The organism is Sporosarcina pasadenensis (genome assembly GCF_047228845.1).
Lineage (GTDB): Bacteria > Bacillota > Bacilli > Bacillales_A > Planococcaceae > Sporosarcina.
This window is the reverse complement of record NZ_JBFEGM010000004.1, coordinates 115,343-173,013: the sequence shown is the minus strand read 5'-3', so window position 1 is coordinate 173,013 and position 57,671 is coordinate 115,343. Positions and strand designations below refer to the sequence as shown.

The 57,671-nt window shown below is 44.2% G+C and carries 55 protein-coding genes, 1 tRNA gene, 1 pseudogene, 1 riboswitch and 2 other annotated features (2 of these 60 running past the window's edge); of the genes and pseudogenes, 43 read left to right on the top strand and 14 right to left on the bottom strand.

Annotated elements, in window-relative coordinates; genetic code table 11:
- From AB1K89_RS07760 to AB1K89_RS07735, 6 genes are all read left to right on the top strand, one after another.
- On the top strand, positions 1-427 hold the 3' portion of the coding sequence (locus tag AB1K89_RS07760) for a FadR/GntR family transcriptional regulator (protein ID WP_413054194.1). Its footprint begins 224 nt before the window's first position; 427 of the gene's 651 nt are visible here — the last part of the coding sequence; the start codon falls outside the window, past its left edge; it ends in the stop codon at positions 425-427.
- Positions 424-1,278: an acetyl-CoA carboxylase, carboxyltransferase subunit beta gene (accD, locus tag AB1K89_RS07755; protein WP_413054193.1), complete on the top strand. Its 855-nt coding sequence runs from the start codon at positions 424-426 to the stop codon at positions 1,276-1,278. The genes AB1K89_RS07760 and accD overlap by 4 nt, the downstream gene beginning before the upstream one ends.
- Position 1,279: 1 nt before the next feature.
- Positions 1,280-2,233 carry an acetyl-CoA carboxylase carboxyltransferase subunit alpha gene (locus tag AB1K89_RS07750; RefSeq protein WP_413054192.1) on the top strand — a complete coding sequence of 318 codons (954 nt, stop codon included), beginning with the start codon at positions 1,280-1,282 and terminating at the stop codon, positions 2,231-2,233.
- A gap of 86 nt (positions 2,234-2,319) precedes the next feature.
- Positions 2,320-3,282 (top strand): 6-phosphofructokinase, encoded by a 963-nt coding sequence (pfkA, locus tag AB1K89_RS07745; protein WP_413054191.1) that lies wholly within the window; start codon positions 2,320-2,322, stop codon positions 3,280-3,282.
- A 46-nt stretch (positions 3,283-3,328) separates the two neighbouring features.
- Complete coding sequence (gene pyk, locus AB1K89_RS07740; RefSeq protein ID WP_413054190.1) at positions 3,329-5,089, top strand: pyruvate kinase; 1,761 nt, start codon at positions 3,329-3,331, stop codon at positions 5,087-5,089.
- A 75-nt stretch (positions 5,090-5,164) separates the two neighbouring features.
- On the top strand, positions 5,165-5,548 hold the full coding sequence (locus tag AB1K89_RS07735; protein ID WP_413054189.1) for an FxsA family protein: 384 nt from the start codon (positions 5,165-5,167) through the stop codon (positions 5,546-5,548).
- Here the strand turns inward: AB1K89_RS07735 and AB1K89_RS07730 are convergent.
- Entirely contained in the window at positions 5,538-6,509 is a 972-nt protein-coding gene (locus AB1K89_RS07730) for an AI-2E family transporter (protein ID WP_413054188.1), read from the bottom strand. The genes AB1K89_RS07735 and AB1K89_RS07730 overlap by 11 nt on opposite strands.
- 180 nt (positions 6,510-6,689) lie before the next feature.
- On the opposite strand from AB1K89_RS07730, the gene citZ reads away from it, so the two are divergent.
- The 19 genes from citZ (at position 6,690) to AB1K89_RS07635 (ending at position 27,799) form a co-directional block, all read left to right on the top strand.
- A complete protein-coding gene (gene citZ, locus AB1K89_RS07725) occupies positions 6,690-7,805 on the top strand; it encodes a citrate synthase (RefSeq protein ID WP_413054187.1) in 1,116 nt (371 codons plus the stop codon).
- 94 nt (positions 7,806-7,899) lie between these two features.
- Positions 7,900-9,159 carry an NADP-dependent isocitrate dehydrogenase gene (gene icd, locus AB1K89_RS07720; protein WP_413054186.1) on the top strand — a complete coding sequence of 420 codons (1,260 nt, stop codon included), beginning with the start codon at positions 7,900-7,902 and terminating at the stop codon, positions 9,157-9,159.
- An 855-nt stretch (positions 9,160-10,014) separates the two neighbouring features.
- Positions 10,015-10,491, top strand: a complete 477-nt coding sequence (locus tag AB1K89_RS07715) for a MaoC/PaaZ C-terminal domain-containing protein (protein WP_413054185.1) — start codon at positions 10,015-10,017, stop codon at positions 10,489-10,491.
- Positions 10,492-10,543: 52 nt separating this feature from the next.
- Positions 10,544-11,251, top strand: coding sequence for a response regulator transcription factor (locus AB1K89_RS07710; RefSeq protein WP_413054282.1), 708 nt, complete (start codon positions 10,544-10,546; stop codon positions 11,249-11,251).
- Entirely contained in the window at positions 11,248-12,648 is a 1,401-nt protein-coding gene (pnpS, locus tag AB1K89_RS07705; RefSeq protein WP_413054184.1) for a two-component system histidine kinase PnpS, read from the top strand. The genes AB1K89_RS07710 and pnpS overlap by 4 nt, the downstream gene beginning before the upstream one ends.
- Positions 12,649-12,722: 74 nt before the next feature.
- On the top strand, positions 12,723-13,691 hold the full coding sequence (hflK, locus tag AB1K89_RS07700) for an FtsH protease activity modulator HflK (RefSeq protein WP_413054183.1): 969 nt from the start codon (positions 12,723-12,725) through the stop codon (positions 13,689-13,691).
- Entirely contained in the window at positions 13,691-14,692 is a 1,002-nt protein-coding gene (hflC, locus tag AB1K89_RS07695; protein WP_413054182.1) for a protease modulator HflC, read from the top strand. Before hflK ends, hflC begins: the two co-directional genes overlap by 1 nt.
- A gap of 279 nt (positions 14,693-14,971) precedes the next feature.
- Positions 14,972-17,596 carry a DNA polymerase I gene (gene polA / locus AB1K89_RS07690; RefSeq protein ID WP_413054181.1) on the top strand — a complete coding sequence of 875 codons (2,625 nt, stop codon included), beginning with the start codon at positions 14,972-14,974 and terminating at the stop codon, positions 17,594-17,596.
- Between the two features lie 13 nt (positions 17,597-17,609).
- Positions 17,610-18,482, top strand: coding sequence for a bifunctional DNA-formamidopyrimidine glycosylase/DNA-(apurinic or apyrimidinic site) lyase (gene mutM, locus AB1K89_RS07685; RefSeq protein WP_413054180.1), 873 nt, complete (start codon positions 17,610-17,612; stop codon positions 18,480-18,482).
- Between the two features lie 16 nt (positions 18,483-18,498).
- Positions 18,499-19,095 (top strand): dephospho-CoA kinase, encoded by a 597-nt coding sequence (gene coaE / locus AB1K89_RS07680; RefSeq protein ID WP_413054179.1) that lies wholly within the window; start codon positions 18,499-18,501, stop codon positions 19,093-19,095.
- A 127-nt stretch (positions 19,096-19,222) separates the two neighbouring features.
- A complete protein-coding gene (locus AB1K89_RS07675; RefSeq protein WP_413054178.1) occupies positions 19,223-20,245 on the top strand; it encodes a glyceraldehyde-3-phosphate dehydrogenase in 1,023 nt (340 codons plus the stop codon).
- A 124-nt stretch (positions 20,246-20,369) separates the two neighbouring features.
- Positions 20,370-20,834 (top strand): transcriptional regulator NrdR, encoded by a 465-nt coding sequence (gene nrdR / locus AB1K89_RS07670; protein ID WP_413054177.1) that lies wholly within the window; start codon positions 20,370-20,372, stop codon positions 20,832-20,834.
- 25 nt (positions 20,835-20,859) lie between these two features.
- Positions 20,860-22,224: a replication initiation and membrane attachment family protein gene (locus tag AB1K89_RS07665; RefSeq protein ID WP_413054176.1), complete on the top strand. Its 1,365-nt coding sequence runs from the start codon at positions 20,860-20,862 to the stop codon at positions 22,222-22,224.
- Between the two features lies 1 nt (position 22,225).
- Positions 22,226-23,170 carry a primosomal protein DnaI gene (gene dnaI / locus AB1K89_RS07660; protein ID WP_413054175.1) on the top strand — a complete coding sequence of 315 codons (945 nt, stop codon included), beginning with the start codon at positions 22,226-22,228 and terminating at the stop codon, positions 23,168-23,170.
- Between the two features lie 60 nt (positions 23,171-23,230).
- Positions 23,231-23,468, top strand: a binding site (T-box leader).
- A 138-nt stretch (positions 23,469-23,606) separates the two neighbouring features.
- On the top strand, positions 23,607-25,544 hold the full coding sequence (gene thrS, locus AB1K89_RS07655) for a threonine--tRNA ligase (RefSeq protein WP_413054174.1): 1,938 nt from the start codon (positions 23,607-23,609) through the stop codon (positions 25,542-25,544).
- Positions 25,545-26,131: 587 nt separating this feature from the next.
- Positions 26,132-26,638 (top strand): translation initiation factor IF-3, encoded by a 507-nt coding sequence (gene infC, locus AB1K89_RS07650; RefSeq protein WP_413054173.1) that lies wholly within the window; start codon positions 26,132-26,134, stop codon positions 26,636-26,638.
- Positions 26,639-26,664: 26 nt separating this feature from the next.
- Positions 26,665-26,865 carry a 50S ribosomal protein L35 gene (rpmI, locus tag AB1K89_RS07645; protein ID WP_413054172.1) on the top strand — a complete coding sequence of 67 codons (201 nt, stop codon included), beginning with the start codon at positions 26,665-26,667 and terminating at the stop codon, positions 26,863-26,865.
- A gap of 130 nt (positions 26,866-26,995) precedes the next feature.
- Positions 26,996-27,355: a 50S ribosomal protein L20 gene (rplT, locus tag AB1K89_RS07640; protein WP_060209871.1), complete on the top strand. Its 360-nt coding sequence runs from the start codon at positions 26,996-26,998 to the stop codon at positions 27,353-27,355.
- A 153-nt stretch (positions 27,356-27,508) separates the two neighbouring features.
- A complete protein-coding gene (locus tag AB1K89_RS07635) occupies positions 27,509-27,799 on the top strand; it encodes a DUF1294 domain-containing protein (protein ID WP_413054171.1) in 291 nt (96 codons plus the stop codon).
- A 24-nt stretch (positions 27,800-27,823) separates the two neighbouring features.
- Here the strand turns inward: AB1K89_RS07635 and AB1K89_RS07630 are convergent, their stop codons facing one another.
- A complete protein-coding gene (locus AB1K89_RS07630; RefSeq protein ID WP_413054170.1) occupies positions 27,824-28,207 on the bottom strand; it encodes a sigma-w pathway protein ysdB in 384 nt (127 codons plus the stop codon).
- A gap of 95 nt (positions 28,208-28,302) precedes the next feature.
- Between AB1K89_RS07630 and AB1K89_RS07625 the strand changes: the two genes are divergently transcribed.
- From AB1K89_RS07625 to AB1K89_RS07605, 5 genes are all read left to right on the top strand, one after another.
- A complete protein-coding gene (locus AB1K89_RS07625) occupies positions 28,303-28,788 on the top strand; it encodes a dUTP diphosphatase (protein WP_413054169.1) in 486 nt (161 codons plus the stop codon).
- Between the two features lie 85 nt (positions 28,789-28,873).
- Positions 28,874-29,368, top strand: coding sequence for a helix-turn-helix domain-containing protein (locus tag AB1K89_RS07620; RefSeq protein ID WP_413054168.1), 495 nt, complete (start codon positions 28,874-28,876; stop codon positions 29,366-29,368).
- 113 nt (positions 29,369-29,481) lie between these two features.
- On the top strand, positions 29,482-30,237 hold the full coding sequence (locus tag AB1K89_RS07615; protein WP_413054281.1) for a metallophosphoesterase: 756 nt from the start codon (positions 29,482-29,484) through the stop codon (positions 30,235-30,237).
- 131 nt (positions 30,238-30,368) lie between these two features.
- A complete protein-coding gene (locus tag AB1K89_RS07610) occupies positions 30,369-31,352 on the top strand; it encodes a zinc-binding dehydrogenase (RefSeq protein ID WP_413054167.1) in 984 nt (327 codons plus the stop codon).
- Between the two features lie 84 nt (positions 31,353-31,436).
- Positions 31,437-33,116: a formate--tetrahydrofolate ligase gene (locus tag AB1K89_RS07605; RefSeq protein WP_413054166.1), complete on the top strand. Its 1,680-nt coding sequence runs from the start codon at positions 31,437-31,439 to the stop codon at positions 33,114-33,116.
- 72 nt (positions 33,117-33,188) lie between these two features.
- Here the strand turns inward: AB1K89_RS07605 and AB1K89_RS07600 are convergent, their stop codons facing one another.
- Positions 33,189-33,350, bottom strand: coding sequence for a hypothetical protein (locus AB1K89_RS07600; protein ID WP_413054165.1), 162 nt, complete (start codon positions 33,348-33,350; stop codon positions 33,189-33,191).
- A 38-nt stretch (positions 33,351-33,388) separates the two neighbouring features.
- Between AB1K89_RS07600 and AB1K89_RS07595 the strand changes: the two are divergent.
- Positions 33,389-33,567: pseudogene (locus AB1K89_RS07595) on the top strand (transposase); the annotation flags it as partial.
- 258 nt (positions 33,568-33,825) lie between these two features.
- Here AB1K89_RS07595 and AB1K89_RS07590 read toward each other — a convergent pair.
- A complete protein-coding gene (locus AB1K89_RS07590; protein WP_413054164.1) occupies positions 33,826-35,523 on the bottom strand; it encodes a M3 family oligoendopeptidase in 1,698 nt (565 codons plus the stop codon).
- 185 nt (positions 35,524-35,708) lie between these two features.
- Here AB1K89_RS07590 and AB1K89_RS07585 point away from each other — a divergent pair, with 185 nt between their 5' ends.
- Positions 35,709-35,996, top strand: a complete 288-nt coding sequence (locus AB1K89_RS07585) for a DUF6509 family protein (RefSeq protein WP_413054163.1) — start codon at positions 35,709-35,711, stop codon at positions 35,994-35,996.
- A gap of 190 nt (positions 35,997-36,186) precedes the next feature.
- Positions 36,187-37,170, top strand: coding sequence for an NAD(P)/FAD-dependent oxidoreductase (locus AB1K89_RS07580; RefSeq protein WP_413054162.1), 984 nt, complete (start codon positions 36,187-36,189; stop codon positions 37,168-37,170).
- Between the two features lie 27 nt (positions 37,171-37,197).
- Here AB1K89_RS07580 and AB1K89_RS07575 read toward each other — a convergent pair whose 3' ends face one another.
- The 3 genes from AB1K89_RS07575 to AB1K89_RS07565 form a co-directional block, all read right to left on the bottom strand.
- Positions 37,198-38,298, bottom strand: coding sequence for a DUF1648 domain-containing protein (locus tag AB1K89_RS07575; RefSeq protein ID WP_413054161.1), 1,101 nt, complete (start codon positions 38,296-38,298; stop codon positions 37,198-37,200).
- Positions 38,299-38,301: 3 nt separating this feature from the next.
- The gene (locus AB1K89_RS07570; protein ID WP_413054160.1) at positions 38,302-38,685 is read right to left on the bottom strand and encodes a GntR family transcriptional regulator; all 384 of its coding nucleotides are present in this window, start codon (positions 38,683-38,685) and stop codon (positions 38,302-38,304) included.
- Between the two features lie 105 nt (positions 38,686-38,790).
- Positions 38,791-40,293: a polysaccharide deacetylase family protein gene (locus tag AB1K89_RS07565; protein ID WP_413054159.1), complete on the bottom strand. Its 1,503-nt coding sequence runs from the start codon at positions 40,291-40,293 to the stop codon at positions 38,791-38,793.
- Between the two features lie 371 nt (positions 40,294-40,664).
- Here AB1K89_RS07565 and trhO point away from each other — a divergent pair, with 371 nt between their 5' ends.
- The 3 genes from trhO to AB1K89_RS07550 all read left to right on the top strand — a co-directional run bounded on the left by trhO (position 40,665) and on the right by AB1K89_RS07550 (position 44,260).
- The gene (trhO, locus tag AB1K89_RS07560; protein ID WP_413054158.1) at positions 40,665-41,642 is read left to right on the top strand and encodes an oxygen-dependent tRNA uridine(34) hydroxylase TrhO; all 978 of its coding nucleotides are present in this window, start codon (positions 40,665-40,667) and stop codon (positions 41,640-41,642) included.
- Positions 41,643-41,819: 177 nt separating this feature from the next.
- A complete protein-coding gene (locus AB1K89_RS07555; protein ID WP_413054157.1) occupies positions 41,820-43,265 on the top strand; it encodes a VWA domain-containing protein in 1,446 nt (481 codons plus the stop codon).
- 176 nt (positions 43,266-43,441) lie between these two features.
- Complete coding sequence (locus AB1K89_RS07550) at positions 43,442-44,260, top strand: DUF368 domain-containing protein (RefSeq protein WP_413054156.1); 819 nt, start codon at positions 43,442-43,444, stop codon at positions 44,258-44,260.
- On the opposite strand, the gene AB1K89_RS07545 is transcribed toward AB1K89_RS07550, so the two are convergent.
- The 3 genes from AB1K89_RS07545 to asd form a co-directional block, all read right to left on the bottom strand.
- Complete coding sequence (locus AB1K89_RS07545) at positions 44,253-44,591, bottom strand: DUF5658 family protein (RefSeq protein ID WP_413054155.1); 339 nt, start codon at positions 44,589-44,591, stop codon at positions 44,253-44,255. The genes AB1K89_RS07550 and AB1K89_RS07545 overlap by 8 nt on opposite strands.
- 166 nt (positions 44,592-44,757) lie before the next feature.
- A complete protein-coding gene (locus AB1K89_RS07540) occupies positions 44,758-46,254 on the bottom strand; it encodes a catalase (protein ID WP_413054154.1) in 1,497 nt (498 codons plus the stop codon).
- A gap of 192 nt (positions 46,255-46,446) precedes the next feature.
- Complete coding sequence (gene asd, locus AB1K89_RS07535) at positions 46,447-47,232, bottom strand: archaetidylserine decarboxylase (protein ID WP_413054153.1); 786 nt, start codon at positions 47,230-47,232, stop codon at positions 46,447-46,449.
- 67 nt (positions 47,233-47,299) lie between these two features.
- Here asd and pssA point away from each other — a divergent pair, with 67 nt between their 5' ends.
- From pssA to recQ, 3 genes are all read left to right on the top strand, one after another.
- On the top strand, positions 47,300-47,833 hold the full coding sequence (gene pssA, locus AB1K89_RS07530; RefSeq protein WP_413054152.1) for a CDP-diacylglycerol--serine O-phosphatidyltransferase: 534 nt from the start codon (positions 47,300-47,302) through the stop codon (positions 47,831-47,833).
- An 85-nt stretch (positions 47,834-47,918) separates the two neighbouring features.
- Positions 47,919-48,006: transfer RNA gene (locus AB1K89_RS07525), tRNA-Ser, on the top strand.
- Positions 48,007-48,551: 545 nt separating this feature from the next.
- The gene (gene recQ / locus AB1K89_RS07520) at positions 48,552-50,348 is read left to right on the top strand and encodes a DNA helicase RecQ (protein ID WP_413054151.1); all 1,797 of its coding nucleotides are present in this window, start codon (positions 48,552-48,554) and stop codon (positions 50,346-50,348) included.
- A 58-nt stretch (positions 50,349-50,406) separates the two neighbouring features.
- Here recQ and AB1K89_RS07515 read toward each other — a convergent pair whose 3' ends face one another.
- The 3 genes from AB1K89_RS07515 to AB1K89_RS07505 form a co-directional block, all read right to left on the bottom strand.
- Complete coding sequence (locus AB1K89_RS07515) at positions 50,407-51,048, bottom strand: queuosine precursor transporter (protein WP_252502674.1); 642 nt, start codon at positions 51,046-51,048, stop codon at positions 50,407-50,409.
- 16 nt (positions 51,049-51,064) lie between these two features.
- Positions 51,065-51,562 carry a preQ(1) synthase gene (gene queF, locus AB1K89_RS07510; RefSeq protein WP_413054150.1) on the bottom strand — a complete coding sequence of 166 codons (498 nt, stop codon included), beginning with the start codon at positions 51,560-51,562 and terminating at the stop codon, positions 51,065-51,067.
- Positions 51,563-51,659: 97 nt separating this feature from the next.
- Positions 51,660-51,703: riboswitch (PreQ1 riboswitch) on the bottom strand.
- A 35-nt stretch (positions 51,704-51,738) separates the two neighbouring features.
- Entirely contained in the window at positions 51,739-52,896 is a 1,158-nt protein-coding gene (locus AB1K89_RS07505; RefSeq protein ID WP_413054149.1) for an MFS transporter, read from the bottom strand.
- Between the two features lie 156 nt (positions 52,897-53,052).
- On the opposite strand from AB1K89_RS07505, the gene AB1K89_RS07500 reads away from it, so the two are divergent.
- The 3 genes from AB1K89_RS07500 (at position 53,053) to argF (ending at position 56,400) form a co-directional block, all read left to right on the top strand.
- The gene (locus tag AB1K89_RS07500) at positions 53,053-54,036 is read left to right on the top strand and encodes a diaminopimelate dehydrogenase (RefSeq protein WP_413054280.1); all 984 of its coding nucleotides are present in this window, start codon (positions 53,053-53,055) and stop codon (positions 54,034-54,036) included.
- Positions 54,037-54,112: 76 nt separating this feature from the next.
- The gene (locus tag AB1K89_RS07495; RefSeq protein WP_413054148.1) at positions 54,113-55,201 is read left to right on the top strand and encodes a M42 family metallopeptidase; all 1,089 of its coding nucleotides are present in this window, start codon (positions 54,113-54,115) and stop codon (positions 55,199-55,201) included.
- Between the two features lie 233 nt (positions 55,202-55,434).
- On the top strand, positions 55,435-56,400 hold the full coding sequence (argF, locus tag AB1K89_RS07490; protein ID WP_413054279.1) for an ornithine carbamoyltransferase: 966 nt from the start codon (positions 55,435-55,437) through the stop codon (positions 56,398-56,400).
- 49 nt (positions 56,401-56,449) lie between these two features.
- Here the strand turns inward: argF and sspI are convergent, their stop codons facing one another.
- Positions 56,450-56,662 (bottom strand): small acid-soluble spore protein SspI, encoded by a 213-nt coding sequence (gene sspI / locus AB1K89_RS07485; RefSeq protein ID WP_413054147.1) that lies wholly within the window; start codon positions 56,660-56,662, stop codon positions 56,450-56,452.
- Positions 56,663-56,753: 91 nt separating this feature from the next.
- On the opposite strand from sspI, the gene AB1K89_RS07480 reads away from it, so the two are divergent.
- Positions 56,754-57,518 (top strand): TrmH family RNA methyltransferase, encoded by a 765-nt coding sequence (locus AB1K89_RS07480; RefSeq protein WP_413054146.1) that lies wholly within the window; start codon positions 56,754-56,756, stop codon positions 57,516-57,518.
- A gap of 55 nt (positions 57,519-57,573) precedes the next feature.
- Positions 57,574-57,671: a binding site (T-box leader), on the top strand (it continues 131 nt past the right edge of the window).

The window sequence follows — 57,671 nt, the reverse complement described above, 5'->3', positions numbered from 1 at the left end:
TTTCAAAAAGCACCAACTCGTTGAAGTGCTTTCGACATTCGACATGCAGCAGCCTAAATCCGCATTGGATGTGACAGATACACGCATTATTCATGAAAAAGCGGCAATTCAAACGATCTGCGGTGACGAACTGAAGCGTAACCTGCCTGTTTGGGAAGGGCTCCTTATGAAGCTTGATGAAGACGGCGAAGTTCTCCGAGAAGATATTATGCGGGAAATGATTGTCGCGACAGATAACCGATTATCGTTGAAAATTTGGTTTATACTGAAACAATATAGCAAGGTTCCGTACGAGCTGATGACGGAAGGAATAGAAAATGACATTGTGAGATCATTGCTAAAGCATTTGATCGAAGGAAACGTCATTGAAGCGATAAATGCCTATGACCAGTGGATTGAACATATCGAGGGGGAAGACAAAGAATGATCCGTGAATTTTTTACGAAAAAAAAGCAAGCGATAACGATACCTTCGGCAGATGCGAAGAATGATGTGCCAGAAGGGTTAATGACAAAATGTCCAGAATGTAAACAGATCATCTTAACAAAAGATTTGATAAAAAATGCAAAAGTTTGTCCGAAATGCGATCACCATTTCAAAATGACGGCATGGGAGCGTATTGATTGTCTCTTTGATGAAGATACATTCAAATCGATGGACGACCATTTAAAGTCGGAAAACCCGTTGAATTTCCCATCCTATACAGAGAAAATCGCGTCCGATTCTAAAAAGACCGGATTGAATGAAGCTGTTCTTACGGGCATCGGGAAAATCGGAGGAAATGAAGTTGCAGTCGCAATTATGGACTCCCATTTCCGTATGGGTTCAATGGGGTCGGTCGTCGGCGAGAAAATTACCCGGGCCGTTGAAGCTGCTACGGAAAAGGGCATTCCCGTCATCATCTTCTCTGCGAGCGGCGGTGCTCGAATGCAAGAAGGTGTCCTATCCTTAATGCAAATGGCAAAAACAAGTGTTGCGTTGAAACGCCATGCAGAAAAAGGGCTGCTGTTCATTTCCGTCATGACCTATCCTACAACAGGTGGCGTGTCTGCTAGCTTTGCGTCCGTAGGCGATATTAATATAGCTGAACCGCGAGCCCTGATTGGATTTGCGGGAAGACGGGTAATTGAGCAGACTGTCCGGGAAAAGCTGCCGGACAATTTCCAAACTGCCGAATTCCTATTGGACCATGGACAAGTCGATGCAGTCATCCATCGTCATGATTTGACGGAAGCCCTTGCGAAATTGATCGGGCTGCATGTAAGGGAGGAAAAATAAGATGAGCAAGACGTTGGCATTCGAAGAACCGATTGTGAAACTTCGTGAAAAGATTGATGAACTCGAAGAATTCACTTCTACGAACGAAGTCGACCTTTCCGAGGAAATCGGTAAGTTGAAAACGAGATTAAGTAATTTGGAGACGGAAATATATAACAATATGGAGCCGTGGGATCGCGTGCAGGTGGCGAGACACCCGGAACGTCCGACGACGAGAGACTATATTGCTGAACTATTTGAGGATTTCATGGAACTTCATGGCGATCGCTCATTTGGGGACGATGCAGCAATCATTGGCGGAATCGGCTCCTTCGAATCGATGCCAGTGACTGTGATCGGGCATCAGCGAGGGAAAGACACAAAAGAAAATGTGAAACGCAACTTTGGAATGCCCCATCCGGAAGGATATAGAAAAGCGTTGCGGTTAATGAAGCAGGCTGAAAAGTTCGGCCGTCCAATCATTTGCTTCATCGATACGAAAGGCGCTTATCCAGGGAAAGCTGCAGAAGAGCGTGGCCAAAGTGAAGCGATTGCCCGCAATCTAATTGAAATGGCAGGATTGAAAGTGCCGGTCATTTCGATTGTTATTGGCGAAGGCGGTAGTGGAGGCGCGCTCGCATTAGGAGTCGCCAATCACATTCATATGTTGGAGCATTCAACGTACTCCGTCATCTCACCCGAAGGTGCAGCGTCAATTCTTTGGAAGGATGCAAGCCTTTCCAAACAGGCGGCGGAGGCGATGAAAATCACTGCTCCACACTTGAAGGAAATGGGAATCATCGATGAGATTATTCCAGAAGTGCTTGGTGGCGCACATCGTGATCCGAAAGCGCAGGCTGTGGAAATGAGAAAAGTGTTGAAATCTTCATTGGACTCGCTCTGTAAAATGGATGTAAATGCAATTATAGATGACCGTTATAATAAGTTTCGTAATATCGGTGTATTTTCAGAATGATGAGGTGCGGGTTTTCCCCGCATCTTTTCGTGTTATCAGAAATGATTTACAATACATAGTGAACTAAACACGAAGGGGTGATCCATTTGAAAAAGATCGGTGTATTGACAAGTGGGGGAGATGCACCCGGCATGAATGCTGCTGTCCGTGCAGTTGTGCGGAAAGCGATTCATGACGGATTTGAAATTGCTGGCGTTTTCAATGGTTATCAAGGACTCATCCAAGGAAAGATTGAATTGTTACAGCTCGGTTCTGTCGGTGACATTATCCAACGCGGAGGTACAATGCTCAGATCTGCTCGATCTCCGGAGTTCATGACTGAGGAAGGGCAAAAAGAAGCGGTCCGCCAGTTAAAGGCGCATCATATTGATGGCCTCGTCGTCATTGGTGGGGATGGATCATTCCGAGGTGCGTTCGAATTGGTGAAGATGGGAATTCCGTGTGTTTGTGTTCCAGCGACAATCGACAATGATATAAATGGCACGGAGTTCACAATCGGATTCGATTCGGCATTGAATACAGTCATAGATGCAATCGATAAGATCAGGGACACCGCAACATCGCATGAACGCACTTTCATTATCGAAGTGATGGGACGAGATGCCGGTGATCTGGCGCTTTGGGCAGGTCTAGCAGGCGGTGCAGAAACGATTCTCATACCTGAAGAGGGCTATGATATGGATGAAATCATTCGTCGATTGAAAAGCGGAACGGGCCGTGGGAAAAAGCATAGTATCATCGTCGTCGCAGAAGGGGTCATGTCTGGGTCGGCTTTGGCAGATTTGTTAAAGGAAAAAGCGGGAATCGAAACACGGGTTTCCGTCCTTGGACATATCCAACGTGGTGGTTCGCCATCAGCTCGTGATCGGGTAATTGCGAGCCAATATGGCGCAAGGGCTGTCGAAGTGTTGAGCGAAGGCCGTGGCGGCGTAGCAATTGGTATGCAAAACCATAAGGTGGTAGACTATGATTTAGAAGTGGTATTTGCACCAACAGACCATACTTTGGATATGGAACTGTATAAGTTATCCAAAGAATTGTCGATTTGATCAAACTACAATATATGACGAGTACAATACGAAGGGGCGTTTTGTGATGAGAAAGACAAAAATTGTGTGCACAATCGGACCAGCCAGCGAATCACCGGAGCTACTTGAACAATTAATTGAGGCAGGTATGAACGTTGCACGGCTTAACTTTTCACATGGTACACACGAAGAGCACAAAGCCCGAATCAAATCCATCAGGGAAGCGTCAAAGAAGACAGGCAAGGTTGTCGGAATCCTGCTCGATACGAAAGGCCCTGAAATCCGGACGCATTCCATGAAAAACGGGGAAGTCGAATTGATTACCGGCCAGCACATCGATATTTCGATGACTGAAGTGGAAGGGACCGACAATGTTTTTTCAGTTACATATGAGAAGCTGATCGAAGATGTGGATAAAGGGTCTGTCATTCTATTGGATGACGGGCTGATCCAACTGGAAGTCATCGGAAAGGATCATGAAAAAGGACTCATCCATACGATCGTCGTCAACTCTGGCGCGTTGAAAAATAAAAAAGGCGTTAACGTACCAGGTGTATCGGTACAGCTTCCCGGAATTACCGAAAAAGATAAAGAGGATATTTTATTCGGAATCCAAGAAGGTGTCGATTTCATCGCAGCCTCTTTCGTACGCAGAGCTTCTGACGTAATGGAGATAAGGGAATTACTTGAAAATAACGGCGGTGGTCAAATCCATATTATTCCGAAGATCGAAAACGGTGAAGGTGTCGATAATTTGGATGACATCTTGACGGTTTCAGATGGACTGATGGTTGCGCGGGGGGATCTCGGCGTAGAAATTCCGGCGGAGGAAGTGCCGATCGTTCAAAAGAAAATGATCGAAAAGTGCAATCAGGTCGGCAAGCCTGTCATCACAGCTACCCAGATGCTTGACTCAATGCAAAGAAATCCACGTCCTACACGAGCGGAAGCAAGTGACGTCGCAAACGCCATTTTGGACGGTTCCGATGCAATCATGCTCTCAGGGGAAACAGCAGCAGGATTATACCCGGTTGAGTCTGTCCGTACGATGGACAGAATTGCAAAAACAGCTGAAAGAGCTGTCGATTATCGCTCAGTCGTTTCCACACGCCGTCGTGAAAAACATGGCAATATGACAGAAGCGATCGGCCAGGCCGCAGCTTACACGGCCATCAACTTAAAGGTGAAAGCTGTGCTCGCCCCTACGGAAAGCGGCCATACAGCCAAAATGATTGCAAAGTATCGTCCAGGTTGTCCGATTATCGCAATTACCGCTTCAGACGAATGTTCAAGGAAATTGTCACTTGTATGGGGAATCTACCCGATCATCGGGGAAAGAGTGGATTCCATCGATGCGATTTTGCAGGAATCCGTCGAAGAAAGTGTGAAACACCAATATGTAACTCATGGTGATGTTGTCATTATCACTGCGGGAGTGCCGGTCGGCGAAGCGGGTACTACAAACTTGATGAAAATCCATGTCATTGGCGATATGCTTGCCAAAGGACAGGGAATCGGAAAGTCTGTCGCGTTTGGCCAAGCCGTTGTCGCTCGTAACGCCCAAGAAGCATTGGCACATAATATGAAAGGGAAGATTCTTGTCACGTATTCATCCGACCGTGATATGATGCCCGCGATTGAAGAATGCGCCGGGTTAATTACGGAAGAGGGCGGATTGACAAGTCATGCGGCTGTCGTAGGCCTAAGTTTAGGTATCCCTGTCATTGTGGGTGTCGAAAAAGCTACTGATATTATCGTCAATGGAAAAGATATAACAATGGATGCAGAATCCGGAGTCATCTATAATGGACATGCAAGTGTACTATAACAAATAATTAAATTTATTGAGGCTGTCTTCCGTTTTGTACGGAAGCGGCCTTTTTAGGATTGGAGATGTTGTTGAATGAAATGGCTGTTAATTGCTTTTATTCTTGTACCAGCCGCGGAAATTATGCTTCTGCTATATTCCGGAAACAAAATTGGGGTCATGCCGACCCTTCTGCTCATCCTTATCAGCGGGATTGGAGGGGCTTACCTTGCAAAAAGACAAGGACTTAAAGCCTTTACCGATTTGCGGAACAGGATGGGGACGATGGAAGCGCCGGGAAATGCAATGATTGACGGAATCTGCATTTTCTTCGGCGGTGTTTTATTGATCATGCCCGGTTTCATAACGGATATTGCCGGGCTTTTACTTCTATTTAAAGGTCCGAGAAAAATCATTAGACCATTTATCGTCAGTTGGATTTATAAAAAGATGAAACAAGGTCGAATCGTCATTCGATGAAGGAAGGATGCTTTTTCAATTTGAGTGCCGCGAAAAGCAGAAAAGGCGTTAACAGAATACCCGGCAATCCAAACAGATAGAGCGAGCAGACTGTGATGAAAAAAGCATGGATGGGCTTTACGCGAAATGCGGAAGCCCACATATATGATTCAGCCAATTGTCTCGTCATAACAACGAAGATATAAAGCGAGGCGAGCGAAACACCGATGAATAATTGCTCGGAATAAAGGAAAAAAGCCGACATCGGAATGAGGAAAAGCCCGATGCCCAACAAAGGCATACTATCAGCGATAGAAACAAGGAATGCGCTGCCGATGGGCGATTCAAAATCGAGTATTGTAAATCCGATGCTTAGAATGATGAATGTCAATAAAAATAATCTTGCTTCAACGAAAGCGAATGTACCGAATAATTCACCGGACTTTGTAAATACACGTTTGGCTGAAGCTCGCATGTTTACGGGAAAATAGACGAGAAACCAGAATTTGTTTTTTCCTGATTCCCGCAACGCAAAAAAATAGGCGACGAGGAAAATAAAAAAACTGAAAATATGTTGAAAAAAAGAAGCCGTAAATGCAATGGCATATTCGAGCAATGCATGTCCGTATTCAACAATCTTTTCTTTAAGGAAAGTGAAAACCTTGCCTGTCAGATCCATTTTTCCGGTGTATGTAGATAGGTGTTTTTCCAAAAGCGGCACCGTATCCATCAATCCGTGCAATGCAATGAACGAAAACGTACTGAAGATGAATATCATGGACAGCATGACGAAAAGGGTGGCGATTGTCAAAGGTAGTTTTGTCATCGCTCTGACCGCAAGTAATATAGGAGCAGTAAAATAGGCTGCGATTATTGCGATTCCTACAGGTGGAATTACAAAGATGAAAATCCCCGCGATAATTGCTGGAAACCATTGCAGGGCCATTGATTTGAAAGTTTGTTGTTGAGTGTTTTTTAGCAAGATTTCATCCTTTTTTCTGTTATTCTACAAATAAAACAAGCGTTTCCATTCACAAAACTGTAATATTTGCTTATAATGGGGTTTGTAAGCGTTTCAGACAGTACTAAATAAAAAGTAGATTTGCCGGAATCTGCTAGATTTTGCAGGTTGGACGGCAAAATGACTGAAGGAGCGATTTAAATGACAGCAACAAAAGGATTGGAAGGAATCGTAGCGACACAGTCCGCCATCAGTTCTATTATTGATGACACACTTACATACGTCGGTTACGATATCGATGATCTTGCAGTAAATGCAAGTTTTGAAGAAGTTGTTTATCTATTATGGCATCAGCGTCTGCCGAAAGCGGACGAGCTTGCTGAATTGAAACAGCAACTTGCGGATAATATGTCGGTTCCACAACCTGTACTTGATCATTTTAAGACTTATCCAATCAGTGAAGTACATCCGATGGCGGCATTGCGCACAGCTATTTCCCTCCTAGGATTATACGATGAAAACGCGGAAGATATGTCTGATGAAGCCAATTACGAAAAAGCAATACAGCTTCAAGCGAAAGTGGCAACGATCGTTACTGCTTTCTCTCGCATCCGTAAAGGTCAAGAGCCGGTTGCCCCTAAAAAGGAACTTGGCTATGCGGCAAATTTCCTGTATATGTTAACAGGAGAAGAGCCTCAAGATATCGCTGTTGAAGCCTTTAATAAAGCATTAGTGCTTCACGCTGACCATGAGTTGAATGCTTCCACTTTCACTGCGCGTGTTTGTGTGGCAACCCTTTCCGATATGTATTCCGGCATTACAGCTGCAATCGGAGCACTAAAAGGCCCACTTCACGGTGGTGCGAACGAACAAGTGATGAAAATGCTCATGGAAATCGGCGAAGAAGATAAAGTTGAATCATACATCAGAGAAAAACTTGATAATAAAGAGAAAATCATGGGCTTCGGCCACCGTGTGTACCGTAAAGGGGATCCACGTGCGAAGCATCTACGTGAAATGTCGAAAAAGTTGACAGCTCTTCGTGGAGAAGAGAAATGGTATAATATGTCGCTGAAAATCGAATCAATCGTTACCGGCGAGAAAAATTTACCACCTAACGTTGATTTCTATTCAGCGTCGGTATATCATTCACTTGGTATCGACCACGATTTATTCACACCTATTTTTGCGGTTTCCCGCTTCTCAGGCTGGACGGCACATATTTTGGAGCAATACTCCAATAATAGACTGATCCGTCCACGTGCAGATTATATCGGACCGGACATGCAAAAATACGTGCCTATCAACGAAAGATAACTTGTACCTGGTCACAATTCGCCAGATTAACAAGTAATACATCGGGGCGATAGCACACTATCGGCCCCCTCATCTTGAAATGGAGGAAAGTAAAATGGCAAAAATCACAGTAACTGACGGCGTACTTAACGTTCCGGATCATGCAACGATCCCATTCATCATTGGTGACGGTACTGGTCCCGATATTTGGCATGCAGCTTCACGCGTATTGGAAGCAGCAGTCGAGAAAGCGTATGACGGCCAAAAGAAAATCGAATGGAAAGAAGTTCTTGCAGGAGAAAAGGCATTCAACGAAACTGGAGAATGGCTGCCACAAGAAACTCTTGACACAATCGATGAGTACCTTATCGCTATCAAAGGTCCATTGACAACACCGATCGGTGGAGGTTTCCGTTCTTTGAACGTTGCACTTCGCCAAGAGTTGGATCTTTACACTTGCTTGCGTCCAGTTCGTTATTTCGAAGGGGTTCCTTCTCCTGTTAAACGCCCAGAAGACTGCGATATGGTCATCTTCCGTGAAAATACAGAAGATATTTATGCTGGTATTGAATACCAAGAAGGCTCTGATGAAGTTAATAAGTTAATTTCATTCCTTCAAGACGAGATGGGTGTCAAAAATATCCGTTTCCCTGAAACTTCAGGTATCGGTATCAAGCCTGTTTCCGAAGAAGGAACAAAACGTCTTGTTCGCGGTGCAATCAATTATGCAATTAAGGAAGGCCGTAAGTCTGTAACTCTTGTCCACAAAGGAAACATCATGAAATTCACTGAAGGTGCTTTCAAAAACTGGGGGTACGAAGTTGCTGAGCAAGAGTTTGGCGATAAAGTATTCACTTGGAACGAATACGACAAAATTAAAGAAGCGGAAGGGACAGACGCTGCGAACAAAGCGCAAGCTGACGCAGAAGCTGCTGGCAAAATCATCGTAAAAGATGCGATTGCTGATATCTTCCTACAACAAATCTTGACTCGTCCGAAAGAGTTCGACGTTGTTGCAACGATGAACTTGAACGGCGACTACATTTCCGACGCACTTGCAGCTCAAGTCGGCGGAATCGGAATCGCTCCAGGTGCTAACATTAACTATGTAACTGGTCATGCGATTTTCGAAGCAACGCACGGTACAGCTCCGAAATACGCTGGTCTTGATAAAGTGAACCCTTCTTCTGTTCTTCTTTCAGGCGTTATGATGCTTGAGCACATGGGATGGAACGAAGCGGCGAACATGATCACTGCTTCTATCGAGAAAACGATCGCTTCTAAAGTTGTAACTTATGACTTCGCGCGTTTGATGGACGGAGCTACAGAAGTGAAAGCTTCAGAGTTCGCTGATGAATTGATTAAAAACCTATAATATATCATTAAACCGGGAAGCCTTGACGCTTCCCGGTTTTCTTATGTAAAAGAAATTAACTTCTACAACGTTGCTTTCCGTTGCGGGCGAACGCTTTTCGCGGGCACAGCTTCAGCCAATCGAACAGCGAAGGGTTCGATTTGTCTAATATCTGCGGTTTGTGCAGAAATTAGACAGCCTTCATATCCTGCTCCCTTAGGGTCGCAAAAAACATTGCTCGTAACGCTACGCTTTTACTCGCAAACGTCGTTCTTCGTTACGGCGTTCGCAGGAGTCGCCGCTCTCCGCTCTCTGCTCCAATCAACGGTGTTTCCTATTATCCGAAAGTGGTGATAGATATGATGACGAAGAATCAATTAATGAACGCGAACAGTTGGAAATGCTGACAATAGAACAGTTGGTTCCCCAAGACCATCTGGTGCGCAACCTGGATGCGATTCATTTTTATTTATAGGCACCTGTTGCTTGGAGTGCAGGCGCTCGACTCCTGCGGGAATAGCATGAGTCTTGAGACCCCGCAGGACGCACGCCTTTCGCGACCGAGGAGGCTCAAGCCATGCCCGCGGAAAGCGAGCGTCGTAACGGAAAGCAACAGCCTGTTGACAAGACAATGCATGTTTAATTCATTCAAAGCATTAATGTTTGTATAACAATTGACTAGCGTCCGCCTGGAGTGCAAATCAACATTATTCATAGCAAAACCTAAATGAAAGAGTGACGTGCAGATCACAACACTCCAACAGTTGATTTGGAACCGTTTTTTAGTATTAGCCAAGTCGCTTGCCCTTTAGGAGTGAAAATTGATACACTTTCTTTAATACTAATTCCATGCAGGAAAATGAAGGGGGAAGCACGTTGATATTAGGCAAAAAGAGGCGGATAGGAAGGGAAATCGAAAGAATCGTTGAAGGTGAAAAGCTGAAGCTTACCGAAAAGATCGAGGATAAGGATTTGCTGCTCTACCTAGGTTTGACAAATGATTCAAATCCGTTGTATATCCAGCATGATTATGCATCCCGAACCGAATTCGACAAGCCGATTGTGCCGACGATCATGTTGAACGGAATTGTCACATCCGCCATTTCAAAATACTTGCCCGGACCGGGTTCGCACATCACGGAACAGCATTTGCTTTTCCCGAACCACGTGTATCATTATGAAACAATCGATTTCCTATTTGAAGTGATTCGAGTGGAAAAAGAGAGACGTTCCATTGTTATAAAGGTGGAGGCGACGAACGAAGATGGACAAACAGTCATTTCAGGAACTGTGACGGTCATTCCGCCTTCCATCCGGGAAAACCTGACATCGGATGCGATGGATAACTTTTGATTTTTTGTTCATTCAATACAAAGACAGTTAGCATCTAAGGGGGACTTGGGCAATCGTGCAGAAAATACTAATCGTGGACGACGAGCAGCCGATCCGCACTTTGTTGGACTATAATTTGAGACAATCCAATTATGAAACGATTATGGCGGCTGATGGTGAAGAAGCGGTACTGAAAGTGGAAAATGAAAATCCGGATTTGATTTTGCTCGATCTTATGCTTCCGAAAATGGATGGCATAGAGGTATGCAAGATTTTGAGGCAAAGGAATATTAACACACCGATCATCATGTTGACGGCAAAAGGTGAGGAGCCGGACAAAGTACTTGGGTTGGAAATCGGAGCCGATGATTATATGACAAAACCATTTAGTCCGCGTGAAGTGCTTGCCAGAGTAAAGGCGGTGCTGCGGCGCAGTGGCGAGCGCACCGGCATCAACGGGAAGGATTTGCCGGTGCTCCGCTCGGGGCCGCTTACTGTGCATCCTGAGCAGTATGAAGCTTATTTCGGCGACGAAGCATTGGAATTTACGCCTAAGGAATTTGAACTGCTCGTCTATTTCATGCAAAATAAAAACCGTGTGCTCACTCGTGATCAATTGCTGAGCGCAGTTTGGAATTACGACTTTGCCGGAGATACTCGAATCGTCGATGTACATGTCAGCCATTTACGTGAAAAGATCGAAGAGAATACGAGAAAACCTATTTTTATTAAGACGGTTAGAGGGATCGGATATAAATTTGAGGAGCAAAAAATAAAATGAAAGGTCTATATTCCAGACTTTTCATCGCCTTTGCTGTTATATTTTTGATTCTGTTGACTGGTCTTGGCGTTGTCCTTGGCCAGTTTTTTTATCTGATTGATGATGGAATTACTTTGCATGTTCAGCGGAAGTTTTGGATTTTTCTTATCGCTATTTTAACGATTGCCTATTTCCTATCCTTAATTCTAAGCGCCCGTGTTATAAGGCAATACGCTAAACCGACAGATTTAGTGACGAAAACTGCTGAGAAAATCGCGCGAGGCGATTATTTAGCAAGGACCCCGATCGATGAACTCGGGAGTCAAAATGGACTAGGCATCGCTGTGAATCAGATTGCAAGAAATCTGCAGGAAACTTCGATACTGCGCGCAATGGAGAAGGAACGCCTGAAAACATTAATTGAAAGTATGGGCAACGGTCTCCTTATGTTCGGGAGGGAAGGCTCCGTCAATTTAGTGAATGGTGTGTTTGAAAAGACATTCGGATTTAAGCGTGACGAATTGATTGGGAAAACCTTTATGGAAATCGGGTTGCCTCAAGGCATTGAGGGGCTGATTGAAGATGTGTTTTTGACGGAACAGGTGCATGAAAGACAAATACGAAACGGCCAATCTCATTTCAATGTATATGGCGCGCCTGTCATCGGACGCCATGGCAATTGGCTCGGCATCATTGTTGTAACACACGATATTACAAAACTTGTAAGATTGGAGGAAATCCGTAAAGATTTCGTTGCAAACGTTTCACATGAGCTTCGCACTCCAATCACTTCGATCAAAGGCTTTACAGAAACTTTATTGGACGGTGCAATGAATGATCCTGAAACATCGAAAGAATTTCTAGGAATCATCCAAAAGGAAAGCGATCGCTTACATTTATTAATCAATGATCTTTTGGAGTTGTCGGGGATCGAACGGGAAGGGTTTCAATTGCAACATAGCAAAGTCTCCGTCTCGGATGTCGTTGACAATGCAATGAAAATTGTTAATGGTTTACTCGAAAGGAAAAATATGCACTTCAAAATAAACGTTGATTCAGAAATAGTAATTGAAGCGGATTCCGACAGACTTATCCAAGTGATGGTCAACCTGTTGACAAACGCCATCAACTATTCGAAAGAGAATACGACAATTACAATTAATGCATCTCAAACTGCAGATGAAGCAATCATCGAAGTGCGGGATGAAGGGATGGGAATTGATCGAACGGAGCTTCCGAGGTTGTTCGAACGATTTTATAGAGTGGACCGTGCGCGAAGCAGGAATTCAGGCGGAACGGGCCTTGGGCTCGCTATCGTCAAACATTTGATTGAGGCGCATGGCGGCAAAGTCACTGTTGAAAGTGAATTGGGAGTCGGGACGATATTTACTATATTTTTACCAAAGAAATCCGCATAACGCGGATTTTTTTTGAAACTTAATCGATATCTGACCGTAAGTATAGTAGATACATAGATAAAGGGGGAATTCAAATGAGCGCACGCCGAGCATCGGTAGCAGCCGGACTTGTCATTGCTGGAGTAATCTTGCTCATCGTAGCATTTACGACGTGGTATACAGTGGACGAATCCGAACAGGCGATTGTTATCACTTTCGGAAAAGCGGATACACCAGTCACGGAATCTGGATTGCATTTTAAATTGCCTTGGCCAATCCAAAATGTTGAGAAACTCTCTAAAGAGACGTTTAGTCTTCAATTCGGTTACAAACAAGATCCGGACGGAACTCTTGTTGCTTACGACAAAGAAACGAAAATGATCACAGGTGATGAATATATTGTACTTGCAGATCTAGTCGTCCAATGGAAAATAACAGATCCGGAGAAATATCTATTTAACTCACAAAGTCCGAAGGAAATTCTTCATGATGCAACTTCCGCTTCTATTCGATCGATCATCGGAAGCTCCACAATCGATTCGGCATTGACGGATGGGAAAGCGGATATCGAAGCAAAAACGCGAGATTTATTAACTACGCTCATGACTAATTATGATATTGGCATTTCGATTCAAGGCGTCAAACTGCAGGATGTTGAATTGCCGAACGCAGATGTTCGGGCCGCGTTCACCGCAGTAACGGACGCCCGTGAAACGAGAAGCACAAAAATCAATGAAGCGCAGCGATATAAAAACCAACGTACGAACGAAGCAGAAGGTGAAAAAGCCGCCATTAATTCTCGTGCAATTGGACAGAAGACAGCCCGTACAGAGCAAGCCCTTGGAGATGTCGCCCTTTTCAATGATTTGTATGCGGAGTACGAAAAAAACAAATCGGTCACCCGAGAGCGGTTAATTATCGAGACATTAGAGCAAGTGTTGCCGAAAGCAAAAATCTATATCATGAATGATGACGGCGAAACGGTCAAATATTTGCCGTTGCATCAACTGGAAAACCAAACACCACCACCTGCTGAGCAGAACACGGAAGGGGGCGGAAACTAATGACGAACGATAATAATCCATTCAAAAGCATCGAGGAGAAATTCAAAGAAATGCAAGGTGGGAAACAGAAAAAGACAGCACGTGCGGATAAAGTCATCACTCCAAAAAAACCGTTCAATACAAGGAAGTTTGTCAGAACAGCAATTACGCTTACAGTGATTTTTGCATTAGCGGTTATCCTTCTTGCCAATGTCTTTGTTGTAAAAGAAGGGGAGTATCGGGTAGTGCGTCAATTCGGTGAAATTACAAGAATCATAGATGAACCAGGGCTGAATATGAAAATCCCATTCATTCAAACTGTGTCAAGTTTGCCGAAAAATCAAATGAAGCACAATGTTTCCGAAGCTGAAATTACTACGAAGGATAAAAAACGAATCATTATCGACAATTATGCTGTTTGGAAAATTACCGACCCTGCAAAAATGATTTCCAATGCGCGTAATATTATCAATGCTGAAATGCGCATGGAGGAATTCATATATTCCGTCATACGGAATGAGATGGGACAATTGAATTACGTAGAAGTTGTTAATGATGAAAACTCATCTCGCGGTAGCCTGAATGATATGGTTACGACGAGAGTAAATGAATTCCTGGTTGAAGGGAACTTCGGCATCGAAGTAATTGATGTGCGGATGAAACGGATCGATCTTCCGGAAGAAAACGAACACTCCATTTACACACGTATGATTTCGGAACGTGAATCGACAGCACAGGATTACCTTTCACAAGGGGATGCCGAGAAGAAGAGAATAGAGGCAGAAACGGATAGGGAAGTGCAAGAAATGCTTGCGACTGCGAAAAAAGAGGCCGCTATCATTCATGCAGAAGGGGAAGCGGAAGCTGCCAAGATCTACAATGATGCTTTCTCAAAAGATCCCGAGTTTTATAGTCTTTACCGTACGCTCCAATCCTATGCACGCACAATCGGAGACGATACGGTAATCATTATGCCAGCCGACTCACCATATGCAAAAATATTAACAGGATACTTCGAATAACAGACGACGTCATTTTCATTTACACTTGCCATCATGGTAAGATAAATGGAGATGACGTTTTAACTTAATCCAGCAAAAGGTTCAAACTGTTATAAGTGGTTGGATGAATGCAGAAATACCATCGATTCAATGAAGTTTAATGCTTGCTGTATTAAGTTAAAGCCTCCGGCGGATGTCACGGATTTTTAAGGGAGTTTATCGAGCAAGCTCGATAAAAATCCGGACGCAATTACTCCGAGGCGTAATTGATTGGACGAACGAACAAGGGAGTGGACTCATTTGACGAAAAAGAAAATAGTGCTTTTAGATGGAAATAGCTTGGCGTATCGTGCGTTTTTCGCTTTACCGTTATTGACGAACGATACGGGCATCCATACAAATGCGGTGTACGGATTCACGATGATGCTGCAAAACATACTGGCGGAAGAAAAGCCGACTCATATGCTCGTCGCCTGGGATGCTGGGAAGACGACGTTCAGGCATTCGACTTTCAGTGAGTATAAAGGTGGGAGGCAAAAGACGCCACCTGAGCTTTCAGAGCAATTCCCTTATTTGCGGAAGCTGCTAGATGCTTATCAAATCCCGCAATATGAACTAGATCAATACGAAGCGGATGATATTATTGGGACGTTAAGCAAGTCGGGCGACGAAGAAGGCGTGGAAGTCGTCATCATTTCAGGTGATAAAGACTTGACGCAACTGGCGAGCGACCATACGACAGTGTGCATTACGCGTAAAGGAATTACAGACCTCGAGAAGTACACACCGGAACATGTAATGGAGAAATACGGCATTACACCGCCACAAATCATTGATATGAAAGGTCTCATGGGCGATGCATCCGATAATATTCCAGGAGTGCCGGGCGTCGGTGAGAAAACTGCGCTTAAACTGCTGAAGGAATACGGCACGGTCGAAAAAGTATATGAATCTTTGGCTTCTGTTTCAGGGAAGAAATTGAAGGAAAATTTGACGGAAAACGAAGAGCAGGCAATCATGAGCAAAAAGCTCGCAACGATTGAAGTGAATGCCCCCCTTACAATTTCGATAAATGATTTGACATATTCTGGTCCAGATGAAGAAAACGTCAAGTCTATTTATGAGGAATTAAAGTTCAAGACGTTGCTCGAAAAAATGGCTCCTCAAACTGAAAGTGGGCCAGTTGCAGAAATCGACGTCCAAATCGTCACTGATCCTGAATCGATTGAACTTGCCGATGAGATGGCGATCCATGTTGAAATGATGGATGAAAATTATTTAGCTACAGATGTATCAGGCGTCAGCATGACGGACGGCAAGCAAATAATATATATTCCGATCGCTGTCTTGCAACAGTCGGACCGTTTAAGAGAATGGCTTCGGGATGGAGTGAAAAGGAAATATGCGACCGATTCGAAAGCTGCTTATGCTTCTTTACTGCGCTATGACATAGAAGTGAACGGCTTTGAATTCGATTTACTACTAGCCACGTATATTGCAAATCCATCCTCTTCTTATACAGACGTCGCTTCCGTCGCAAAGGAATTCAATTATTCGGACGTGCTGCCGGATGAAGCGGTTTACGGAAAAGGTGCGAAAAAAGCAGTGCCCGAAGAAAAGGTGCTTGCAGACCATGCCGGCAGAAAGGCTCAAGCCGTCTGGAAGCTGAGACCTGTCCTTGAAGAGAAATTACATGAAAATGAACAGTTCGAATTATATCATGAGCTGGAAATGCCACTCGCAAAAATTCTTGGGAAGATGGAATCGACGGGTGTTAAGACCGACTTGGGAATCCTCCAACAAATCGGCCTTCAACTCTCTACGAGATTGGCCGAACTTGAATCGATCATCTATGAGATGGCGGGACAACCTTTCAATATTAATTCTCCGAAGCAGCTAGGTGAAATTCTGTTCGAGAAAATCGGATTGACGCCAATCAAAAAAACGAAGACAGGCTATTCGACTGCAGCGGATGTGTTGGAAAAGCTTGAAAGTGAGCATGAAATTATTAGTTATATTTTGACATACCGTCAACTCGGAAAGCTGAACTCCACTTATATCGAAGGCTTATCGAAGGAAATCCATGAGGATGGAAAAATCCATACGCGATTCCAGCAGGCATTGACACAAACGGGACGTTTGAGCTCCATCAACCCGAATTTGCAAAACATCCCGATCAGGCTTGAGGAAGGCCGGAAAATCCGCGCGGCATTCGTGCCGTCAGAACCGGGCTGGCTCATGTTCGCCGCTGACTATTCGCAGATCGAGCTGCGTGTCCTTGCGCATATGTCCCAAGACGAAAAAATGATTTCGGCATTCCGGGAAGGGGAAGACATCCATACGAAGACAGCGATGGACGTATTCAGTGTGGATAAGGATGGTGTTTCCTCGGACATGAGGCGGACTGCCAAGGCGGTCAACTTCGGAATCGTTTACGGCATCAGTGATTACGGGCTATCCCAAAGCTTGAATATTACCCGTAAGGAAGCAGGAAAGTTCATTGACACATATCTCGAGACGTTTCCTGGCGTGAAGCAATACATGGAGGATATCGTCTCCGAGGCGAAGATGAAAGGCTATGTCGTCACGATGATGAACAGACGAAGATACTTGCCTGATATTACTAGTTCGAATTTCAATTTGCGCAGCTTTGCGGAGAGAACGGCAATGAACACCCCGATTCAAGGGACTGCCGCCGATATCATCAAGAAGGCGATGATCGATATGGACGCAAGATTGACGAAGGAAAACATGAAAACGAGAATGCTCCTTCAAGTGCATGATGAACTGATTTTTGAGGCGCCTGAGGAGGAAATTGAGAAACTGAAGAAAATCGTACCGGAAGTGATGGAATCTGCATTGGCACTCGATGTCCCATTAAAGGCTGAGTGGGCGTATGGTCTCTCCTGGTACGACACGAAGTGAGGAATGAATAAGAATGCCAGAATTGCCCGAAGTGGAAGGTGTCGTCCGCGAATTATCGCCTGTCTCCATTGGCCGCACCATTTCTGAAGTGCGCGTATCTGAAGTGATACGGAAATCAAAGGAATTGGGCAAGGAAGCAATCGTCAAAGGAAAAACTCTTGAAGACTTCAAGGAAGAGCTAGCGGCAATGACGATTGTGGACGTCACTAGAAGAAGTAAATATATATATTTTCATTTAGAAAAGGCCGGTTTACCATACTTGCTTGTCAGTCATCTCGGGATGACGGGAGCTTGGTTCGTTGTGGATTCCTTGGAGGAAGTTACTGAACAGAAATTCAAGAACCATATCCACGTCATATTCAAGATGGCTGACGGAGGGATGCTCGTCTATTCCGACATCCGCCGGTTCGGGGAATTGCGGCTGTTGCAAGCGGAAGAGGATTATTTGCCATTGCTGAAAATGGCTCCTGAACCGTTTGAGGCAGTCGCACTCGAACATTTTTTAGCGATGGCATCCACACCTAAATACGCACGAAAGCCGATTAAAGAGGTTATTATGGATGGTCATGTCATTTCGGGATGCGGCAACATATATGCGACCGAAGCGCTGTTTCGAATGAATATCCATCCTGGACGAGCGACGGAGCGGATCAGTGAAAAGAGGAAGCGGGAGTTGTTCCGGGAAATCGTGAATGTCCTTCAAGAGAGCATTGATGCCGGCGGAAGCTCCATTTCGGATTATCGAAATATAAACGGGGAAGCGGGGACGATGCAGACCCGTCTAAAGATGTATGGAAAGAAAGTGTGTGGTACTTGCGGCAAGGAGACGAAAAGCATGAAGATTGCCGGCAGGACATCAGTATATTGTCCTCAATGCCAAAGGTAAGGAAAGGATGATTTCAATGATCATCGGTTTGACGGGAAGCATTGCGACCGGTAAAAGCACTGTGTCGCGGATGTTGAAACAGAAAGGGTATCCAATCGTCGACGCGGATGAAATTTCGCGGCTTGTTGTAGAACCTGGGAGTCCTGTTCTTACTAGTATTGCGGAAACATTCGGGTCTGCTGTTCTTCTTCCGGACGGATCGCTGAACCGGGAAAAGCTCGGCAGCCTCATTTTCAATGACGAGGAGAAACGGAAAAAGCTGAACGGGATCATTCACCCGGCTGTCCGGAAGGAAATGATACGACAAAAGGAAGAATGGTTGGAAAAAGGGGCGAATACCGTCGTCATGGATATTCCGCTCCTTTTCGAAAGTAAGCTACAGTCGTATGTGGATAAAATAATCGTCGTTTCAGCAACACCAGCCATTCAAAGGGAGCGATTGATCGCTAGAAACGGCTACTATGAAAACGAAGCGGATGCCCGTATCAACTCGCAGCTTCCGATTGCCGAGAAGGAATTGGGCGCGGATGCCGTCATTGATAATAACGGTTCATTGGAAGAGACGGAACATCAGCTGGATATAATATTGAAGAAATGGAATGCATTCATATAATAGTATTCTCTGAAAAGTGGAACATTGTTATTTCGTTCACAAACTATTTGCACCGCGATAAAATGTGCTATACTAATTATCGGATAAACGATAAAAAGTATATAACATTACGCAGGAGGATTTTTTCATGACTACTTCGATAGCGATAAATGGTTTTGGGCGGATTGGCCGCATGGTTTTCCGTCAAATTATCACTAAGGATAACGTTGATGTAGTAGCGGTAAATGCATCATACCCGGCAGAAACTCTAGCCCATTTGATTAAGTATGACACAAATCATGGAGTTTTTGATGGTGAAGTCGTTGTGGAGGAAGATGCCCTTGTTGTCAACGGTAAGCGGGTCAAATTAATCGCGGAGCGCGATCCGGCAAAGCTTCCTTGGAAAGAGCTTGGTGTCGACATCGTCATTGAAGCGACGGGAGCGTTCAATGCACGTGATAAAGCTGCCCTACACTTGGATGCGGGAGCCAAGAAAGTCATTTTGACTGCTCCAGGGAAAAACGAGGACGTAACGATCGTTCTAGGTGTAAATGATGACAAGCTTGATATTGAAAAACATGATGTCATTTCCAATGCAAGCTGCACGACAAACTGTCTTGCACCAGTTGCAAAAGTCTTGAATGATACATTCGGCATTGAAAACGGTTTGATGACAACTGTTCACGCTTACACAAACGATCAGAAAAACCTGGATAATCCTCATAAAGATCTTCGTCGTGCGCGTGCATGTGCACAATCGATCATCCCGACTTCTACGGGAGCGGCAAAAGCGCTATCGCTCGTATTGCCTGAGCTTGAAGGGAAAATCCACGGAATGGCCCTACGTGTACCGACTCCGAACGTGTCCTTGGTCGATCTCGTCGTTGATGTGAAAAAAGATGTAACAGTCGAAGAAGTGAATGAGGCATTCATTAAAGCTGCAGAAGGTCCAATGGCAGGAATCCTTCGTTTCACGACTGAACCGCTCGTATCAATCGACTTCAACACGACAACTGAGTCTGCGACGATTGATGGCCTATCAACGATTGTCATGGGTGATCGTAAAGTGAAAGTCCTCGCTTGGTATGACAATGAATGGGGTTACTCAGCCCGTGTTGTTGAATTGGCTATAAAAGTTGGAAATGCATTAAAGTCCAAAGTAAATTCTTAATTTGAAATAAAAAAATCGTCCAGGTCGATATTCGACTTGGGCGATTTTGTCTTCCCTTTCGATTTTTTTTCGACGAACTTCTGTTATAATCAATATACTATACGGAAATGCGGAGGAAGCAGAAATGATATGTCCAGCTTGTCATTATAATGGCACCCGGGTCATCGATTCCAGACCCGCTGAAGAGAATCGATCCATTCGACGACGCCGTGAATGCGAAAAATGCGCTTTCCGGTTTACGACTTTCGAGAAAGTTGAGGAAATGCCGCTCATTGTCGTGAAAAAGGATGGTACGCGGGAAGAATTTAGCAGTGAAAAATTGTTGCGGGGCTTAATTCGGGCATGTGAAAAGCGTCCAGTTGATCTCGAAGCAGTGAAAAATATTGTGTATTTAATAGAAAAAGAATTAAGAAGCTCGGGAACTGTCGAAATCGATTCGAAAGACGTCGGTGAAATGGTCATGGAAAAATTGGCCGGAGTCGATGAAGTCGCGTATGTCAGGTTCGCTTCTGTTTACCGTCAATATAAGGATATAAACGTTTTTATCGAAGAGCTGCAAAATTTGCAGAAGAAAAACGATGAAAACTGATTAAAGGAAGAGGGGTTCCGACAAAATGCTTTACCAAGAATTACAACCAGTCGATACATTTACAATTAAATTGTCACACCCATTTTCGGATTATGACCGGCAACTCCTCACATTGTTCTACCAACCATTAATCGGTCCTGATGCCATGAGTCTTTTCATGTCACTTTGGGCTGATGCGGAGTATGAAAAAGAAGTTGAGTTTAATCATTATTATTTAATGAATTTATTAACAATGCCATTAGTCAAAGTGTTTGAAGCGAGGATTACCCTTGAAGCGATCGGCCTGTTGCGTACATATTGCAAACAAGATGTGCAGGACCGCGCTTTCTGCTATGAATTGTTACAGCCGATGGATGCGAAGTCATTTTTCGAAGACCCGCTATTATCGACCTTTCTTTTCAGCAAGGTCGGCGAACAGGCGTATCGCAGTCTAAGGGCTCGTTTTGCAGTCGAAGACCAGCTGGATGGAGAATACAAAGAAGTGTCGCGCACCTTTTTAGATGTGTTTAAGCCTATCCCTTACAGTGCATCTGAAGGGTTGGAAGAAGGCGGTCAACTGAAGGGGCGTAATGAATCAACAGGTATCCCGTTCGCTTATTCCGATTTCGATTTCAATCTGTTCCGTGCAGGACTTTCCGAACAGATGGTGCCGAAATCATCTCTCGCTACAGTGTCGAAGGAATTGATCGAGAAACTGGCCTTCCTCTATTCATTGACCCCGCTCGATATGCAAAAGGTCGTCATGATGGCGATTGATGGTAACACAATGAAGATTCCGGAAGACCGACTGCGAAAAGCGGCTGTTGATTATTATAAGATGAATATTTCACAGACGGCTCCAATCCTTGAAAAAGTGTTTACGAAACAACAGGATATGCCAATCGAGGAACCTCAATCACGGGAAGATAAATTCATTTTCTACATGGAAAGTACGTCGCCTCGAGAAATGCTGAGAGACTACACAGGAAAAGAACCGCTTCCGGTTGACGTTCAACTCGCAGAAAGGCTTGTGACTGTACATGGCTTCCCGGTTGGTGTTGTCAATGTACTGCTGCACTATGTAATTATCCGCAATGACGGTAAAATCACAAAAAACTATGCGGAAAGAATAGCGTCGCATTGGGCGAATAATAAAATTGCGACCGCTAAACAAGCTATGGAAATTTCTCGAAAAGAACATGATCAATATATTAAATGGCAAAATGAAGGAAGTAAGAAGAAACCGTCATCCCGGAAACCTTCAAGAGTAGAAAAGGTACCGGAATGGTTTTATAAAACTGATGATGACAAGGAACAACAACCTCCAGCCAATACAGATCCGGACGTAGATGAAAAACGCCGTCAGCAGCTGCAGGAAAAATTGGATGCAATGAAAAGCGGGGTGAAATAAGTTGGAGCGAATTGGAAATACATTGAAGCGCGTGTTCAACGCTTCTGAACTTACAGCGAGATATGAGCAATTACGGAATGAAGTGATGGAGTCACCTGGCGTCCAACAATTCATTACCGAGCATTCGAATGAAATCGATAAAGCGGTCGTGGACAAAAGCTTAGGAAAATTATATGAATATGCGACAGCTTCCCACCATTGCGAAAAATGCCCGAATGTCGAAGGGTGTGTCAATGTGATGAAAGGGTTCGAACCGAAACTTGTGCTAAGCCAAGGTTTCATCGATCTCGACTATATTAAATGCCCGAATAAGCTTGTGGATGACGAACGCCGTAATGTGTCCAATATGATCGACAGCATGCATATGCCGAAAGATGTAATGGAGGCGCGTCTTCATGACGTGGATCTGGAGCATGACAATAGCAGAATTATTGTCGTTGAAGCCGCTGCGCAATTCCTGAGTGAAGTCAGTGAAACGGGGGAGCTTCCTGAACGGGGGCTTTATATTTACGGCCCATTCGGGACAGGCAAGTCCTTTATTCTCGGTGCGCTAGCAAATGAGCTTGCCAACCTTCGCATCCGGACAGTAGTCGTATATATCCCTGAATTCCTGAGGGAAATGAAGCAATCAATCCAAGACCAGACATTGAATGAAAAAATCGACTTTGTGAAAAGAGCGAAAGTGCTCATGCTCGACGATTTTGGAGCTGAGTCCATGTCCGCTTGGGCACGTGATGAAGTGATTGGAACGATTTTGCAATACCGCATGGCGGAAAAATTGCCGACGTTTATCACGTCCAATTTCAATTTTGACGAGTTGCAACACCATTTGACGTACACGCAGCGCGGTGAAAAAGAAGAGGTTAAAGCTGCACGTATTATGGAGAGAATCAAATCGGTTGCCAAGCCTGTCCAGTTGAAAGGGAAAAACCGAAGAAATATGTAAGCGGAAATTCACCACTTGCAATTATCTGAGACTTTCCTTATACTTATGGATATCATATTTGAAAATGTATTGAAGAGGACATGGATCGGTTCATCCACTTACAGAGATCAGGGTCGTTTGGCTGGAAGCCCTGAAGTGAAGAGGATCGATTTACCACCTTGGAGCAGCATCGGTGAAAAAACTTTAGTAGCCGATGACGGACCCCGGCCCGTTAGCCGTTTCAAGCTTCATCTTTCCGGTTGAATGACCGGATGGAAGGAAGAAGGGTGGAACCACGAACAACAGCTTCGTCCCTTTCTAGGGATGGGGCTTTTTTTGTTGTTTTTTTATTAAATGGAGTTGCGCTGATTGAAGCGGAAGGCGGCGACGCCCGCGGAAAGCGTCCGCCTGAAGCGGAAATCAACATTTATATAAAGATAAACAAGGAGTGTTTACAATGGCAGAGAATATTCAACTGAAATTCCCAGATGGGGCGATAAAAGAGTTTCCGAAAGGCACAACAACTGAAGAAGTGGCAGGTTCCATCAGCCCGGGACTAAGAAAAAGTGCACTTGCCGGCAAAATCGGTGACCAGCTCATCGACTTGAAAACGCCGATAGAAGAAGACGGCGATATTGCAATCATTACACCACAATCACCGGAAGCACTAGAGATCCTGCGTCATAGTACTGCGCATCTTTTAGCACAGGCAGTTAAAAGAAAATTCCCGGAAGCCAAACTAGGCATCGGCCCGGTCATCGACAACGGATTCTACTACGACATCGATTCACCGACGCCAATTACTGCCGAAGACCTTCCTGAACTTGAAAAAGAAATGAAACGGATCATCGGTGAAAATCTTCCGGTCACACGAATCGATGTGTCTCGTGACGAAGCGGAGAAACGATTTAAAGAAATTGAAGATCCGTACAAGATAGAACTATTAGAAGCGATTCCGGAAGGCGAGCAAGTTTCCATCTATGAACAAGGCGAATTTTTCGATCTTTGTCGAGGTGTCCATGTCCCTTCGACAGGCAAACTGAAAGAATTCAAATTACTGAGCATCGCAGGAGCATATTGGCGCGGCGATTCGAAAAATAAAATGCTTCAACGTATTTACGGTACAGCATTCTTTAAAAAGGATGAGCTTCAAGAACATCTCCGGATGCTAGAAGAGGCGAAGGAACGTGATCACCGAAAAATCGGGAAAGAACTGAATTTATTCATGAACTCCCAAAAGGTTGGTCAAGGCCTTCCGCTATGGCTTCCAAAAGGTGCGACAATTCGACGCATCATCGAGCGCTATATCGTCGATAAAGAAGAAAAGCTCGGTTATGATCATGTTTACACACCGGTGCTTGGAAGTGTCGAACTTTACAAAACATCAGGTCACTGGGGTCATTACCAGGACGGCATGTTCCCTGTCATGAGCATGGACAATGAAGATCTCGTTCTCCGTCCGATGAACTGCCCGCATCATATGATGATCTATAAGAATGGCATCCACTCTTATAGAAACTTGCCAATCCGAATTGCGGAGCTCGGCACGATGCACCGCTATGAAATGTCCGGTGCTTTATCCGGTCTGCAACGTGTTCGCGGTATGACTTTGAATGATGCCCATATCTTCGTGCGTCCGGATCAGATCAAAGAAGAATTCAAGCGGGTCGTTCAGCTCGTCATCGACGTGTACAAAGACTTCGATATTAAAGATTATTCGTTCCGTTTATCGTATCGTGATCCGGAAGATACTGAAAAATACTTTGACGATGACGAAATGTGGGAACGCGCACAAAGCATGTTGAAAGAAACGATGGACGAAATGGGACTTCCTTACGTGGAAGCGGACGGCGAAGCTGCTTTCTACGGCCCGAAACTCGACGTCCAAGTGAAAACAGCTATCGGCATGGAAGAGACACTTTCAACTGTCCAGCTGGACTTCTTGCTGCCTGAACGTTTCGACCTCACATATGTCGGAGAAGACGGCAAGCATCATCGCCCAGTCGTTATCCACCGTGGCGTTGTCTCCACAATGGAAAGATTCGTAGCATTCCTGATTGAAGAATACAAAGGCGCATTCCCGACATGGCTAGCACCGGTTCAAGTCGAAGTGATCCCGGTCTCACCAGAAGCCCATTTCGACTATGCAAACGAAATTAGGGAAAAACTTGTCGCAGAAGGATTCCGCATCGACCTCGACAGCCGCGACGAAAAAATCGGTTATAAAATTCGCGAAGCGCAAGTACAAAAAATCCCTTACATGCTCGTCCTCGGCGATAAAGAAGTCGAATCCGGCGAAGTAAACGTAAGGAAATACGGCGAACAAAAATCCGAAAGCATGCCATTTAATGATTTCTTGAAGCTGCTGAAAGCTGACGTTTCACACGATAATTAATAAAAATGGTTGTAGAATAATTAGTGTTGATTAATAGGAAACAACGTTAATTGAAGCGGAAGGCGGCGACTCCAGTGAACGCCGTTACGTAGAACGGCGTTTGCGACCAAAAGCGAAGCGTTGGGAGCAGAATGAGGATGCCTTAATTTCTGCAAAGTGCGCAGAAATACGGCAAATCGAACCCTTCGCTGTTCGATTGGCTGAAGCCATGCCCACGGAAAGCGTCCGCCTGAAGCGGAAATTAACTGTACTTCGATTTATGTTTTAAAGTTTCATGTTGACAATGAAAGTTAAAGATGATAGACTTATTAAGGTTAATGAATACAGTTTGTGGTATAAGAAGGAGCTGCCCGCTTCTCACCTGATTGACGCATAACGTTGTTGACAGGTTAGCACATGAGTGAACGTGCCGTGCATTTAATTGCATGTACACATAAGCGGGTAGACAAAAGTTACTTTTGTCTACTTTTTTTATTGTCCGGCTCTTATTAACGAATGAACTATGGGACCGCCAGAATGCTGGACGGTGTACCCAAACCGTGTATTCGCGAGACAACATTCGGAGGTGGATTACTATTAGCAAAGACATGTACGTAAATGAGGGCATCCGTGCCCGCGAGCTTCGCCTGATTGACCACAACGGCGACCAGCTTGGAATCAAATCCCGCAATGAGGCACTTGAAATTGCAGCTCGTGCGAATTTGGATCTTGTCCTTGTCGCTCCAACAGCAAAGCCACCGGTAGCCCGTGTTATGGACTACGGTAAATTCAAGTTTGAACAACAGAAGAAAGAACGTGAAGCGAGAAAGAACCAGAAAGTCATCAACCTCAAAGAAGTGCGTTTAAGCCCTACAATTGATGAGCATGATTTTCAGACGAAGCTTCGCAACGCTATTAAATTCCTGCAAGCAGGCGACAAAGTAAAAGCGTCAATCCGTTTCCGTGGTCGTGCAATTACGCACAAGGAAATTGGACAACGTGTTTTGGACCGCTTCGCAGAACAATGTAAAGAAGTCTCAACGGTTGAAGTGAAACCGAAAATGGAAGGCCGGAGCATGTTCCTAATACTTGCCCCGACTGCCGAAAAAAAGTAACGCGAACGATTTAGGAGGAACAGATCATGCCAAAAATGAAAACTCACCGCGGATCCGCGAAACGTTTCAAGAAAACTGGAACTGGTAAAGTGAAACGCGGCCGTGCATACACAAGTCACCTTTTTGCCAACAAGTCTACAAAAGCGAAACGCCACTTGCGTAAAGCTGCACTTGTTTCTTCAGGCGACTACAAACGTATCCGTGAAATGATCACATACATGAAATAATCATTTTTAAAATCCGTTCAAAGAGTACGATGTACGAAGGCGTGGCGACATACGTCAGCCCAAGTTCACCATATCCTCTTTTTGAACCACTATTACAACATTCTTTAGGAATAGCAGGAGGTAATGAACTATGCCACGCGTAAAAGGTGGAACAGTGACGCGCAAGCGCCGTAATCGAGTATTGAAATTAGCTAAAGGCTATTTTGGATCAAAACATAGACTTTACAAAGTAGCAAACCAACAGGTCATGAAATCATTTAACTATGCATACCGTGACCGCCGTCAGAAAAAACGTGATTTCCGTAAACTATGGATTACACGTATCAACGCGGCAGCACGTATGAATGGTCTTTCATACAGCACATTGATGCACGGTCTGAAAGTGGCTGGCATCGAAGTGAACCGCAAAATGCTTGCTGACCTTGCAGTAACAGATGCACAAGCATTTGCACAACTTGCAGAAACAGCAAAAAAATCAGTCGCAAAATAAGCTATTGATCTAATATACAGCCCCGCGCCGTTTACGGCAGCGGGGCTTATTGTTTTGGTTTTAAAAATAGGAAAGAAAACTTATGAACTTAATATAGTTCTTCTTCCTAAGTCCAATCAATAAAGTGTAGAATAGGGATAGGGAGTTGAATATATGAATGTTATGATTATCAGCTGGATCATATTTATATCAATCTGGTCTTTTATCACTATGGGATATGATAAGAAGCAATCGAAGAGGCGTGGGCGCAGAGTGCCTGAGAAGACATTATGGCTACTTGCCATCGTCGGCGGTGGTATCGGTTCGTATTTGGGTATGATGGCATTCAGCCATAAAACACGCCACACAGAATTTCGAATAGGCTTTCTGTTGCTCGCATTAATCTACATAGGAATCATCATCTATCTGCTAGGCATCGATCCATTCGGCGGGAATAGTGCATAAATGAAATAAGAAAAGCCCGCTATGTTAACGGGCTTTCATCAACGCTTCAATTGGGTTTTTCCAACTGATTTCAGCTTTTGGATAATTGGAAGTGATTTCGGAAGATAAGAAATGAAAATCATCTTTTGTGAACCCTTGCAGCTTCGATTCATCTTTCACCCAAACGAAAATGGATACGACATCAAAGGAGTCTTCCGTAGTCCCTAAATACTTTTCACCTTCAAAGAGGGCGCCTTTATATGTGATAAAGAAGTTCTTCCTGACATTTTTTACATCATCATAGAAGTAATATTGCTCTTGTTCATATGCCTCGTCCAACTTCCGTTTCGGATCCAGCAAATAACGGATACCGCGATAAAATAAATAGACGACGAATGCAATGATGACAAAGCGGATCAACAATCCCATAACAGCATCCCCTCACAAAAATAGATATAGTCTTCTACTTATACGCACGAGATTCAGTTTGGTTTCAAGATACTTACGCTTTTGGAGGTTTTTTTATGGAATTGACGAAATTATTCACGATGCAACGCGAACTGGATGCGTACATCCAAAAGAAACAATTTGTAAACAACGATGTTTTCAAAGAAAAAGGATTGGCTCTTCTCGTCGAACTTGCAGAATTGGCCAATGAAACAAGGTGTTTTAAGTTTTGGAGCTCAAAGGGACCATCTGAGCGAAAAGTTATATTGGAGGAATATGTAGACTCGATTCATTTTCTTCTTTCTTTAGGAATCGAAAAAGGTTTAGATACGTTGAAAGTGTGGCCAGAAGGCGAAGTGGAAGGGGATTTGACTAGCGTCTTCATACAAACAATTTCCGCTATCCAAGAATTTATGATGAACACAGATAAGGAAAGCTATGAAAACATATGGATTCACTATGGGGCAATAGCGAATCGAATCGGTATTTCCTATATTGAAATAATGAGTGCGTATCTGGAAAAAAACGAAGAAAATTATAAGCGCCAGCAAACCGGTTACTGAATATTTAATAGAAAAATAAATTAAGATTGACAGAAGGAACTAAGAAAAATAATATAGAGATAAGTAAATAGGAGGAGGCATCACCGTGAACGATTGGAGTAAAGAAGACTTTGGAATCAGATTAAAGGCCTTAAGAGAGCAAAGAGGCCTATCAATGATGGCGTTTGGAGCAGCGATCGGCACTTCCGCCAGTAGAATCAAAGATTGGGAGAAAGGTAAGAATGCCCCTTCCGCAGCATGGATTGCAAAAATATCCGAGCGATTCAACGTTACAACAGATGAATTGATTTTGGGGGACCCTAAAACTTCACGTGCATTCACTGCAAGCAGTTCTTCGAATGTTGATATGCTTTATGAACGGCTGCGCGAGAATTTGATCATCGTGAAAGATGGGGATGAGCAGGACGGAAAACTGGATCAGCTATACAGCTCACTAGATGCTGAGAATAAAGAACGTTATCGGAGCGGTAGAGGAAGAAGGCTTGCAGAGCGTGAACTGCTTTCCATTCTTACGGAATTACCGAAGAAGGATGTACTCGAATTATTGGAGCTTGCAAAAATAAAGAAACGTTGGCTGTAAGCTGAATGTCAGTGAGAAAACGAAGAAAACGCCATGGCCTCCTACTATTCTTTATTCTTTTATTGCTATTTGGACTATATCTTTATAAAGAGAATACGACCTTCGGAGTAACCATGGTGGAAATAGAAGCTGACGGTCTTCCTGACAGTTTCAATCATTATCGCATTATCCAACTTTCCGATATTCATGATTCAAAGTTTGGTGAAAGCAACTCTGACTTAGTGAATAAAGTGAATAGCTTGACGCCGGACGCTATTTTCATTACAGGCGATTTCATTGACCGAAACCGATATGACCTGGATCAGAGTTTAGAAATCGTCAAGCAGTTGCAAGATGTAGCGCCTTTTTATTTTGTCACTGGTAATCATGAAATTTCTACAAATGAAGAAGAGCATATTAAAGATGAGCTGACGGGATTAGGTGTGAAAGTATTATCAAATGAGTCGGTGATAATTGGTAATGGAAAAGATGAACAGATCGCCATCGGTGGCATTGAAGATCCTTTGTCCAGCAATCTGGATGAGAAGGAATATGTTGAACAAGTCATAGACGAAGCATTCCAGGATATTCCGAATGAGATGTTCAAAATTCTATTATCGCATCGGCCCGAACAGTTCGATGTGTATGTTGACCGTCAAATAGATCTCGTTTTCAGCGGGCATGCCCACGGAGGGCAGATACGTATTCCGGTCATTGGAGGAGTGGTGGCACCGGGGCAAGGATGGTTCCCGAAATACACATCCGGCGTGCATGAACTGGAAGGAACCACCATGGTTGTAAGCAGAGGTCTAGGCAACAGCCTCGTTCCCGTAAGAGTATTCAATCGCCCTGAAGTGATTGTCGTAACATTGACATCATCAACTGAATAGCAAGCAGCTGTACAGCGCAAAGGAGATTTCTTCTTTGCGTTTTTTAATTGTTATCGATATGAAAATAATTGGCGGATGTTGTATGATAGAATAGTATACAATTCATAGAATATTTTAACGGGGGTTGTCGTGTGAAGGCGGTCATTCATGTAAATGGTCAATTGAAAATTGATGAAATGCAAGAGCCGATTGCTAGGAATGGAGAAGTCGTCGTTGCATTGCATGCCGCGGGGTTGAATCGGAGGGATATTAAAGTTCCCGAACGCCGGGGAAGTGTGACGGACCCGCTTATACTCGGTTCCGACGGGGCAGGGGTCATCGAATCTATCGGAGAAGGCGTGGACAACTGGTCGGTTGGTGATGAAGTGATCATTAATCCATCGTTGCGTTGGTTCGAACAAAGTACAGCACCGCCAGAAGGGTTCGACATTTTAGGTATGCCTGACCATGGCACGTTTGCTGAGAAAATTGCCATTTCCGCCGATCAGATTGAGAAAAAACCTGACAATCTATCAATGGACGAAGCATCTGTACTCGCTTTAGCTGCGTTAACAGGCTATCGAGCACTATTTACACAAGGTGAATTGAAAAAAGGGGATACAGTCTTCATTCCGGGAGCTGGGAGTGGAGTTGCAACATATCTCATCCAGTTCGCCAAAAATACGGGAGCACGCGTTATCGTCAGTTCACGTTCGAAGGAGAAGCGACAGAAGGCATTGGAGCTAGGCGCTGATTTGGCGATTGATACGAACGGTGATTGGGCAGAGGTGCTAACGAATGAGACGATCGACCTTGTTATTGAGAGCGTCGGAAGGGCGACGTTTAACCGTTCGTTGGAACTGTTGAAGCCGGGTGGAAGGATTGTTGTATTCGGAGCTACGACTGAAGATGTGATCGAGTTGGATCTGCGGAAATTCTTCTACGGTCAATACCAGCTATTCGGCTCCACAATGGGCAGCAGGGAAGAGCTGCGGGCGATGTTGAAGCATGTTGAGGAATATGGAACGAAACCTGTCATTGACAAAGTGTACCGTCTAGAAGACGGTTTGGAGGCTTTTCAGGACTTGGAGAGCAGTGAACAGTTTGGGAAACTTGTGTTGCGTATAAAAGAGTGAGCTAATTGGAATTATGATTATGCAATCATAGTAAAGTGATCTTTGAATGTATTAATTAGAGGCATAGAGAAGGGTGGGGCCATTTTGACGGAAAAAGCAAAACCATTAACGGATTTAGCGATTGCCGCTTCTGCAGTGATGCAGCCGATAGAGGATATCGCAAGGAATGCCGGAATTCCAGAAGAGGCAGTTGAGCCGTACGGAAGGTACAAAGCGAAAATTGACGTGTCCAAATTGTCGGCCGCGAAATCCTTCGGTAAAGTCGTGCTAGTGACTGCGACAAGTCCGACGCCTGCGGGAGAAGGGAAGTCGACGGTGACTGTAGGCCTGGCGGATGCATTGGCACAATTAGGTGAAAAATCGATGATTGCTTTACGCGAGCCTTCCCTCGGCCCGGTCATGGGAGTGAAGGGCGGAGCTGCAGGCGGCGGCTACGCACAAGTATTACCGATGGAAGAAATCAATCTACATTTCAATGGGGATATCCATGCAATTACGACTGCAAATAATGCGCTTAGTGCCATGATTGATAATCATTTACATCAAGGGAACGCGTTGCAAATCGATCCTCGGCGGATCACTTGGAAGCGTGCGATGGATATGAATGATCGGGCATTGCGCCATATTACAATCGGTCTCGGCGGACCGGGACAAGGCGTGCCAAGGGAAGATGGCTTCGATATTACGGTCGCTTCCGAAATCATGGCTGTGTTCTGTTTGGCGACAAGCTTGGCCGATTTGAAGGAACGCTTGTCACAAATGGTAATCGGATATACGTATGACAAGGAAGCTGTCACTGTAAGGGATTTGGGCGTTGAAGGCGCTTTGACTTTATTATTGAAGGAAGCATTCAAACCGAATCTTGTCCAGACGATTGAAGGGACGCCAGCATTGATACATGGCGGGCCTTTCGCGAACATTGCACATGGGTGCAACTCATTGATGGCAACAAATACGGCGAGGCGGTTGGCTGATATCGTTGTGACGGAAGCGGGATTCGGGTCAGATCTCGGAGCTGAGAAATTCATGGATATTAAAGCACGTAAAGGCGGCTTTGCCCCGGATGCTGTCGTTCTAGTGACAACAATCCGCGCTTTGAAAATGCATGGTGGAGTCGCGAAGACGGACCTTGGGAAGGAAAATGTCCAAGCAGTCATGGATGGTATAGTGAATCTTGAGAAGCATGTGGAAACCGTCCGATCCTTCGGGGTGCAGCCTGTCGTTGCATTGAACCGGTTCATTACAGATTCTGCGGCAGAGCTTGAATTTATTCTGAAATGGTGCGCGGGGAAAGGTGTGCGTGCGGCACTGACTGACGTTTGGGGACAAGGCGGCGCAGGAGGTCTGGACTTGGCGAAGCAAGTTCTTGAATTGTTGGAGGAACCGAATAATTTTGCGCCTCTATATGATGTGGAGGAACCCGTCATTGATAAAATTACGGCGATTGTCCAAAAAGCATATGGAGGAAAGGGAGTCATTCTGACTGATAAGGCGAAGAAGGATTTATTGCAGATCGAACAGAATGGTTGGGATATCCTGCCTGTCTGCATGGCGAAAACGCAATACTCCTTCTCAGATGACCCTAAGAAGCTTGGGAGACCAAAAGACTTTACGATTACAATCCGTGAAATCATTCCGAAGCTCGGGGCTGGATTCCTTGTTTGCCTGACGGGAGATATTATGACGATGCCAGGATTGCCGAAAAAACCGGCAGCTCTTCAAATGGATATCGATGAAAAAGGGAATGCAATTGGATTGATGTAATCAACTATAAAAGGGCTGCCGTTATAGGCAGCCCTCAGACTGTAGACAAATACCATGAATTTTGATGTTTGCCTACAGTCTTTTTCTTTTAAAATAGGGATTAGCTAGCAATGTTGATTTCCGCTGCGAGCGGACGCTTTCCGCGGGCACGGCTTCAGCCGCTTCCCTCGCTGCGCTCAGTCCAGGGTCTTCAGCTCGTGCTGTTCCCGCAGGAGTCGCCGCTCTCCGCTCCAATCAACGGTGTTTCCTATTAAATGAATGAGGTGATGGATATGATGACGAAGAATCAAATTAATGAACGCGAACAGTTGGAAATGCTAACGATAGAACAGTTGGTTCCTCAGGATCAACTGGTTCGCAAACTGGATGCGGTCTTGATTTCTCCTTCATCTATCCATTAGTTGAAGATCTGTATTCAACCATTGGGCGACCTGGCATTGATCCCGTCTTAAAGGATTTCCAGTTGATTGGAGTGCAGGGAGGCGACTCCTGGGGGATTAGCGCAGCGTGAAGACCCCGCAGGAGCGAAGCGACGAGGAGGCTGAGGGCAAGCCCCCCGGAAAGCGTCCGCCCGGAACGGAAATCAACGTTATTTCAGTCTACTGACAGTTAAAATGTAGATGTTTAAGCAAAAGGGTTGGAAATCTATGATTTCCAACCCTTTTGTCTACAGTCTGAGGGCTGCCATTATAGGCAGCCCTTTCAAATATTATAACGCTTTGTCGTCAACTGAATTCAACCATGCTTCAATCGTGCCGACGACAGACTCAACACAGCCATCCTCGAACGGCGATATTAAGTTCGCCTCTTTTACCAACTCCGTGAACGGCTTCGAGCCTCCGAGTTTACATAGATGTAAATAATCCTTCCATGCAGCGTCGCGATCCTCAAACGAACGCTTCCAAAACTGGAACGCGCAAATTTGTGCTAACGTATAGTCGATATAGTAAAATGGAACTTCATAAATATGTGATTGGCGTTGCCAAATGGATCCTGTTTCCAAATAAGGGTTGCCATCGTAGTCACGCATCGGCAGGTAGGTCTTTTCAATCCGCTTCCATTCAGCCTTACGTTCTTCTGGCGTCATTTCCGGGTTTTCATAAATGGCATGCTGGAATTCATCTACCGCCACGCCATATGGTAAAAATAACAGGCCGCTGCTTAAATGGGCAAACTTATATTTTTCCGTTTCTTCTTCAAAGAACAGTTTCATCCAAGGCCAAGTGAAGAACTCCATGCTCATCGAATGGATCTCGGCTCCTTCATGCGTCGGCCAGACGTATTCAGGAATACCGATATTGCGGCTGCAGTACACTTGAAAAGCATGCCCAGCTTCGTGAGTCAGCACATCAATATCACCGGACGTACCATTGAAGTTCGAAAAGATGAAAGGCGAGTCATAATCATCGACGAACGTACAATAGCCTCCCGCCTCTTTTCCTTTCTTCGCTTCCAAATCGAGAAGATGCTTTTCTGTCATATACTTGAAGAACTCATCCGTTTCAGGTGAAAGCTCTGCGTACATCTTTTTCCCGTTTTCGATGATCCACTCCGGTGATCCTTTCGGAGTCGCATTTCCACTCAGGAAGTTAAGGGACTGGTCGTAGAACTTCAATTTCTCAACACCGATTCGGTCAGCTTGGCGCTCGTATAATTTCGACGCGAGCGGTACGATATAGTCCCGCACTTGATCACGGAAGTTTTTCACCATAGCTGCATCGTAGTCGATTCGATTCATTCGCGCATAGCCGAGTTCTACAAAGTTTTTGAATCCTAATTTCGTTGCGATTTCATGTCTTACCTTCACAAGATCATCATAGATGCGGTCGAAGGTGTCACCGTTTTCCGCATAGAAGGAATAGGAAGCTTCCATAGCGGACTTCCTGACGCCTCTGTCAGTGGACTCAGCATACGGTCCAAGCTGAGCAAGGGTCAATATTTTTCCGTCAAACTCGATTTGAGCGGAAGCGACGAGTTTTGCATACTCGGAAGTGAGCTTATTCTCTTGTTGAAGGAGCGGAAGTACTTCCGGCGAAAAGGATTTAATTGCATTATCGGCTAAAGCGAACAGCTGGGTGCCCCATTTCTCTTCCAGCTCCTTTCGGAATGGCGTCTTTACAAGTTCTTTGTAGAATGCGGTTCCGAGCTCTTGGAATTCCGGCCCGATTTCATCGAAATACTCCCGTTCTGTCTGATAGAAATCATCATTCGTATCGATGGATGAACGGATGTACATCAAGTTGGATTGTGTGGAATAATTGCTTCCGATTGCATTTAACTTTTCAATGACAACGTTCTGATCCTCAAACGAACCCGCGGAGCGGAATTGTTCAAGCAAGCTATTGAATTCTTGTTTAATGCTTTGCATGTCAGGTCTTTTATACTGAAATTCTTCAAACGTAAGCATTTTCATTCCCCCGTAACGTGTTAGTGTGAATACAATTCACTATCTTCATTGTTAACTAATCATTAAGAAAATGCAAAAGAAAGTGTATGCACTGAAGTAGATGCTTCGATAGAAGAGAATACGTGACCATTTCATGCAGTATGCTGTAAGATGAGAGTGAAAACAATATGTGAGGATGAGACTAAGTGGAAATTATTGAATATAGCATGATCGAACTCATTGATCCGACTGGCATTTTAACAGGAAGCAGATACGAATTTCGCATATACGTACAATTTGATGAAGAAGATGAGCTTTATGATGACAAGGGTACAGGCATTCGGGTCATCTACGCGGTAGATGGAGGAGAAAGAAAGGTGGCATCGTATCATCTTTTTGAACGGGCAACCGACAAAGTCATCGATATCGATCTTGAGGATGATGAAATTGCTCAACTCGCCGCTTTCTGTGAGGAACATTTGGAAGAAGAGTAAGCGATTAGCTAATTGGTTGAGTGTTTGCAGTCAGTAAATATCATGGTGAAAAAATCTACTTGAGAAGTCAAATTATGTGTTTTTTATTGAAAAATAATAGATAATGTGTAGAGTAGATGTGTATGGTATACTGATTAAACGGATTTTTCTTATATCCATCCAAATTAAAAGAACATTGGAGTGTTTATAGATGAGCAATGAGATTGTCGATATTACAATCATAGGCGGGGGACCAACAGGACTTTTTGCATCGTTCTATGCAGGCATGCGTGAAATGTCGGTTAAAATTATCGATAGTTTGCCACAACTTGGCGGGCAGTTGATTGAGCTATATCCGGATAAATATATTTACGATGTAGGCGGCTTTCCGAAAATACTAGCGAAGGATCTTGTCGCAAACCTTGTTACACAAGCACATTATTCTAAGCCTGAAATACATCTAGGCGAAACTGCGATTTCTGCTACACGCGAAGGGGATCACTTCATCCTTCAAACGGACAAAGGCGTCCATTTGACTCGCACAATTCTTTTGACGGCAGGAATCGGTGCATTCCAGCCGCGTAAAATCGGTTTGGCTGAAGAGGCTACATTTGAAGGCAAGACATTGCATTATGGAATTAAAGACCTATCGCTCTTCAAAGGGAAAGACGTGCTCGTATGTGGCGGAGGGGATTCGGCAGTGGATTGGGCTTTGATGCTCGAAGATATTGCATCGAACGTGTCACTTGTGCACCGACGTGAACGGTTCACAGCGCATGAAACAAGCGTGAACCAATTGATGTCTTCCAAAGTGAATGTGCTCACTTCCCGTTCCATCAAGTCGATCGTTGGGGAAGAAGGCGTCGTCAAGGAAGTTGTCATCGCACAAAAGGACGGTTCCGAAGAAGCGTTGCATGTGGATCACGTCATCGTCAACTATGGCAATATTTCATCCCTCGGCGCAATCAAAGAGTGGGGACTTGAAATGGACCGTAACTCGATCGTTGTCAATTCCAGAATGGAAACGAATATAGAAGGCATCTACGCAGCAGGGGACGTCACGACTTATGATGGAAAAGTGAAGCTTATTGCTGTTGGATTAGGGGAAGCTCCGACTGCAGTTAACCATGCAAAAGCATTCATTGACCCGAAAGCAAGACTGCAACCATTGCATAGTACGAGTGTCTTCAACTAAAAAAACCGGCTAATGCCGGTTTTTTCATTACAAGAAAAATGTGATTGTAAATATGACGAGCAATGGACCGATTATGATTAAATAGCCGATAGGATTGCCAAAGTTCAACGTCCAACCGACCCCGAACCTCTTTTCGACAAAGATGGATGGGTCGTTTTTATTTACATAGAATACGCCTGCTTTCCAATAGGCGTCATCATCGGAATCCGTAACACCGGGGATCGGATCCTCATCAATTTCAAGCTGAATCCGGGAGCCCCCTTGGCCGACTTTGAATGCGTATACGGCGGTTGCCACCAACATGATGAAAAGAAATCCTAAAGGCATCGCCATCATGAGGATCGGCCCGCCTAAGTTTCCGTGGATCGACGTCAACTGAAAGAAGCCGAAGAGGATTGTCAATGAAACTGATGTTAAAAAGAGCAGCCAACTTGTGTATTTCCTGAACGACAATTGTTGAATGCGCGATGTAGTCCTTTTAGCTGCATTCAGTTTCACACCAGACTTCTTTGTGGAAGCATTGATCGCAAGCATCATCCCTTGCATGAGGAGAAGTGTGAGCAGTAATGCAATGACTGAAAAAGGGCTTTTCCCGGTGAATGCATCCGGCTGTCCATCCGGGCCCCAATGGGTCGGAATAAGCTCCGGCATTGCGCCGTATTGGGTTGCTGTATAGCCGATCAAACCTAGAGTAATAGGGATAGGCAATGCAAACATGAGGGAAGGAAGCATTTCATCGTTGGAGCGGCTCGTCAAGTCTGCGACTCGCACCTTTCTAAGATTGCTTCCCCAATTATTCTCACGCTTTCTTTTCATTGTCTTAATATGAAAGTACAAGTAAAGAGCCATGCTGATCAGAAGAATTCCGAACTGGAGGACTAGTCCGGTGAAGACAAGACGCTCCTCTTGCATTCCGACTCCCCAATTCATGTAAGCAAGCATTCCTCCGATACCAATAAAGAATATCGTTGCCGAAAAGGTTTTCTTATAGCTTGCGAGAGCCTTGTCATCCGTATGACCTTCAGGAATCGTCACTCCGAATGCGATCGTTTTCTTTAAGAGGAAGGGGATAGCGGCCTGCATGACGGTCAAAAATAAAATGATTGTCAAAAATAAAGTGAGTACCATTGTTCATCCCTCCGTAATTTCTGAAATGATTGATGAGGTGATCGATAAAATCTGTTCCTTGTCCATGCCGTATACAATCGATTCAGCAATGAGCGGCTTCAGATGCGAATTGATTAGGTCTAATTGCGCATCGGTTGGACCTGTAGTAGAAATTGAATTAATGACGGCGCCTGACTTCGGTATGATTTCTATTATGTTTTTCTTCTCCAGCTCATGATAGGCTTTGTTCACTGTATGCATATTGACACCAAGATCCGCTGCGAGAGAGCGGACGGAAGGCAGTGCCTCGGAAGCCTTCAATCTTCCCGTAGCAATCAATTCAATCAATTGATCTGCCAATTGGGTATATATCGGTATTTCTGATGTAGGTTCGATTTGAATGAACATCTCATACCCTCCATTCTGTTCTAATGTTATTATAACAGCCGCCGCTTATAAAATATACCCCCAACAAAGAAAAGCCCCTGAACAAATCGTTCAGGGGGATGTAGCTTACAATTCACCTACTGTGACGAAATCATAGCCTTCACTTTCCAAATACGTAAGAACCGCATTGAGGCCATCGGCAGTCGACTGATGGATATCATGCATTAAAATGATGCTTCCATCTTTCACATGTTCTTTCACGACTTGAAGAATCCTTGCAGAATCGCGATACTTCCAATCGAGAGTGTCCACATCCCATAATACGATTGGTAAACCGGTCATATTATGGATTGCTTCATTGACGGCTCCATATGGTGGCCTGAAAGATGCGACTTGTTGTCCGGTCACCTCTTCAATGATCGCGGAAGTCTTCTCAATCTCTTTAGCGATACGCTCAGGTCCTAATTTCGTCAAATTCGCATGCGTCCAAGTATGGTTGCCCAATTCATGGCCAGCTTCCTTCACTTCATTGACGATGTCCGAGTAATATTCAACACGGCTGCCGAGCATGAAGAAGGTTGCTTTTGCATCATGCTTTTGGAGTGTCTCCAAAATTTGTCTCGTCACTTTCGGATCGGGTCCATCATCGAATGTCAAAGCAACTCTTTTCCGAACGGTTTCAACCGGAGGAGATATTTCGGATTCTTCATCGTCTTTTACATCCGAATTAGCCGAAGTGTCATCGGATTTCCCAATATCTTTTTCTTCGGTTGACACTTCCTCGGAAACCCTGTCGACTATTTCCATCTCATCTTCTGTAACATCCGGCTTGAATGTTACAGCGAGGAGGTTTTGAATATGATCGTTAGAAATAGAGACTATCGGCGGTCCTACTAAGCTATCGGCGATTGTGTCTTCGTCGAAGTAAATGATAAGCGCATCGTCAGTGATGGCAAAGTTCCTGTAGTTCATCCACCTTGGTTCTATAAACCTTTCCATATCCTGTTCGAGAAGGTGTCCTTTTAACGTTTTATCTTTATGAATCGAGCCACGGACTAAAGACGATAGAGTCTGTAAACGATTGGCATCACCTTCAAAGAGGTCTCGGATGGAAAAGCTTTCACCCGTTTCAGGATTCAAGTGGAATGAACGGATTTCTGTATTTCCATGGGGTGTATCACTAAAACTACTGCTATTTACAAGAACAAAAGAATAGTAGCCAGAAGCATGCGGCAACGTTTCATAGGAGATATTCAATTCTCCCGTCGTATTGTTATCGTGCCTTTTTTTCTCGATCATCATTTCCATAAATCTGGACTGGACTTCAGTAATATAGTTTTTGACTTCAGTATTGAAATTAGTATGTATGCTTTGCGGATACTGGATAGCAAAAGGAGCGTTTTTATCGTTTGATGTTTTTGTAATGATTTTGATCCCTGGATAGTTTGAATCTATTTGTTCCGTTTCGGTTGGGACCCCGGTGGATCCATTTCGATCGGGCGGTGAAGCGGTAGGACCATGTTCCGTTGTGAAAACTAGAAAGATGGCGCTTAGTGTCAATAGGACAATTGCAATGGAAAAAGTGATGTCAATCCAAACAGAACGTGATTTGTAACTCTTTCTTTTCATGTTGCGCGGCTCCCTTATCATTTTGTCAGTCAGAAATCTATCAAACTTCCTGTTTAATCTCTCTGTAAAGTTAGACGGAGCAACTCCTTAAATAGTTTCGAAAAATAAGGAAAAATGTCGATTCTTTTATACTATAAGTATACAACACTTTTACCTGTAATTGGGATAGGTAAATGGGGACAAATGAAATAATGTCTGCATAAAAAAGATCGAGGAAAACTGCTTTTTCGCAACGCAATTTTATGTTATACTGTCAAATGCCCGGATCTTGCAAATGCGGGTGAGCAGTGAGTGTTTACAATCGAATATTGTTAAACCGATCAAGCTGTTATTTCTACTGCAAAGAAAACAAACAGAAGGTGGTCGAAGAAATGGAAACTGGAGCATATAGGGTATTGCTGTACTATAAATACGTACACATCGAAGACCCGGAAACATTTGCTGCCGAACATTTGGCATTTTGTAAGGAACTTGGATTAAAAGGCCGTATACTAGTCGGCGAGGAAGGCATCAACGGTACATGTTCCGGAACTGTAGAACAGACGGATGCTTATATGGAGAAGATGCATAGCGATGAGCGTTTTAAGGATCTTTGGTTTAAAATCGATGAAACGGATGGACATGCGTTCAAGAAAATGCACGTTCGTCATCGGGAGGAAATTGTTAACCTGAGTCTTGAGGAAGACATTAACCCGTTGGAGTTGACAGGTGAGTATTTGAAGCCTGCAGAATTTTTGAAACAGATGCAAGATGAAAACACAATCGTCTTAGATACAAGGAATGATTACGAGTATGATCTCGGTCATTTCAGAGGCGCTATTCGACCTGATGTTGAGACATTCCGTGACCTTCCACAATGGGTCCAGGAAAACAGGGAGATGTTTGAAGGTAAGAAAATCCTTGCGTACTGTACAGGTGGAATCCGATGTGAAAAGTTCACTGGCTGGATGAAACGTGAAGGCTTTGAGGATGTTGCACATCTTCAAGGCGGAATTGTCACGTACGGAAAGGATCCTGTAGCGAAAGGCCAGCTTTGGGATGGTCAATGCTACGTATTTGACGAAAGGATCGCAGTTCCAATCAATCAAGTTGAGCATGTCGTCGTAGGTCGCGATCATTTTGACGGAACCCCTTGCGAACGATATGTGAACTGTGCAAACCCTGAGTGCAATGCGAAAATTTTATGCTCTGAAGAAAATGAGCATTTCTATATGCGCAGCTGTTCGGATGAATGCCGTACACATCCGCGCAATCGATACTTTGTGGAACAAAATTTGACAGTGGAAGAATTTAATAAAAGAATTGAAGCTATTGCGGATAAACGTAGTGAAACAACCGCTGCAATGTAATTAATCTTTTCACACCCAGGTGCTTATAGAACCTGGGTGTTTTATTATGCCTTTGTTACCTATAAACCCCTTAATAATGGAAAAGTACATTTCGATAGATTCATTATATAAAAGATAGGGAACTAAATCATGTGCTTTCCGTATAGGTATTACTATTGTAGCAAGGAGGACGCTTGAATGAGAAAAGTTGTTTTTTCTGTATTTATTGGATTCACCATTCTTCTTGCTGGCTGTGTGAACGACGGCGAGCCTTCAAAGATAGAAGCTTCGGATGGTGAATCGAATAGCACGGTGAGCAGTAAAGAGAAACAGGGAGAAGTCGGGGGAAATGAACAGCAATCAGATACAGTTGACGTTACTAACCTGGCTTCGATTCAAATAGCGGAAACTGTGGAAGAAATGGCATCATTGCCACCGGGACAATTGACGAAGGACTTCACGGTAGATCAGGAGACATCTGTGTGGTCTAAAACAGAAGTGCCGGAACAAATCCGCGAATCATTTCTCGAAGAAATGAAAGCTGTGACGGAAGAAACGGAAGATCCAAAGCAAATCCACAGAGCTTTTATTAAATTGCTCGGAAGCCCTATATATAATGAATATGCCGGTCCGTTAGCCGTTTTTCATCCTTCATTCGCAGAGCCTATTCTTCCTGAGCCATATGAGCTGACAGAAGTAGGAGTTGCCCAGTCTCCTCCTACAAAAGCTTTAATCTTATTGGATGCAAGTTCCAGCATGCTTCTTCAAGCAGATGGACGATTAAAAATGGACATTGCAAAAAGTGCTGTAAAAAGCTTTGCATCGACAATCGGACAAAATAGTGAAGTGTCATTATATGTATATGGACACGCTGGCACCCAAAACAAATCCGATAAACAATTGTCATGTGGAACAATTGACGAAGTGTATCCATTAGGTGAGTATGATGAGAAAAAATTTAATGAGTCGGTAGAGGACGTCAAGGCAAGTGGTTGGACTCCACTGGCAGAAGCAATAAAACAAGCGCGCCTCGATCATGAAAAGACTTCGGAAGATATTACGGTTTATATTGTAAGCGATGGGGCGGAAACTTGCGGCGGTGATCCTGTCGCTGAAGCAAAAGCCTTTGCTGCTTTAGCGGCCGATCATCATGTGAACGTCATCGGTTTTCAAGTCGATAAGGATGCTGAAAGTCAGTTGAAAGCAGTAGCGGAAGCCGGCAATGGGACTTATTTGGCCGCGGATTCATTGGATGAAATGACTGCTGGCATTTCGAAGCTCTGGCTTCCCTCAGATATAGATTTAGCGACGTTAGTCTACAAGAAGCCGGTAGGATGGCCTCAAGCGATGGCTTTGCGTACCGTATCTGATTATGGCAGTAAGTTAATTAGAGCTATACGAGTCGAGAATGAACGATTTACTGCAGCGGCTAAACTGTTGGAAGAAGAAGGCTTTATTGATGCTGCTGTCAGAGATGAATTGAAAAAATTGATTGACAAACAAAAAGAGCAGTATAGCCGCTTGGTCAATGAGCTCGAGGAAGAAAAGAGGCAGCTCATAAACAATGAAGTTGAGAGAATCAATAAGAAAGTCGACGACTATTACGATAGAATGAAAGCCTTGAAAGAAGAGCAAAGTCAATAATAGGAGCAAAGGAAGGATTCGTTGAGTAATCTATCCTTTGCTTTTTTTGATGGTATAGGTGTCATTGATTACTGTTTTCGGACTATATAAAAACATTGGAATGGACTTAATATGGCTCACAGCAAACGGTAAATGGTATACTACTATCATTGAAAAGAAATTGGAGGAACAGATGTATGGAATGGAAGAACATTTATCGTGGATTCCTAATGGGAATCAGCGACTTGATTCCTGGTGTGAGCGGAGGAACGATTGCGTTCATTCTAGGCATATATGATCGATTATTACTTGCAATCAGCGGCTTTTTCAGTCGTGAATGGAAAAAGCATATCGGCTTTTTATTGCCGCTTGGCATAGGGATTGGCTTGACGTTATTGCTCTTCAGCAGGGTCATTGACTTCTTATTGAAAGATTACCCCCAACCGACCCAATTTTTCTTTTTAGGATTGATTATCGGAGTCGTGCCTTTCATTTCAAGGCAGGCTGGTGTCAGAAAGAATTTTAAAATCGGGCATTTTCTTTTGTTGCTTGCAGTCGGTGCTGCGTTGGCTTCAACAGCCTTTATCAAACCGGCTGAAACGGGGATTATCACATCCTTGACGATGCAAAACACAATAGGATTGTTCTTAGCAGGATGGGCAGGCAGCATGGCTATGCTATTACCGGGCGTGAGCGGTTCATTCATTTTGCTTTTATTAGGTGTTTATGCGACGGCTATCAATGCACTTTCTACATTGAATCTACCGATCATTATCGTCATCGGGGCAGGGGTCATTGTCGGCTTCATCGTTAGCAGCAGGATAATCCACTATTTATTGAGTAAATTCACTCATGCCATGTTCGCCATCATAATCGGCTTGATCATTGGTTCCGTATTCGTCATCTACCCAGGAGTCCCAGAAAGCGGGACGCCATTTGTAATGAGCGTCATCGCGCTTATTACCGGATTGATTGTTGCAAATATCTTTAATGCCGCTAGCCCATCGACTAAATGAATACAGACACGATGATAATCCATGAAATATGGATGAAAATCACTAGTGTGTAAATAATAAGGGTAACAGCGAGTAAGTTCTTGACCAATTGTGATGGCTTCGTAAAATGCATGAGGAAGAACAGCAAAATTGGAAGACTCGCTTTCATTAAATAAAATGCAATGACGTTCACATCGTAAAGTGAACGTACGAAGGGGTTCGCTTCTTGGATATGACCATAGCGAATGCCGAAATCTGTGAAAATCGCATCGATCATGCATAAGCAAAATAGAAGGAAACATGTATTCAATAACCGGTCATTAGAACTAGGAAGCGCCTTGGCCGTCTCCATATGTATCACTCCTGACATAATTGGCATTTGTCGTTAGGATATGGAGGGGAAGGGTAATTTATTCAAAAGGGCGATAGAAAGATTTTTCGGTCATATATGAATATCAATTTCTGGCAAGAAAAATGCCAACGAAAGAAAAATTCTTTCGTTGGCGTTTTTTTGTTTCTTAGTTACTAGCAACTTCTTGTTTAACCAATACATCGTCTATGGAGATGCCTAGTGCAGCTGCGACGCCTTCGCCATAAGCAGAATCTGCTTGGTAGCAGTGGCGGATGTGCCGATATTTGATTTCATTCGGCGCATCGCCAAGATTGCGGGCAGTATTGCCGAATAACGCTTGTTTTTGTTCATCGTTCATTAAATTGAACAGCTTGCCCGGTTGTGTGAAATAATCGTCGTCATCCTCCCGAAAATCCCAGTGCGCTGCATCATCATAGATTTTAAGTGGCGGTTCTTTGAAATCAGGCTGTTCCTTCCATTCTCCGAAGCTGTTCGGTTCGTAAGAAGTCCTGCTGCCATAGTTGCCGTCGACCCGCATCGCACCATCCCGGTGGAAACTATGAAACGGGCATTTTGGTGCATTGACCGGAATTTGATGGTGATTGACCCCGAGACGGTAGCGCTGGGCATCACCGTAAGAAAACAGTCTCGCTTGCAACATTTTATCAGGGGAGAAACCGATGCCGGGCACAATCGCTGCTGGTGTGAAAGCCGCTTGTTCCACTTCTGCGAAGTAGTTTTCCGGATTGCGGTTTAATTCGAACTCTCCGACTTCAATGAGAGGGAAGTCGGCCTTATACCAAACCTTCGTCAAATCGAACGGGTTATAAGGCATATTAAGTGCCTGTTCCTCCGTCATTACTTGAATGTACATCTTCCATTTCGGGAAGTTGCCATTGTCGATGCTTTCCAATAGATCACGTTGATGTGTTTCCCGGTCAGAGCCGATCAATTCAGTTGCCTGCTCGTCCGTCAAATTCTCAATCCCTTGTTGAGAGCGGAAATGGAACTTGACCCAAACACGTTCATTATTCGCATTGATCATGCTATACGTATGGCTTCCGAAGCCATGCATATGACGATATGTCTTTGGAATTCCCCGTTCACTCATAACAATTGTAATTTGGTGCAGTGCTTCAGGCAGGGAGGTCCAAAAATCCCAATTGTTAGTCGCGCTTCTCATATTTGTGCGCGGGTCTCTTTTGACGGCATGATTCAAGTCAGGGAATTGAAGTGGATCTCTGAAGAAGAATACAGGAGTGTTATTACCGACAAGATCCCAGTTGCCTTCTTCCGTGTAAAATTTCAGCGCGAAACCGCGAATATCGCGTTCGGCGTCTGCTGCGCCACGTTCTCCGGCTACAGTCGAAAAGCGAGCGAACATTTCTGTTTTTTTGCCGACTTCGGAAAAAATTTTCGCTCTCGTATATTGTGTAATATCATTCGTCACTGTGAAAGTTCCATAAGCACCTGATCCTTTAGCATGCATGCGGCGTTCAGGAATCACTTCCCGGTCGAAATGCGCAAGTTTTTCAATTAACCATACGTCCTGTAAAAGGACTGGCCCTCTAGGACCTGCAGTCATTGAGTTTTGGTTGTCCACTACCGGTGCCCCAGCAGCTGTTGTCAGTTTCTTTTGAGAATGATTATCATTGATTGTCATTGATAATGCCTCCTTGAATTAATAGTCTACTATCTTCTAATTCAATATAGCATATAGATTTTGTGAAATCTACAGTTAATTATAATCATTATCGATAAATAATTGATATAGTATAATTTTAATTAAATTCAACTGAAAATATCAAAGGTTTTGAATTAATATTTAGTACATAGAATAGCAACGAAGGCTTAATTATTGGGGCAGCACCCATTCTCCAACGGATTGTCCCAACTTCACTTCGGAACCCACCGGAACCGTCGGACGGAATGAACCGTCATTCTCCATAAACAAAATGACAGTCGACCCAAACGAGAAGTAGCCGAACTCTTCACCTTTCTTGCAAACTGTGGAGGAGTCCATTATATGAATGCTGTTGACATTCAATGCACCTACTTTGATCATCGTCATCCGGCCATGGGCTGTCGAAAGTTCGGAAATGATCCGGTAGTTTGTGGCAAAAGGCTGTTTGCCCAAACGCAAGCCAAGATCGTTAACCGGAAAAGAAGTAGTCCCGAGCGCGTATCTGGAAAATAACTCGCCGTCATAGGGGTAGTGAAAATGGTGATAATGGCTTGGTGAGAGATAGAAAACATAAAAGAATCCACCTTTAAATGGAATTGCTCTCTTTTCTTCTCCCAATATCTGCTTTATACTATAAAGATGGTCCTTGATTATTAACGTCTGATTCATATCAATTGTCCCGAAATCTGTGACGACGCCATCGACCGGGGAAATCAGCGTATTGGCGCGCATGTCGATTGGCCGTGAACCCTTTTTCAGATTGCGCGTAAAATAAGATTGAAGGCTATCATAATGTTCAATCGGGAATTCGGCTTCCCCCTCGTTAATACGATATGTCCTTGAGAACGGTTTGATGAGCTTACGGCTTAGACGTGAGCTTGCAATCGTTTTTAATATGGCAGCAGATACGGGATGCCCGTTCAGTTCGACAAAACGGTTGAATAACATCTTTTTCATTATTTCAGTCTCCTTTGCTTTGAAATAGTTACCTAGTTGGAAAGAATATAAAACTGGAGGGATTGTCATGTTTTTATCCAGATACTTAGATTATACGAAAATAAAGGGCCAATTGGCGAATGCAATCACAATTACAAACTTAAGTTTCGGAATCATCGCAATTATTCTCATTGCAAGGGATCTTGGTCATATGAGTCTAGTCTTCATTTTCCTTGCCGCCCTATTCGACCGATTCGACGGTTTGGTCGCACGACACTTTCAATCCGAGTCGCTGTTTGGAAAGGAATTGGATTCGCTAAGCGACATTGTGTCATTCGGAGTAGCTCCGGCACTTCTAATTTATATGACCGATTTATCTTCCATGCTATGGGTCGGTATAGCCGCGACTATTTTTTATATCGCCGCAGGGGCAATCCGTCTTGCACGTTATAACGTCAAGGAGTTTGATGGATCATTTTACGGAGTACCGATCACTGCGGCCGGCGTATTGTTAACACTGTCTTATTTCTTGAGCCCTTACATCGGCCCTCCGTTTTTCGTCATCTTCATGGTCTTTCTTGGCTTGGCGATGATCAGCAATGTCCGAATCGCAAAGGTGTAAACGACCGAGGGGGAACAATGTAATTTTCTCAATGATGAACTTTACATCTCCGTTTTAGGCGAGTATAATTTAAATTGTCTAAAATGGAGACGTACCCAAGAGGCTGAAGGGGGCTGACTCGAAATCAGCTAGGGCGTTCACGCGCCGCGGGGGTTCAAATCCTCTCGTCTCCGTACTATCTATACAAACGTTGGTATGACAGACTTTTCAAAAGTAGTGGCATACATTTTGGCATAAATAGTTATGTGTTTTTTGAAGTCGTACTCCCTTGTGAGGTGAGTAGGGCTTATTTTTCTTTTTATCTATGTTATGACTTTCCGGATTGTAGCGGAAGGCGGCGACTCCAGTGGGAAAAGCGTCAGCTGAAGACCCCGCAACGAAGCGAAGCACAGTGAGGAGGCTGAGTCGACGCCCACGGAAAGCGTCCGCCTGAAGCGGAAATCCAGTTACGATATATGTAAATGTATTTCAATTGGTGACTTGTCCAAATGTCTGCTATTCTATAAGAAAGCATCATTTTAAAAGGATGAGTGGCATGTCAGGTCTGGACCGGCATTGCCAGCAAGACAGAATTGGTCATTGAATTTCGTAAAACGGAATATCTCATCCGACGGTTTTTACACTATTAGTTGTCAATGATATACATAGCCGCGATGAAGAACGGATGCTACTGGAGTAAGAAAGATGGGAAAAGCGCCGAAACGAGGTGCTTTTTTCTTTGATTGATTATAAAGAGGTGATTCCGATCGAAAAAATAACTTCCGTATTATCTTCCTATTTTGGCTTTCCTTCATTCCGTACAGGTCAGGAACAAGCCATACGAAATGTGCTTGACGGAAAAGATACGCTCTGCGTCATGCCGACTGGTGGCGGAAAATCCATTTGCTATCAAGTTCCTGCATTGGTTATGGAAGGAACGGTCTTAGTCGTATCTCCGTTGATTTCCTTGATGAAGGACCAAGTGGATGCTCTACATCAAATTGGCATACCGGCAGCATACATCAATAGCACTTTGTCGACAGAGGAATACTTCGGAACGGTTGAAAATGCAATGGAGGGAATGTACCGCCTGCTCTACGTAGCCCCGGAACGCTTCGAATCCCCTTCCTTCATTCAGCAAATAAGCAAAATGGATATCCCGATGATCGCGATTGATGAGGCGCACTGTATTTCTCAATGGGGACATGATTTTAGACCGAGTTACCGGATGTTGAATAAAGTCATATCTTCATTTGATAGGAAACCGGTCGTATTGGCATTGACAGCAACCGCAACACCTGCCGTCCGGGATGATATATGCGACCAATTGCATATTGAAAGCGACCATACAGTAATGACGGGCTTTGAGAGGAGCAATCTCACCTTTTCAGTCATTAAAGGACAGGATAGGGACAAGTTCGTCAAAGATTATGTTAAAAAAAATGAAGGGGAAGCGGGAATTATTTACGCCGCCACACGAAAAGCGGTCGACCAGATTCATGCAACGCTTGAACGAAGTGGAGTTGCTGCCGCGAAATACCATGCGGGACTTTCGGATGTTGTTCGGCAAGGGGAGCAGGACCGGTTCCTCATGGATGAGGCAACTGTCATGGTGGCGACGAATGCATTCGGGATGGGCATCGATAAAAGTAATATTAGATACGTCATTCATTACCAAATGCCGAAAAATATGGAAAGCTATTATCAGGAAGCAGGCCGTGCGGGTAGGGATGGGTTAGACAGTGAATGTACCCTGTTATTTTCCTCACAGGACGTCATTACACAACGATTCCTCATTGACCAATCGCAAGATCAGCATCGGATTCCAGCAGAGCTTGAGAAGCTGCAGTCGATGATCGACTACTGCCATACAGAGTCATGCCTACAGAAATTCATCATTTCTTATTTCGGAGAGAAGGATGTACAAGAATGCGGCCGTTGCGCAAACTGTACAGATACTCGTGAAAGTTTTGAAGTTACGGTTGATGTGCAGAAGGTTCTGTCCTGTGTCATCCGCATGGGTCAGCGCTTTGGTAAGACAATGATTGCCCAAGTCCTCACAGGCTCTAGAAATAAAAAAGTATTGGAGTTCGGGTTCGAGAAATTGACGACGTACGGTCTGATGAAAGAACGGAATACGAAAGACGTTTCCGATTTCATCGAGTTTATCATTTCCGAAAACTACCTTGGGGTGGAAAACGGTCAGTTTCCGATCATATATGTCACTGAACAAGGCAAGGACGTATTGACGGGAAAAATAAAAGTGTACAGGAAAGGGACCGTCGAAACGAAGCAGATTGCAAAAGACGATCCTTTATTCAACCAGCTGAGGGCTCTTCGAATGAAGCTTGCCCAAGAGGCGGGCGTTCCGCCATTCGTCGTCTTCTCGGATAAGACGTTGCGTGACATGGCAGCTAAAATGCCTATTACAGAAGAGGCGTTTTTGGAAGTGAACGGTGTTGGGGCAGCGAAGTTGGAAAGGTACGGAGAAGCATTTATGGAAGAAATCAAATCATTTTCCGCCCAAACTAGTTGAGCTCAATAGGAAAAGCCGGTTCGATGTTCGCTTCGATCATGAACCGGCTTTTTTGATATCAGTTTTGCAATGAAATCGCTTGGCTCGTAATTTCAGGTTCCTTCTTCCTGCATATAGCGACTAGCAAATATACGACTGGCGTATCCAAAACGGCGATAATGAATTTAAAAACGTATTGGCTTGCAATCATGGCCAATAAAGCGCCGACAGGCATCGTGCCTGCAAAAGCAATTGTAATGAAAATCGTCGTATCGACGAGTTGACTAGCCATCGTAGACACGTTATTCCGGACCCACAACTTTTGATTGCCGTGTTTTCTTTTCAGCTTATCGAAAATGGTGACATCCAAGTTCTGGCTAATGAGATACGCTGCCAAGCTTGCAATCGTCACACGGAAGCCGGCTGTGAAAATCGTTTCAAATGCTTCCTGATGCTCATAAAAAGGGGCTGCAGGCAAATGGATGGCGATCCAAATGAAGCCGATCGAGAAAAGCTGCGCGATGAACCCAGTCTGGACCGTCTTCCTCGCAGCTTCCTTTCCATAGGCTTCGGTCAAAACGTCCAAAATTGGATACGTGCATACATAGATGATGGCGGCTGCCGGAATGACAATCCAGTCACCGATACTCATCAGCTTGACTGCTATGATATTCGATAAAATTAACAACCCGACAAAAATGCCGCTTAAATAATAGCGCATCTCAGTTGTTTCCTCCTCAACGGTTATCGATCTTTTCGGGATACATGTCGTGGTTCAACAAACGATGTTCCGCCATTTTCTCGTATTTTGTTCCAGGCTTCCCGTAATTGCAATAAGGGTCGATGGAAAGTCCGCCGCGCGGAGTGAATTTGCCCCATACTTCGATATAGCGGGGATCGATCAGCTTTATCAAATCATTCATGATGATGTTGACGCAGTCCTCATGAAAATCACCGTGATTTCGGAAGCTGAACAAATATAATTTCAATGATTTGCTTTCCACTAATTTCTTATCCGGGATGAAACTGATATACATCGTTGCGAAATCCGGCTGTCCTGTCATCGGACAAAGGGATGTGAATTCGGGACAGTTGAATTTGACGAAGAAATCCCGTTCTGTGTGCAAATTATCGACTGCTTCCAAAATGGTTGGGTCGTATTCATAATTGTATTTTGTATTTTGATTTCCAAGCAATGTTAAATCCGTTAACGTATTTTCATCTCTTCCAGCCAATTAAAAAAACCTCCCATAATAATTGTTGTAAGGGAGGGGCCATAGAGAACAGGAAAAAGAAAAGCCATGTCTCATAAATGGACATGGCGTAAATCCGTCATCCATAGTTTTTTATAGAGGGTCGCTATGAACCTCTCCCGAACAGGGTTATTCATTTCGTTTAAGACTTTAAACTATCATGGTTCTTCTGTCAATAGTAGACTTCTTCTCATTCCCATGATCGTATAAGCAGCGACGCTCAATAGAACGATACCTGTCAGCATGAACCCGCCTTTAAATGTCAGGTCCAAATAGCCGATAAGACTGGAGCCTGCGACGACCCCGATGGAAAAGAAGGCATAGAAATAGCCGTAAGCCTTCCCGCGGAACTCCGGGGAGGATGAGTCGATGAGCAAGGAGTTGATGGAAGGGAATAGAAATGCAAAACCTATTCCGTACAATGCCATTGCCAAATACAAGAGCTGCATCTCTGTAACTTGACTTAAAAACAACATACTCATCCCCATCATCGAAATACCGAAAGCCAACGTAATCATCGGCCGCACTTTATCGAAAATCCGGTTGATGGGCAATAGGAAAATTAAGATAGCGACGATGCCGAACGTGCTGAGAAGCAACCCTGTCGATTTCGTGTCAAATCCAAGAGCCTCGACCTTTAACGGAAGGACTAATGCGAGTACGCCTTGGGAAAACATAAGGAAAAAGGCGCCTGCAAATGCACGGATCATGCCAGGGTGCTTGAACAAATAGCGAATCCTGAAATGCTTCGCTCCTTCTATCTTTTCCCTTTTCACGAATGAAACTGAGCGCAATATGAAGAAGGCAGCAATTGCCAGGATGAACATGATGATGCCGTTCGTAGTCATAATGAAAGGGGCTCCCGTCTTTGAAGCGACAATTCCGCTGTAGGCAGGTCCGATGATTGCTGCCATCCCAACAAAGGCACCTGAAATGGCTACACTACGGCCCCTCTTTGATTCCTCGGCGCGGTTGGCGAGGAATGTAAATGCAGCAGGGACGATTAGCCCTTCCATGAAACCATGGACGAAGCGGATTCCAAGTAGGGAAACAGGACCCGAAGCGAACGCATAGAAAAGGAGGGAAATACCTGAAGCAAACAGGCCGACAAGTAAAATGACGAATGGGCCTCTACGGTCCGTCATGAATCCGGAAATAACGTTCCCAATTGTGTTAGAAAATGAATACATACCGACAGCCAATCCTGTCATGAAGGAAGATGCACCTAAAGATAGGGCAAAAGGACTCATGATAGGCAGTTGTGAAAATAAATCAAAGAAGGAAAAAAAGACGATTATATAAACGAAAGCACGCATGTGGAATCCTCATTTCAATTAAGTTGAATCATATTCTACTTTACCATGTATGTAGGAATAGGCAAAAGGACAGCTTGTGAACAAAAAGAAAAATTAGCAAAATGATTAGCGGAACGATAAAATGAGAGAATACTTTTACAGAGAGGGTTGGTCATGATGGTTTCGAAAATCAGAATTGGAATAGTTGGATACGGAAATTTGGGCAAAGGGGTGGAGTCCGCGATCGCTCAAAATGATGATATGGTGCTTGCAGGAGTCTTTACCCGAAGAGAGCCGAACGATTTGAAAGTAAAAAGTGAAGTGCCGGTATTGCGCTTGAATGAAATTGAAAACTATGTGGATGATATTGATGTAATGATATTATGCGGAGGTTCGAAAGATGACCTTCCTGAACAAGGACCCGCAGTTTCGAAACTGTTCAATATAGTCGATAGCTTTGATACGCATGCTAAGATTCCTGAGTATTTTGAAGCCGTTGACGAATCGGCTAGACCGAACGGAAAAACGGCGATCATATCCGTCGGTTGGGACCCGGGCCTATTTTCCATCAATCGACTATATGGGGAATCAATTCTGCCCGAGGGCGCGACGTATACGTTCTGGGGAAAAGGATTAAGCCAAGGGCATTCAGATGCAGTGAGGAGAATAGAGGGTGTAAAAGGAGCGGTTCAATATACGATTCCTGTAGAATCCGCTGTCGAAAAGGTGCGCAACGGATCACAGCCGGAGCTGACAACACGTGATAAGCATACGCGTGAATGTTTTGTTGTACTTGAAGAAGGCGCAGTCGAAGCCGAAGTGGAACGTTCCATCGTTACAATGCCCGATTATTTTGCAGATTATGATACGACAGTCCATTTCATTACTGAACAGCAATTGAAGGAAGAACATAGCGCGATGCCGCACGGCGGTTTTGTCATCCGTAGTGGTAAAACCGGAGATGCGAACAATCAAGTGGTGGAATTCTCATTGACTTTGGACAGCAATCCCGAATTCACATCGAGCGTCCTGGTCGCCTATGCGCGGGCGGCATATAGGTTAAATGAAAAAGGGGACACAGGAGCAAAAACCGTGTTTGACATCGCTCCGGGAATGCTCTCTCCGAAGAGTGCAGCTCAGCTTCGAAAAGAAATGCTCTAATTGTGAAAGCACTTCCAATGTTGCCATTTTTCATCTATACTGAATTTGTAGTTTTTTATTTAGGAGGGCGAAATAAATGTCGAAACCGGATGATACGTTAATCATGTTAAAAGAGTTGACGGACGCGAAGGGAATTCCCGGCAATGAACGTGAACCTCGCGAAGTCATGAAGAAATATATCGAGCCATTTGCTGATGAAATTGAATACGATGGACTCGGATCTTTGATTGCCAAGAAAAGCGGCGATGCAAATGGACCGAAAGTGATGGTGGCGGGCCATTTGGATGAAGTCGGCTTTATGGTGACAAAAATTGACGACAAAGGTTTCATATCCTTCCAACCGGTTGGCGGATGGTGGTCCCAAGTCATGCTTGCTCAACGTGTGACAATTGTTACGCGCAAAGGGGAAACTGTGACGGGCATCATCGGTTCGAAGCCTCCGCATATCCTCTCCGCAGAAGCGCGGAAAAAGCCAGTGGACATTAAAGACATGTTCATTGATATCGGTGCAACTTCGAAGGAGGAAGCGATGGAGTGGGGCGTTCTGCCTGGCGATATGATTGTTCCGTATTTCGAATTCACGGTCATGAACAATGACAAATACTTGCTTGCGAAAGCATGGGATAACCGTATCGGATGCGCAATCGCAATCGACGTCATGAAAGCATTGAAAGATGAAAAACATCCAAACATTGTATTCGGTGTAGGGGCTGTCCAAGAGGAAATCGGTTTACGCGGAGCAAAAACGGCTGCCGCGAAAGTGAAACCGGACATCGGGTTTGCTGTAGACGTAGGTGTCGCAGGTGATACGCCAGGTGTAACATCGAAGGAATCGACAAGCAAAATGGGCGATGGGCCTCAGATCCTGCTCTATGATGCATCGATGGTATCTCATAAAGGATTGCGCGACCTTGTCGTCGATACGGCGGAAGAATATGGCATTCCATATCAATTCGAAGCGATTCCGGGCGGTGGGACAGACGCAGGTTCAATTCACGTAAGTGGGAACGGCGTACCGTCACTTGCCATATGCATCGCAACTCGCTATATCCATTCACATGCCGCGATGTTGCATCGGGATGATTACGAAAACGCAGTGAAATTGATCGTAGAAGTGATTAAGAAGCTTGATCGCGACACAGTCGATAAAATCATATTTGAATAAGCAAAGGAAAGATCGTGCCTAAAGGTGCGATCTTTTTTTATGCATTTTAGTATGTATAAATGCATATTGAGCCATTCTACAATGAAACGTTTAAAAGCTTGGTTAAATAAGACTTTTGACTATTAAAAATGTTTCTTGTGAATTTATAATAATTCATTTGACTTTATAAATATGCACGCATATAATAATTTATACAAAAACCATTCGGGATGGAGATGATCATTTTGGTGAAAATGCATTTATCATCAATTAAAACGACCAAAAAAATTGAAGGTCAGCTAAAAGGCCGTAATCTTTTGACGTTATTAGACTATACGAGTGAAGAGATCGATTATTTATTGCAAACCGCTTTAATAATGAAGAAAGATACAAAAGCAGGGAAACTTCCCCCCATACTGCAAGGGAAAACACTCGGCATGATTTTCGAGAAGCATTCTACGCGTACAAGAATATCCTTTGAAGTCGGGATGATTCAGCTTGGTGGCCATGCGATGTTCATGAACGCAAAAGATCTTCAGATCGGACGCGGAGAATCCGTGTATGATACAGGCAATGTATTGTCCGGATACTTGGACGCGGTCATGATTCGTGCAAATTCACATGAAATGGTGAAAGAATTGGCGTTGCATTCCTCCATTCCTGTCATCAATGGGCTGACGGACATTTTCCATCCGTGTCAGGCGCTTGCGGATTTACTGACGATGATCGAAGTGAAAGGGTCGGTTGCCGGCAAGAAGCTCGCATACGTCGGCGACGGAAATAATGTTGCCCATTCACTGGTCATCGGGGCGGCACATATGGGAATGCACGTGGCGGTTGCAACACCTGAGGGGTTCGAATTCAATCAAGATCTTTTTGTGAAAGCCAAAAAGATTGCGGAGATGACAGGCGGATCTGTCATGCAAACGTATAATCCAGTAGAAGCAGTGGAAAGTGCGGATGTTGTCTATACGGACGTCTGGACGAGTATGGGGCAGGAGGAAGAAGCTGCAGCACGTCTGGAAGCTTTCAAAGGGTTCCAAATAAATGATCAGCTCGTTTCCCATGCGAAGAAAAACTATATGTTCCTACATTGCTTACCGGCTCACCGGGAGGAAGAGGTGGCCACTTCCGTCATTGACGGACCGAATTCCTATGTCTTCCAGCAGGCGGAAAATCGATTGCATGCGCAGAAAGCTGTATTGGCTGCATTGCTATAAACGCCAACGTAAAAAGCCACTCCTAATGGGTGGCTTTTTACGTTGCCTATTATCTTGCCGAGAATGCTTGGGCAAGTTCTCCAGAGATTTTCGTTTTTTCTTGTTCATCGGCATTAACCCACAGCTTTTCAAAAAATACACCTAGACCTGGCAATAAATGTTCTTCGCCTCGCTGTAATGCATCCTCGACGACGCTGCGAATATCAGTCGCAGAGTTATTCGTCATATTAGCGGTGATGGCGTCACGAATTTGAAAATTCATCATATCATCCTCCTGACATCATTTTGTACACAATGATCGCCAACTATACGGACATTTGTTACACTAAAAGAAAAAGGATGTCGCACATAAAATGAAAAGAATCGAATCGACACAAAATGCGCTCGTAAAACATTGGAAAAAGCTCGTAACCTCAAAGAAAGACCGCGATAAATCGGAAGAATTCATCGTTGAAGGCTTTCATCTCGTCGAAGAGGCAATGAAGAGGGAAGGGACGATCCTCCATTTGATCATCAGGGAGGATCTGGAACTGCCGACTGAATGGCAAACCGAAAATCTTCAGCTGATCCAAGTGACAAAAGCGGTTGCAAAAGAGCTGGTCGAGACAGAGCAGTCACAAGGGATATTTGCACATTGCCGTCAGCCGGAACATACGGATGAGGAAGCATCCAGTTGGAAAAAGCTCTTATTCATCGATGCCGTACAAGATCCAGGAAATATCGGGACGATGATACGGACAGCCGATGCTGCCGGAATGGATGCTGTCATCCTCGGGAAAGGTTCTGCAGATCCATACAATCCTAAGACAGTCCGTTCCGCCCAAGGTTCACATTTCCATATCCCTGTTGTGAAAGGTGATCTCGGTGATTGGATCGATCGTGCGAAGTCGGCCGGCATCAAAGTCATCGGGACAGGCTTGCAAAATGCGGTCGATCATTACAATGTAGGTCCGTTGAGTGAGTTTGCCCTAATCGTCGGAAATGAAGGAAGCGGAGTCGCCGCCGAATATATATCAAAAGCCGATGATATCGTGAAAATTCCGTTGTATGGAAAAGCGGAATCATTGAATGTCGCCATTGCCGCAGGAATCCTCCTTTATACGTACGGTAAACAATGATATCCATGTTGATGTAAATAACGAAATCGGGTATAGTAAAGTTGTATATAACTTTCGAATAGCTATGACCGGGAAAAGTAGACAGTATGAAACTGACAGGAAATCGGCGCCTTGACTGAGAGCGCGGATAGGCGAAAGACTGTTGAAGTTCAC

Coding starts and splice junctions, on each gene's coding strand:
- accD (WP_413054193.1), top strand. CDS start 424: ATGATCCGTGAATTTTTTACGAAAAAAAAGCAAGCGATAACGATACCT.
- AB1K89_RS07750 (WP_413054192.1), top strand. CDS start 1,280: ATGAGCAAGACGTTGGCATTCGAAGAACCGATTGTGAAACTTCGTGAA.
- pyk (WP_413054190.1), top strand. CDS start 3,329: ATGAGAAAGACAAAAATTGTGTGCACAATCGGACCAGCCAGCGAATCA.
- AB1K89_RS07735 (WP_413054189.1), top strand. CDS start 5,165: ATGAAATGGCTGTTAATTGCTTTTATTCTTGTACCAGCCGCGGAAATT.
- citZ (WP_413054187.1), top strand. CDS start 6,690: ATGACAGCAACAAAAGGATTGGAAGGAATCGTAGCGACACAGTCCGCC.
- icd (WP_413054186.1), top strand. CDS start 7,900: ATGGCAAAAATCACAGTAACTGACGGCGTACTTAACGTTCCGGATCAT.
- pnpS (WP_413054184.1), top strand. CDS start 11,248: ATGAAAGGTCTATATTCCAGACTTTTCATCGCCTTTGCTGTTATATTT.
- hflK (WP_413054183.1), top strand. CDS start 12,723: ATGAGCGCACGCCGAGCATCGGTAGCAGCCGGACTTGTCATTGCTGGA.
- hflC (WP_413054182.1), top strand. CDS start 13,691: ATGACGAACGATAATAATCCATTCAAAAGCATCGAGGAGAAATTCAAA.
- mutM (WP_413054180.1), top strand. CDS start 17,610: ATGCCAGAATTGCCCGAAGTGGAAGGTGTCGTCCGCGAATTATCGCCT.
- coaE (WP_413054179.1), top strand. CDS start 18,499: ATGATCATCGGTTTGACGGGAAGCATTGCGACCGGTAAAAGCACTGTG.
- AB1K89_RS07675 (WP_413054178.1), top strand. CDS start 19,223: ATGACTACTTCGATAGCGATAAATGGTTTTGGGCGGATTGGCCGCATG.
- nrdR (WP_413054177.1), top strand. CDS start 20,370: ATGATATGTCCAGCTTGTCATTATAATGGCACCCGGGTCATCGATTCC.
- AB1K89_RS07665 (WP_413054176.1), top strand. CDS start 20,860: ATGCTTTACCAAGAATTACAACCAGTCGATACATTTACAATTAAATTG.
- thrS (WP_413054174.1), top strand. CDS start 23,607: ATGGCAGAGAATATTCAACTGAAATTCCCAGATGGGGCGATAAAAGAG.
- infC (WP_413054173.1), top strand. CDS start 26,132: ATGTACGTAAATGAGGGCATCCGTGCCCGCGAGCTTCGCCTGATTGAC.
- rpmI (WP_413054172.1), top strand. CDS start 26,665: ATGCCAAAAATGAAAACTCACCGCGGATCCGCGAAACGTTTCAAGAAA.
- rplT (WP_060209871.1), top strand. CDS start 26,996: ATGCCACGCGTAAAAGGTGGAACAGTGACGCGCAAGCGCCGTAATCGA.
- AB1K89_RS07635 (WP_413054171.1), top strand. CDS start 27,509: ATGAATGTTATGATTATCAGCTGGATCATATTTATATCAATCTGGTCT.
- AB1K89_RS07630 (WP_413054170.1), bottom strand. CDS start 28,207: ATGGGATTGTTGATCCGCTTTGTCATCATTGCATTCGTCGTCTATTTA.
- AB1K89_RS07625 (WP_413054169.1), top strand. CDS start 28,303: ATGGAATTGACGAAATTATTCACGATGCAACGCGAACTGGATGCGTAC.
- AB1K89_RS07615 (WP_413054281.1), top strand. CDS start 29,482: ATGGTGGAAATAGAAGCTGACGGTCTTCCTGACAGTTTCAATCATTAT.
- AB1K89_RS07590 (WP_413054164.1), bottom strand. CDS start 35,523: ATGCTTACGTTTGAAGAATTTCAGTATAAAAGACCTGACATGCAAAGC.
- AB1K89_RS07580 (WP_413054162.1), top strand. CDS start 36,187: ATGAGCAATGAGATTGTCGATATTACAATCATAGGCGGGGGACCAACA.
- AB1K89_RS07575 (WP_413054161.1), bottom strand. CDS start 38,298: ATGGTACTCACTTTATTTTTGACAATCATTTTATTTTTGACCGTCATG.
- AB1K89_RS07570 (WP_413054160.1), bottom strand. CDS start 38,685: ATGTTCATTCAAATCGAACCTACATCAGAAATACCGATATATACCCAA.
- AB1K89_RS07565 (WP_413054159.1), bottom strand. CDS start 40,293: ATGAAAAGAAAGAGTTACAAATCACGTTCTGTTTGGATTGACATCACT.
- trhO (WP_413054158.1), top strand. CDS start 40,665: ATGGAAACTGGAGCATATAGGGTATTGCTGTACTATAAATACGTACAC.
- AB1K89_RS07555 (WP_413054157.1), top strand. CDS start 41,820: ATGAGAAAAGTTGTTTTTTCTGTATTTATTGGATTCACCATTCTTCTT.
- AB1K89_RS07550 (WP_413054156.1), top strand. CDS start 43,442: ATGGAATGGAAGAACATTTATCGTGGATTCCTAATGGGAATCAGCGAC.
- AB1K89_RS07545 (WP_413054155.1), bottom strand. CDS start 44,591: ATGGAGACGGCCAAGGCGCTTCCTAGTTCTAATGACCGGTTATTGAAT.
- AB1K89_RS07540 (WP_413054154.1), bottom strand. CDS start 46,254: ATGACAATCAATGATAATCATTCTCAAAAGAAACTGACAACAGCTGCT.
- asd (WP_413054153.1), bottom strand. CDS start 47,232: ATGAAAAAGATGTTATTCAACCGTTTTGTCGAACTGAACGGGCATCCC.
- pssA (WP_413054152.1), top strand. CDS start 47,300: ATGTTTTTATCCAGATACTTAGATTATACGAAAATAAAGGGCCAATTG.
- AB1K89_RS07515 (WP_252502674.1), bottom strand. CDS start 51,048: ATGCGCTATTATTTAAGCGGCATTTTTGTCGGGTTGTTAATTTTATCG.
- AB1K89_RS07505 (WP_413054149.1), bottom strand. CDS start 52,896: ATGCGTGCTTTCGTTTATATAATCGTCTTTTTTTCCTTCTTTGATTTA.
- AB1K89_RS07500 (WP_413054280.1), top strand. CDS start 53,053: ATGGTTTCGAAAATCAGAATTGGAATAGTTGGATACGGAAATTTGGGC.
- AB1K89_RS07495 (WP_413054148.1), top strand. CDS start 54,113: ATGTCGAAACCGGATGATACGTTAATCATGTTAAAAGAGTTGACGGAC.
- argF (WP_413054279.1), top strand. CDS start 55,435: ATGCATTTATCATCAATTAAAACGACCAAAAAAATTGAAGGTCAGCTA.
- sspI (WP_413054147.1), bottom strand. CDS start 56,662: ATGAATTTTCAAATTCGTGACGCCATCACCGCTAATATGACGAATAAC.
- AB1K89_RS07480 (WP_413054146.1), top strand. CDS start 56,754: ATGAAAAGAATCGAATCGACACAAAATGCGCTCGTAAAACATTGGAAA.